Raw genomic sequence first — 57671 nt, forward strand, 5'->3', positions numbered from 1 at the left:
GAATCGGATGACTGGGATGACCGCAAGGACCGTAAAAAATGCAAGGATAAGGATAAACACAAGGACTGGGACCATGATTTCCATTATGAATCGGATGACTGGGATGACCGCAAGGACCGTAAAAAATGCAAGGATAAGGATAAACACAAGGACTGGGACCATGACCACCATAACGAATCGGATGACTGGTTTGACCACAAGGATCGTAAAAAATGGAGGGGAAAAGATAAACACAAGGACTGGGACGATGATTTCCATGATTGCGGCTGTGAAAAAGACCATCACCATGAAAAACATTCCCATAATTGCGTTTGCAAAAAGGTAAGGGATATAAATGAAGCTCAGCATAAGGTATCAAAAAGGAAAAACGGCTGTGATGTCAGCTGCGAGCGTTCGATTCAGGAACTGCTGCAGCAAGGCAAGCATCCAAACTTTGATACCATTCCCTTTAAATTATTATGCGGTTGCAGCAAAGGTAACTGTGAGACATTTGTAGGTACCGGAGTAGTGAAGATCGATGGCTGTTTTTATGATATAAAATCTACCTTTTTCCGCGTTGTTGATTTTGTAAAAGGATCTAGCTGCTGCGCGATTCTCGAACTGCTTTGTCCTGAGAGATGTGAAGGAAAGCATCATGGCATTGAAGGCTTTATCAGAACAGGAGCTTGCTTTGAAGTCGATTTAAAAGATTTCGTAGGCATTACCTGCTTTCCCCCAGTCAAAGCCAAAAAAATGGACCCACATAAGCTCTTATGCTCTGGACGCGGGTGATCCCAATAGATTGAATGCCCCACTTATGTGGGGTTTATTTACTGTTAGTTCATAAATACCTATCAATTTCTCTTATCTGTACTTTTCGGTAAAAATATGTGAATGCCCCCTATCATTCGTCTATTCAATCATTGGTGTACTGGCATATACAATAGTAAGTCAAAAGAAAGGAGCAGAGTCAGACTGTTCCTTGAAGCTTTTGATATAAAAAAATAAGGAGTGAAAGAAATGAGAAAAAATACAGGCTGCAACACTTCCCATGGCTGCCCGCCACAGACTTCATGCGATAAGGCAAAAACGCTTCGTGTTGATTGCGACAGTGTATCTAATCCACCTACTGGGGTAGACCTCACATACCCGGTTGCTGATATCGATGTTTCTCTTGCGGTAGTAGATCTTCAGGTAGATGTTGAAAGTGATATTCATCTCCCAACACCAGCCCGAGAAATCAAGAACATGAAAAGGAATGTTTCCTTAACCCAGTGTAAGGCAATCATTTCTTCAATGAATAGCGGAACTGTCAAACTCTATGTCTCCGGTATTGTTCACAAAAATATCCAGTATATAGATCAATGCAGCGGATTTATGCGGGACCATAGTGTCGATGTGCCGTTTACATGTATTCAGGCAGTTGAAGTCTTCAATCAGCCTACTGAAGAAATTTTGAGCAATAAGAATTCTATTAGTGAAAGAAGGTTCATCGACAAAAAAGGTCTTGGTGCCGATCGTTGCACTTCGGGTGCCTTTACGGAAGAATATTTCAATGAGCCAATTAAATGCAAACTGCTCTATTCTTTCGTCAATGACATTGATCTTTTCAAGGACTTTGACAACTGGGGAAGATTCAGCCGCATCACCGAAAAGATGGAAGTCGGTTTAAAGATTAAATTACTGCAAAAGCAGCAGGTTAACCTGGATTATTGCAATGCTCCAGAACCAGAATATGACGAATCTTCTTCCTAAGACTAAGACTTCTATATGGTATTACAACCTGGAAGCATGAAGGACAGATGAAAGGTTTAAAGATTCGGAATCAAGAATAGCAAACAGGCAAGGGTGTCTCGTCTGAGGCACCCTTTTTAAATTTATTGTGAAAGTAGCTTTTGCAAGTCCAGGCATTGTTTCTGAAAAAGATCGATCTTCATCCGTGCAGTACCCTGGAACATGATTTTGTCTTGGTCAACAAATTGTTCATTCCAAACACAGTGCAGATTCGCTAAAGTGAAGTCCACCTTTTCCACTAAACTCTCTTTATATTCACGCGTAAATCCTGCTTCCATTCCCAGCGGGGAAGTGAACATATATTCTTTGCTGTGTTTTGAGGAAAGTTCGGGCTGATGAATCCAATTAACCGGGATGATTTTTTTCCATGGCAAGTGGATTTTTAGTGAATGCAAGGTCCCTAGATCGTCGTTATTTACATAATCCATAGTCAAAAGAAGGATTCCCTTCGTAAATAACTTTGCCGATGGCAGCAATACTTCTGCATCAAGTGATTGCAAAGAGCATCGAACATTTGATATAGAAGAGATGGGTCTTGAGAGCTTGAATGTATCAAATATGTCTATTTCGAGATCGACATCTGCCAACTGTAAAGGAAGCCTCACCTTAGTCCTTTCATACGTTTTATTAATTCCACGGTATGCAGCCGTTGCTAATTGGATAGGCTCTGATGATGACTCTTCATAGGATTCATTCGAATCCTGAAAATCAGGTTCAAAATCTGCATCTTCCTGAGACTCTTCGTTCATTCTGGGTTGATTGTAAGATTCTTGATCATGATTGAATTCGCTGGATTCCTCTAATATTTCATTAATCTCTTCATCAGGACTTTCCTTGACTTCTTCCTGATCGATATCATCCGATTCGGCAACAACTGAAATATCCCTGTTGTCACTTGACTCGACCTCTATTTCATCCATCTGTAGTGTATTTTTCTGGGATGTCTTTTCTTCAACACTTTTAATTACCGGCGGAGAAAGTATCAAAGGTTTTCCCGAACCCTTTGAATCCCTGCTTGTTCGGTTATTGCTTAAATTGGTATTATTTCTATCATTCTCAAGACTTTCCGAACCTCTATTACGTCCTCCAGAGAGATTTCTCAAACTTCCGGTAAAAAAATTCATTTCTTGAAACATTCTATTGGTGTTATCCATCTTAACTGGATGGTTCTCCTCCAAATTGAAACCGATCCATGCCCTCCTTCCTATATAAAGGCAAAAGGGCATATACTATAGTTGCCTAGTATAATACCCCGTCTTTTACTGTTATTTATTCTGATTCGTCATAGCAATCAGGATCATTCGTTGCAGAAGATACCCGGATTTGCTGGTTTTGAAGAACGCGTACGGTAAAATCGATGACCATTTTTTCTTCAATTGTCTGGAAAAATCCTTCGTCGATCGGTGAAGAGGTTGGAAGCGGCTGACGGTCAATTGCCTCATCCCATTCAATAATTTGGCTGGAAACTAATTCACAGAACGGCAGTTCATTATAGTGCTGTGAGCTTTCCTGATGGAATTGGCTCAAGTCGCTGGTCAATAACTCATCTTTTTCCGGAAACCCTGTTGACAATGGTTTGGATACAAAGAAATCAAATTCCTTACGATTATTCACCTGCGGCATTACAGGGTGTGAAAGGAAGTTCTTGACTTCTGTCACAACTTGGAACGGAATATCTACTGTATAGGAATGCAAGTCAGAAGCTACTGATGAGGATGATGAAGCTTCAATCTCCTGGCTAGGGCTGGCATATTGGATGTTCTTCCTTACAAAACCTTTGATAAACAGCTTATTGGTCGGCAATAGCAATCGGCATTGAGTCAATTTAATTCTCTTTTTTATATCCTTAATTTCAAGCACTGGTTCTGGAAATTTAATTAACGTATCCAAATTCACGTGCAGCGTCAGCTCTGCAAGGACAACAGGAACTTTCGTTACGACCTTCCCTAAGCTTACATGTGGGTGATGATGCTTTGGTGTGCATTCAAAATGGTCTTTTGAAGGCTTACACTCATAATCGGGCTTTTTATTTTTATCTAATTCAAACATACATGGCTCCTCCTTAAACTCCTTAGAGTGAAGATGTTCTATCCTATGCATCCTGATTTATTGGGTCTAGGCGTATGCCCCCCCTATGTGAGTTAAAAAAGGGCATGGACCTTTTTAAATCATTTATTTTCATAGCGATGTACTGGCCAGGAAAGAACTAAAAATTTTTTTTGATACTTTTTATACGTCAGGAATACGAGCAGCCTGAAGAAAATCGGCATATGTATAGAAGAGTCCATAAAAAATGGCGAAGACAATAGCCTTCGCCATTTTGTTTCTTATTAATAGTAGTGGTAGTTAGCCATTACCATTGTCGTCGCCATTTCCATTCAAGGCAACTTGCTGGTTCTGTAAAACTCTCACACGGAATTGAAGGAAAGTTTTTTCCACAATATTGTGGAAGGTGCCTTCTTCAAATGGTGCATGATGTGGTGTTAAAGGTTGACGGTCGATAGCTTCGTCCCATTGAACGATGCTGCTGGATACCAGTTCGCAGAATGGAATCTGATTGTAGTTTTGAGTACTCACTTGATGGAATTGTGATAAGTCGCTGGATAGCAACTGATCCTTTTCTGGAAATCCATGTCCCAGGTTCTGTGCCCTGAAGAAATCGAATTCTGCACGAGTATTAACAACTGGATTTACTGGGGGAGTCAGGAAATCAGTGATAACCGTTACACACTCAAACGGTACGTCTACAGTAAGAGATCGCATTTCTGACGCTACACAGTCACTTGATGAATGAGGACATGGTGTTGCGTACTGAATATTCTTGCGAATGAACCCTTTGATGAATAATGGAATTCCTGTTGCAGCGTCTGAAGTAGGTCCTATAAGCAATCTGCACTGTACGATTTTTACTCTCTTCTTAATGTCCTTGATTTCCAAGACCGGATCCGGAAAATGGATATCGGCAACCAGATGATCTGAAACTGTAATATCTGCTAAAGTTACTGGAACATTGGCAGAAGGCACTAAACCCGGTGTAGGTACGTTGACACACTCACTTCTGGATGCAGACTGATTTACATTTACACATCCATGCTTACCTTTATGGTCATTAGTCATTTTTGTTCCTCCTTTTAAAATTTCTTGTACAATTTATCCTATTCTTTCTAGATTTTTTGGACTAGATGAATCAATCAGAACAAACGCGGATTTTTTTGGTTTTATCATGCTTTTTCTTTATTTCTTCCTTTTTCTATTTCTATTGGGTACTTGCACAATGGAACATACCTTTTGCATAGGATTCAAAAGGAGGAGGATGAAATGAACAATTATAATTATCTTGCAGTCGACATAGGCAACAGCTGGTATAAGGTTCTGGCCTCTGATGATGGGCAGTTGAGCGAATACCAAATGCCAAACGCAATCGCGCTATACGATGATGAGTTTTATGAAAAGCCCTATGACGAAGAGGATATTGAACTCGAAGAAAATTTGATCGTAGAGATAAAAAGCCCGGCGGTCACAAACAAAAGGGAAATCTTTTACGCAGGAAAGGCTGCCGCAAGACAGAGGAATGTGAGCCTGACCTCAAGCAATAATCAAAAAGCAGACGAAGACCGGACCTATATCCTTTTATTCGCCGCTGCAGCCTATCATGCTTCCAACTTAAATCCGGAGGACATTGAAATAAGCTACTGTGTGGACCAATTAGCTGTATCACTTCCTACAACTCAATATAAGGAAAAAAAGGAATTACTTAAACAGCGTTTAATTGGCAGCCATACCATCACCCTTCATAAGGTACCCGGCATTTCCGAACCTAAAGAACTGATCGTCAAGCTTGAGATAAAAGATGTGATTGTCGGTGCAGAAGGAGCATGTGCATATCTAGGGTTAATACGTGACATTGACACACTCGCCATTAAGGATGACGGTCTCGTGAAAGATTCCAGGAAAGGAGTCATCATTGGTGACCTGGGCGGTGATTCGGTGGACTTTGTCGGCATCAAAAACAGCAAGCCTGTGGCGTCGGTTGAAGGTGACCATTTTGGCATTAATCTGTTCCTGGATACAATCATAAAGAAGGTAAGCAAGAATGAACTCTATACCTTCGATTCCAGGTCTGAACTCGAGGAGAAACTTTCAGCAGGACAATCAGAGTGGTATGTTGAACCTTTTGCAGGTGTCAGGAAAGATATAAGCAAGTACGTTATCCCTCAACTCAGAATCATGGCAATCAAATACCTTGAGCATTTTGACCGTGCAAGGAGCAGTTCCAGCGAAATCAAGGGGGCGTCCCGCTATATTGCAGTGGGCGGTGCAGCTAAACTTGCACAAAAGCAAATACAGGAAGCAGCGGTAAGATGGGCTGACAAAGGGCGACCGATTGAACTGACTTTTCCTGAGAACCTGGAAAAACTGAATGTCTTCGGACTCATGATTCTAGCCAAAATGAATCAAATTAAGAAACAACATGAGAATACCGAGGAACTAATTCCCATTGAAGGGTGATCGGTATGTCAAACACCTATACGGATTATGTTAATAAAGTTGCGATAACAGTTCCTGATCGATATATTGACGTCAAAACCGGCGAATCTTATTCAATATCACCAAAGGTAATTGAACAAATTGAATACCATGCAGAAAACAATTCTTTGAGCCATCTCGTCCTTGCTGCGCTCCATCATTACCTTACTCCTAAGCCTGCGGTGAATGGGGGTTCTGCTGAAATCCTCCAGCAGCTCGCTGACATCCGGTCGATACTTGATAATGGCTCTTTTTTCATTCAGCCCTCTGTAAAATCAAGGGGTACAAAAGAGCAAACTGAGGCAGCTAAATTGCTCGATATGAAGGAAGTTGAGGACATCCTTGATGCATTCGGGGGGTAAATATACAAAGAAAGGACGGTACTTATGTACTCGTCCTTCACTGTTTGAAGTAGTAGGTATTTGTTTTATACTCAATAGGTTTTTTTAGCAGCCGCTTCAAACCCCACCTATTGTCATTCTGGAAATTCATTGTTGAAGAGCGCCGGAAACGATGGAAAGCAGTTTAGGATAATGATGGACGTAGAATTCAAGATCAGAAGCATCGGCTTTTTTATTATAGAAATCAATGATTCTGTGGACCGCTTCTTTTTTGTGATGAACTGGTATGTGGAAAAAATCGATAATTGGTGAATAAGTACCATCCCCCGCTGGAAGCAGATACCCCAAAAGTAAGTCATGGTCCCCAGGATGATGGTATATTTCATTATAGATGGCAACCAGCCTCTCCTTCATGCGCAATACATCATGGACAACGAGCAAACGGTCACCATAAAATTCATTAATTATGTAAAATCCCGGTGATGCGTATTTCCATTCACTGATGATTCTGTGGATTCTGGGATTCCTTCTGCTTTTGTATTCAGGTGAATTTAGATATTGCTCTAAGATTGTCTTCTTTGTGTCAGGGAGGTGATGGCAAAACACTGCCCAGGAAATAAAATGAGGAATTAATGAAGAGGCTATTTTTTCAGGTATTTGTTCTGTTTCAATGAAATCATCAACTAAATAAAGTAAATATTCACCAAAATATTCATTGGCGAAATAAAACAATTCCTCTATTTCCTCAAATGCCTGATCTTTTAATCGTTCCTGTATGGAAATTACTTTTTGATCCGTGACCATACATATAACTCTCCTTTCAGTTAATATAAACCACCCCCTTATCTTACCATGCAAAAAAATACTCGCACGGGTAATATTTGTCTGAATTTTTACAAATCTCAGCCTGCTAGAACATGCTCATATCGTATTTAGCAGACATCATTTCCAATAGCTTGATACCGCCAATGCTGTTGCCCTTTTCATCAAGTGCCGGCCCTAGAATGCCAATTCCAAACCTGTTCGGTACTGAGCCCATGATACCGCCAGATACTCCGCTCTTCGCAGGAATCCCAACCCTGACTGCGAACTCTCCAGATGCATTATACATTCCACAAGTGACCATAAAGGTCTTGCATAGGCGAGCCACATGTGCAGGAATCAGCCTGCGGTTGGTGACAGGCTCCAAACCGTCCATTGCAAAGACACAGCCAATACGTGCAAGGTCAAGACAATCCATTTCAATCGCACATTGCTTTGTATACACCATCAGCAGTTCTTCTACATCTTCATCGATGACGCCATGCTGCTTCAAAAAATAACTTAAGGCTCTGTTCAAGTCGGAAGTTTCGAATTCGGAATCGGCGATTTCCTTGGAATATCCGATTGAGGAATTGCCGGCAAGATCCTGGATAAAAGTCAGGATTCGATTGAACCTGTCATCCGCATCCTCCCCTTTTATCATATGTGTCACCGCAAGGGCTCCAGCATTAATCATCGGATTCAGAGGTTTGGATGGACTGAATTCCAGCTTGACGATTGAATTGAATGGGTCACCTGTTGGTTCATACCCCACTTTATCAAACACTGCTTCTTCCCCATAATCCATCAGCGCCAGTGCAAGTGTCAGAACTTTGGAGACACTTTGCAATGAGAGCTTTTGCTGGATATCACCAGCGGATACACAGGTTCCGTCATCATGGAAAATAGCGACTGATAGCTCCTCACGATTGGCTTTTGCCAGTGCAGGAATATAATCTGCAACCTTGCCGCCAAATGTGTAATGTTTTGCTTTTTGAACGAGTTCATTCAATTCATCAGTTGTTCTGCATGGCATACTCTACTCCTCCGAATCTTAACGCATTATTAATCTTAGTAATAGAAAAAGGCAATGAAAGGACCATTGCCTGAATCGCCTTAAAATCTTCCCGATCTTAAAATCGAATAAATAATCAATAAAAACATACCGAACGCTATGAAGAATCCTATTTCTATAGCAGGTACGCTAGTCAATATCGTATTATTCCCAAAAGTCGCTCCTACTATCAAACCGAGGACTACAATACTGAAGGCGAGCAGCGTAAGGCTAAAAGAAACCTGGTTGCTGATCCGATCGAATTTATTGAGGATCCGATTGATTTCCGAAAGGCTGATTTCAAATTTCAAATCGCCTTTGGATGCCTTGTCCAGGACATTTTCAACTTGATTTGGGATATTAACAAATGTATCTGATAAGTCTTCTGCTTGATTCAAGAGCCTTTTCCCCATCTTGATCGGATCATAGCGTTCCCTCATAAGCTGTTCTCCATAAGGTTTTGCAATCTCGATCATATCCAGGGTTGGATCCAGCTCAGAAATGATCCCTTCTATTGTGATCAGGGCTTTACCCATCATCGTCATTTCCTTTGGGAGGATAATCCGGTGTTCCTGGGCAGCCGCAAATAGCTCCTTGACCGTCAATCCTAGACTCAGGCCATCTTTGGATGAGAGTTCTACTGTTTTCCTGATGCCATCCACGTGGTCATAAAAGTGCTGTTCATCTATGTCGGATGGAACATATGCCATCCGGAATATCGCCTTGACAATGCGATGGGTATCCTGCTGGATGATTCCCATCATCATCGAAGCGGAATGGTATCTCATACTTGCCGAAAGCCTTCCTACCTGGCCAAAGTCAATAAACACCAGCTGCTGTTTTTCCAGGCTATAGAGGATATTACCCGGATGCGGGTCCCCATGAAAAAATCCTTCTTTAAGAATTTGAGTTATAAATGCACTTACCAGTAAATCTGCAATTTTTCGTTTTTCTTCTTTTCCTGCAACCATTGCGTTTAACTCATTCAGTTTGATTCCTTCAGCCTTTTCCATGGTGAGAATTTGGGTTGTGGAGTAATCATGGAAGATTAGCGGAACTTTAATTGAGTCACAATCCTCAAATTGCAGTTGAACCATATCTGTATTCCGGGCCTCTTCAGAATAATCCAGTTCCCTTCTGATTGATTCAGAAAGTTCCTCAACCATATCCGTTATGTTATAATACTGCGCCCAGTCGTATCGCTGTTCGATTAGTTTTGCAAAATCCCTTAAAATCTCCAGGTCAGTAAGCACAGTATTCTTGATCCCCGGACGCTGGACTTTGACCATGACTGATTCTCCACTGTGTAAAACGGCTTCATGAACCTGTCCGATAGAAGCTGCGGCGACATAATCTTCATTGAAAAAATGAAAGATTTCATTAACAGGCCTGCCAAATTCATGCTGGATCTTCTTTTTTATTTCTTCTACCTGGACGGGTGGTACCTGATCCTGGAGCAGTTCCAATTCCTTTACAATTTCATCGGGCAACAGGTCACTCCTAATGCTGAGAAGCTGTCCAAGCTTGATAAAGGCCGGGCCCAATTCCTCCAGCATACAGCGGATGCGATAACCCATTTCCTGTGTATTACCATCTTTCACTTCTGCTTTTACTTTATCTTTTAGCGATAGAATATGGAAAAGGCCGACTTCTTCCAAAACATAGCCAAATCCATATTTCACAAATAAGGAACCAATCTCCTTGTATCTATTTAAACGTCTCAAACGGTCCGTCAACATTCCATCACCTGCTGCTATTCAATGTCTTTTGAAAAACCAGGTGGGACATTCTCCATCCCATTCTCCGCCTGGTCGAATTCTGTATTCATTTTATTTTTGCGAATCAATGAAACTTCTTCCTTCAATAATGCAAGCTGGGCCTGGACAACATCTAATTCTTCTTTTGTCACAAATCCCCATTCGCTCAGCTGGCTTCTTGCCATCTTTTTAAATTCATCATTCCATTCCTCACTTTTATTTTCACCTTTTTTAAAAAGTTCATCAAAAATCGTATCAGCCTCTGTCTGTGTCATACTTCCTTTTTCGACCAGCTTCATGATTGTTTCATCAATTTTTTCCTTTCCTGCAACCGCGGCTCCAAGCCCAAGTAAAAAACCACTTTTTAGAAAATTATTCATTGATAAGGCCCTCCAATATAAAATATATTTACTTATTTAATACCCAAAAACCAGGGACAATTACCCTTTTACATAAAAAAAGCAGCTGGCTCGATAAAACCAGGTGCTTGGATACTTTGGATTGGTACATATTTTTTAAGGGAACTAACTCTATTCTGGCGGTGTTGTGTCCGAACCTGCACCTACTTCGGACATTTTCTTCATGATCTGCCTATGCTTTGTCTGAACCTACCTCTTCTTCGGACATTTTCTTCATGATCTGCCGGCGTTTTGTCTGAACCTACCCCTTCTTCGGACATTTTCTTCATGATCTGCAGCAGTTTTGTCCGAACTTGCACCTACTTTGGACATTTTCTTCATGATCTCCCGGCGCTTTGTCCGAACTTCCACCTACTTCGGACATTTTCTTCATGATCTGCCGGCGTTTTGTCCGAACTTCCACCTACTTCAGACATTTTCTTCATGATCTCCCGGTGTTTTGTCCGAACTTCCACCTACTTCAGACATTTTCTTCATGATCTGACTACGTTTTGTCTGAACCTACACCTGCTTCGGACATTTTCTTCATGATTTGCAAGCATTTTGTCCGAACTTACACCTGCTTCGGACAATTCCTCCATGGTCTACGGGCGCTTTGTCCGAACTTACACCTGCTTCGGACAATTCCTCCATGGTCTACGGGCGCTTTGTCCGAACTTCCACCTGCTTCGGACATTTTCTTCATGATCTGCCGACGTTTTGTCCGAACCTGTACCTGCTCCAGTGACAGCCAGGTGTTTTGACAAAACTTCTATCCACTTTAAAACAAACACACCTCTCCAACACTATCTAAACTATATCGGCCTTATCAAGATAAGCCCAGTTCTGGGGAGCCCGGAAGCTTAGTTGCCAGTAGGTTGCTCCATTCAATCCATATAAATCAATCAGCCTGTATTTCTCGATATAGCTGCGGATATCTTCAAACCAGACGATGTGTTCCTCCGTTCCTCTCCAGTACCTGAACCAGGGTGACTTTGCTGCTGAATCATATTGAATGACTGAACCTGTTGAGATGGCAAGATTTTGCGCATCCAGCACGGAAAGGGCACGAAACTGAGTAGAGGATACTATTTTGTCATGTCCATATAGCGGAAGGCCAATCTGTAACTTTTCCCGAGGGATAAGGGTCAATGAATATCTGACAACGAGTGCGATCCACCAAAGCGGCGAAACTGGATCCGGCGGACCGCTCGGATACCCATAATCAATCGTCATCACAGCGACGATATCAGCAATCTCACCGATTTTCTTATAATCATAAGCTCCTATGATTGGATTGGAAGGTATATCTTCAGTCTTTGCATGGACATTCACATGCATGATAAGACTGCCCATTGCTGTTTTCAGTTCCTTGAGGAATGTATTGAAATCCTCTCGCTGAGGAGGCGGAATAAATTCCAGGTCTACGCTGATTCCTCGGTATCCTCTTTTTAAAGCGAGATTGACCAGGCTTGCCACAAGATTCCTTCGATATGCTGGCGATGACAGAACTCTTCCTGCAAGTTCTTTACTAAAACCTGCGGATGTTGTATTTTGAACCATTAACAACGGAATGATATTCAATTCATTGCTTTGAATGACGATAGGGACATCATCACCTGTTACATACGCATATCCTTCTTCTGTGAAGGAAAATGCTGCAACTGCCAGGTAAGTAAGGTGAGGTGCAATTTCTGCTAAATCGTTCAGGAATGTTGGAGAAGAACCAGGGACGATAAATCCTAAAGTGGAGAACTGTGGTTTGATAGGGGAAGGTATGTTGATGTTCTGGCCAATATATAATCTGTTTGGATCCAGACCGGGATTGGCATTTAGTATATTGTTTATACTTGTATTGAATTGCAGCGAAAGTTTCCACAATGTGTCACCGGCTTTAATTTTATAAAACCTGATGATCGGTTGCTTGTCTGGTATGTAAAGGGCAAGTCCTGGAACGATAAAATTTGCCGAAGGAAGACCATTAACTTCCACTATATTTTGAATCGTTACCCCATGCGTTTTGGAAATGGACCAGAGGTTTTCTCCTGATTTCACGATGTGGACAGCCATTTAATCACACCTTTTTTATTTTATCCTTCTTTTATCATATGGCTGTTGTTCTGTTATATATTACTTTCGTTTTCCAAAGAAGCAGGGCTTAAACAACTAAGCCCTGCTGATAATTAATCATCTCCACCGGTCCTTTGGAGCACTGCGTTTCCTGTATCTTGCAGCATGACAGGCATCACATATCTGGTAAGGAGAGTCAGTGTGGATTCCCTTCCCGCAGTGCCTGCATTTCTTTTTATAATTTTTCACCTCTGCCTTTAAGAACTCATGTACTTCATCACTTAACTCTGTACGGACCCTTTCCCAATAAATAGCCTCTGTTTTTCTTCCTAGTTTATATAAAAACAAAAGGTGGAGTCCGATCGCTTTATAAGAAAGCTCGAGCTCTTCAAGACTGGCCGTTTTTACAGGAGGTTCAGGCAGCTCATATCCAGCAACAATCGCCTTGATCGTTTCCAGCCACTGTTCGATAAGCGCTGGCTCTCTCGATGAAAAAGGAAGATGCAGGAATCCGTATAGCTCCATCATTGGCAGCCTTGCCTCGATTTCGGTGTCCCTCACGTATTCATAAAGTTCTCTTTCTTCAGACAGAGAAGCTTTGTTTGTGCCCTTTGGGCTCTCGAACTGATCCCATAATTCGAAGAATACAGCCAGCGTTCGATGATACTTCTGGAACCTTTCAAAAATGGCTGAAGTAGGTGCGATAGAAAAGGTCTCTACAAGTTTATCCTCTTTTTCAAGCAGCCTGGACATCAAGTCAATTTCTGAAGTGAAAGCCACTCTGCCTACATTGTAAATTCCCTTTCTTCCTGCACGGCCAGCGATTTGCTTGATTTCCTGGGAAGTCAGCCTCCTTCTCCTCGTTCCATCAAACTTTTCATTTTCAAGGAAGACGATTCTCCTGATCGGCAAATTCAATCCCATGCCAATAGCATCAGTAGCTACAACGACACTTGTTTCTCCGTTGATGAATCGATCTATTTGCTTTTTCCTTGTTTCTGGCGGCATACTGCCATAAATCATGCTGACCTGGCGGCCGCTGTTTTGCAATTTAGCTGCATTTTCAAGCACCTGTTTCCGTGAGAAACAAACCAGTGCATCGCCCTTCTTGGTATTCTTAAGGCTGAATTCCTTGTTTTCGACCTGGAGAGGAATTTCCCGGGTGTATTCATATATTTCTGCCACCCCATCATCGAGAAGATCCATCATCATTGCCTTGATATTTTTGCTGCCTATGATATGAACTTCCTCCGCATTTGCTTTTGTAATTGCTTTAAACCAGGAGAAGCCACGGTCCTTATCAGCAATCATCTGGGATTCATCAATGACCACTACATGGTAAAAGTCTTTTTCATGGAACATTTCAACTGTACAGGAAATATGGTTTGCACCTGAAACTGGTTTCTCTTCTTCCCCTGTCTTTAATGAGCATGGAACGCCCTCAGCATTTAATTTTTCGTATACCTCAAGTGCAAGCAACCGCAGAGGAGCGAGATAAAGGCCGCTTTTTGCTTGTTTCATCCGTTCAAGTGCCTGGTGGGTTTTGCCGGTATTGGTTTCACCGATATGCAAAATGTACCGGACATTGCGCCTGAGTGAAGGGTTGTATTCCCTGCCGAAAATATCTTCCATCATTCGGGCTTCTTCTTCTCTTTTCCTTTCAAGTTCTGCCTGTTCTTCCACCCTCCTGCGCTTTCTTTCTGCCAGGTCCTTTTCATAAATTTCCTGATGAGTTTCATAATCAAATGTAATATCCTGCAACCTTAAAAGATCACTGATATACTCTTCCTGAAGCTTATACATGAAACCGTCAATATAAATTTCGGCCAAATCACTGATGCTTCTCCAGATCTCAGGAATAGATAATGAATCGTCGAATGCAACTTGATAACCGTTGATTAATTCCTGGTCAAGACATTCCAGCACCTTCTCTGCTGCTATGCCTGAAAAATATTCCAGTACCGCTTTTTCGAAATGATACTGGTAGGTTTCATACTCAAAATAATACCGGCCCCAGTGAGAGGTCTGATGAATTTGCCCTGTCAGCTCATCAAAAAAATCGGCCATTGTCCTGTAGTCTTCTGTGTTGAACGAACCAATCACCGTCAATTTTTCCTCGAGCATGAATGTGTCTATATCCTTGTATTTTGATTCTTCCTGAAAAATTCTTTTAAGCTCGACAGCCATACTATGTCTGATTCTTAAATAGGCAAGTTCCTGGAAATCATTTAAAACTGTCTGGGCATGTTGATAGATCGTTTCAATGATTTTGGCCTTTTTTTCAAGCAAGCGATCTTCTTCCTTTTTCTTCAGGAACTTCTTTCTTGATTGCTCGTACAAATCAGGCCAGTTGTCCTCACTGATGGCCGAAGCAATCCAATCTTTCGGGTCAAAAGGCTGATAGCTTCTTATTTCATTCCTGAAAAGCTTATTGATGAGTTTACGGTCGACACCTTCAACAATATAATCCCGCTCACTTAAAAATTCCTTTTTATCACGCTTTGAAAAGTCATTTGTCGATTTCGTCAGCCAAACATTCAGCCAAATCTGGTTAATATATGTGGCTCTTGTTTTCAGGTATTCTTCCAATTCAGGAAGACTCTCTTGTTCGCCAAGGAATTTCGCAATGTCTTCCATGACCTTATTTTTCGTATTCTCAACTGCTTGCTGATAAATTGTTTCAATTTGTTTCATATCTGATCCCCTCAAGATTGCCTAATATAAATAAAAGGCCGCACAATTGGAATGTGCGTCCCTTCCATATCCTATACTCTGTAAAATCAGAGGAATGGGGTGTTACTATGCCTGCTTTACCTTTAACTTCTTCATTACCCTAGTAGAAATTTTCTTATCATCCTTCGTAACAGACTTCGGTTTATAAGGCGATACAGGTTTAATCCCATCGTTATTTTCAATACTTAGAATTTCAAGGTAAAATGCTGTACTCTCCCGATTGCCATTTAAATATCCCCTGAGGATTTTCATTTTCTCCGGAGTCCCTGTAAAATCACCTTGATAGTCCCATTCTATTTCATTTTCATATCTCGAATCCATCTTTTCCTTTAATGCAAAAGCCTCTGACAATGCATCCTCAGGTGTCGAAAAATAGGATTTCGTCCTCCTAAGCCCCTTCTTTTTGCTGCCATCTCCAGCTTTTGCCTGATATAGTTTGATTAACATCTTCCTCATCCTCTCTGGTTTGGTCTCACGCCTTCTCATGGTAAGTCGAAACACCAGAAGACCCGAGGAATTACATATAATTCTAGTATACCCTTTTTCCCATCAGTTACCTATTAATAAGGAAATAAGCATTCAATAAACTTCTATAGTGACTATAAATAACTTCTGTCGGTCAGCCAAAATTAAAAAATAAAGGAGCGTGGTTTTGACACACGCTCCCATAACTCACTATTTAGCTGTTACAACTTCTTTTTCATTAATTTTTTCGTGACGGATTGTTGCCTGTGCAGCTGCAAGTCTTGCAAGCGGCACCCGGTAAGGAGAGCAGCTGACGTAGTCAAGTCCAGCATTATAGCAGAATTCAATCGAACTCTTCTCTCCGCCATGCTCCCCGCAAATTCCAGTCTTCAAACCAGGCTTTGATTTTCGGCCCAGTTCCACACCTGTCTCCACCAATTTGCCCACTCCCTCGCGATCAAGGACAGCAAATGGATTTTCAGGAAGGACTTTTTGCTCGATATATGCCTGAAGGAATTTGCCCTCTGCATCGTCACGGCTGTATCCGAAAGTCGTCTGTGTCAGGTCATTCGTCCCAAATGAGAAGAAGTCTGCTTCCTCAGCAATCTGATCAGCAGTCAGGGCTGCACGCGGGATTTCAATCATCGTTCCCACTGTATATTCGAACTCCTTGCCTGTTTCTTCTTTTATACTAAGTGCTGCTGCATTTACAAGTTCACGCATTTCTTTCAGTTCATTCACATGGCCGACTAGCGGAATCATGATTTCAGGCTTCGCCTCGATTCCTTTATCAGCCAGTTTCGCTACTGCATAAAAGATTGCTCTAGCCTGCATTTCATATATTTCAGGATGGATCATTCCAAGTCGGCAGCCGCGATGGCCAAGCATCGGATTAAACTCATCAAGCTGGCGCACTTTCTTCAGCAATGCTTCTTTTTCCTTAAGTTCCTTTGATTCCGGGTCTAAGATTTGAAGTTTTGTAATCTCCACCAAAAGTTCTTCTTTATCAGGAAGGAACTCATGCAATGGAGGGTCAAGCAAGCGAATCGTTACAGGCAGTCCCTGCATCACTTCCAGAATTCCTTCAAAATCTCCCTGCTGCATCGGCAGGAGTTCATCCAAAGCAGCGTTCCGCTCTTCAAATGTTTCTGCCAGGATCATCTTCTGAACAATCGGCACCCTTGCAGCGTCCATGAACATATGCTCTGTACGGCAAAGACCAATGCCGCCAGCTCCAAATTCCAGAGCTTTCGCGGAATCCTCAGGATTATCTGCATTCGTGCGGACGCCAATTTTACGCTCCTCATCTGCCCATGACAGTAATAATTGGAACTCCGCAGATAACTCAGGTTCAATCATCGGGATTTCGCCGAGCATGATTTCTCCTGTTCCCCCATCAATCGTGATGATATCCCCATGGTTCACGGTAATTTCACCGACTCGGAACTGCTTTTCGTGTAAATCGATTTTCATCGCTTCGCATCCGCAAATACATGCTTTACCCATTCCGCGAGCAACTACTGCAGCGTGACTAGTCATACCGCCACGGCTGGTTACGACAGCCTGGGCGGAAATGATGCCATGGATATCATCAGGAGTGGTTTCGGGACGCACCAGGATGACCTTTTGGCCTTCATTTGCCAGCAGCTCTGCTTCATCTGCATCAAAAACAACCTTGCCAGTTGCTGCACCAGGTGATGCAGGAAGGCCTTTAGCCAGCTGGTTGCGTTCATAATTCTCGTCAATCCTGCGGTGAAGTAGCTGGTCAAGCTGTTCAGGATCAACACGGAGCAGGGCAGTCTTTTTATCAATGATTCCTTCTTTCACAAGTTCTGTTGCAATACGGATAGCAGCCTGCGCGGTGCGTTTCCCTGTACGTGTCTGAAGGATGAAAAGCTCACCGCGTTCAACAGTAAATTCAATATCCTGCATGTCCTCGTAATGCTGTTCAAGTCGATTGCAAGTGTCAACGAATTGCTGATAAACAGCAGGCATTTCATCTTTTAATGTCTGGATTGGCTGAGGAGTCCGTATGCCTGCCACAACATCTTCTCCCTGAGCGTTGATCAAGTATTCTCCATACAGAATGCTTTCGCCTGTGGATGGGTCCCTAGTAAAAGCAACACCAGTTCCTGAATCGTCTCCCATGTTCCCGAATACCATGCTCTGGATATTTACCGCTGTGCCTAAATGTGATGGAATTTTGTTCAAACGGCGGTAAACAATCGCCCGTTGATTGTTCCATGAGTCAAAAACTGCGTTGATCGACAGGAATAGCTGCTCTTTTGGATCCTGCGGAAACGGCTTCCTCGTATGCTTTGTCACGATATTCTTATATCCTTCGATTACTTCCTTCCAATCTTCTGCAGTCATCTCAGGGTCTGAATTATAGCCTTTCGCTTCTCTTGTTTCTTCCAGTAATCGCTCGAAGAAGAAAACATCAACATCGAGGACAACATCACTGAACATCTGAATGAAGCGGCGATAGGAATCGTACGCAAACCGCGGGTTGTTTGTAAGCTTCGCCATTCCTTCAACTGTCTCATCATTCATGCCAAGGTTCAGGATTGTATCCATCATTCCCGGCATTGAGAATACTGCGCCAGAGCGTACAGAGACTAGCAGGGGATTCTCCGGATTACCAAGTTCCTTTCCAGTTTTCTTTTCAAGCTCACCGAGTGCTTCGAGAACCTGTGCCTGAACTTCTGCCGGGATAGTCTTCCCCTCATCGTAATAGGAGTTGCACGCTTCTGTCGAAATCGTGAATCCGAAAGGTACCGGAAGACCGATACGTGTCATTTCCGCCAGGTTTGCACCCTTCCCACCCAGTTTTTCTTTCATTCCGCTGTTTCCTTCATTAAAAAGATACACAAATTTAGACATTCGCTTAACTCCTCTCACTTTTTAGAATATCAAGTATCAGTCCTGCTGTTTCTTCAATGGCCTTATTGGAAACATTGATGACCGGGCAGCCAACACGTTTCATGATTTTTTCAGCATAATCCAGCTCTTCGAGAATTCGCTCATAGCTGGCATAATTCGCCCTGGCTCCAAGTCCGAGCGCCTTCAGCCTTTCCGTCCTGATTTCGTTCAGCTTATCCGGTGAAATGATCAAACCTACACATTTGCTTCTTGGAATCTGGAATAATTCATCCGGCGGTTTGACCTCCGGTACGATCGGTACATTGGCTACTTTGTAGCGCTTATGTGCCAGGTACATTGACAATGGGGTTTTCGATGTTCTGGAAACACCGACCAAAACAATGTCTGCCCTCAATATCCCGCGCGGATCACGGCCATCATCATACTTTACGGCAAATTCGATGGCTTCGATCTTGCGGAAATATTCATCGTCCAATTTACGCATCATGCCGGGACGATGGTTAGGCTCTTTGTTGAACTTCTTTTCAAACGCGTTCATAAGTGGATTCAACAAATCAACTGCGTAAATCCCCTCTTCTTTTGCTCTCCGGTCCAGATAGGCTTTTAGGGCGGGTACGACAATGGTATATGCGATGATTGAATGTCCTTGCCTGGCCATCATCAAAATGTCCTCAATGTCTTCCTCATCCTCAACATATGAATTCCTTCTTATATCAACCTGCCCGCCGTTAAACTGTGTTGCCACAGCTTTTACTACAAATTCTGCTGTTTCCCCGACTGAGTCGGATACCACATAGACAACTTCCTTCATATCCAAAGTGCGCTCACTTCCTAGACAGATTTTTGCTCTGCGATTTCTAAATATACCTTGGTTATCGTTGTTTTGGTTATTCGCCCGATAACCTCATATGAATCGGGGTTGCTGCTGAGTTCACGTACAACAGGGAGAGAATCGATTCTATTCGTCACCAGTTTCCTGGCAGCCTGCAGCAGCGTTTCTTCAGGTTTTACCGTTATGATGTTAGGCATCCTCGTCATGATGACGCTTACAGGAAGATCTTCGAGGTTCTTGTTTCCAATCGCAGCCCTCAGTAAATCCTTTCTCGAAATGACTCCAGCCAGGCACCCCTCTGAATCAACAGCATACAAAGTCCCGACATCCTCAAGGAACATCTGGACGATCGCATCATATACAGAGGAAGATTTTTGCACCACAATTGGATGGCCTTTATAATCCTTCACCTTCAAATTCAGTACCTCTGTCGGTTCGAATAATCTCTCTTTATCCTTATTGAAAAAATAGCCGACTCTTGGCCTCGCTTCAAGACTTCCTGCCATTGTAAGGATTGCCAGATCGGGACGAAGGGTTGCCCGTGTCAGCTTCAGTTTTTCGGCAATCTGCTCCCCGGTAATCGGGCCATCCTCTTTTACAATTTGAACGATTTCTTCCTGCCGTTTTGTTAGTTTAATAGAACTCACCACCAACGTACCCCCAATAATAATTATGTAACATTATCAAGGATTTTTTAAATGTGTTATCCTTATTAATTTATAGTATATAACATTTAATGAAAAATCAAAAGAAAAGGTTTTAATTTTTATAGTTTTCTTTTAAAAATGCTGCCTTTAAATGGTTTATCACTGTTATTAGGTTTGGAATTAGGTCATACTGTTTAAATTTCCGCATCCTCTTAAACACTTCGATGTCTGTATAATACAAAAAATCCCCTGTAACACTACCCAGGGGATTCTAGCTATAGGCCTTATACATTCAATTCGAGTGTCACAGGACAGTGGTCGCTGCCCATTATTAAACATTCTGCTCCTGCTTGATGAATGGCAGGCGCCAGTTTTTCTGAAACAATGAAGTAATCAATGCGCCAGCCTATATTCCTTTCTCTCACTTTACTCATATAAGACCACCAGGTGTATACATCCTTGGCATCAGGATAAAGGTATCGGAAAGAATCAACAAAACCACTGTTCAGGAGTTGAGTCATCTTCCCGCGTTCTTCGTCGGTAAACCCGGAATTCCCTCGATTCGATTTAGGGTTTTTCAGGTCGTGGTCATGGTGGGCGACATTCAGGTCTCCGGTCAGGACAACTGGCTTTTCCTTTTCCAATTCGAGCATGTAATCCCTAAGCTTGTCTTCCCAGGATAAACGATAGCCGAGGCGGGCAAGATCACGCTGAGAGTTCGGCGTATAAACATTGATAAGATAAAACTGATCAAACTCAACGGTAATTGCCCTGCCCTCATGATCATGTTCGGCTGATCCGATGCCGTATTTTACTGATATAGGCTTTTGTCTGGTGAAAACAGCGGTACCAGAATACCCTTTCTTTTCAGCATAGTTCCAGTACTGGTGATACCCTTCCATTTCAAGGCTTATCTGGCCTTCCTGCAGTTTGGTTTCCTGAATGCAAAATACATCCGCCCCCGCATCCCGGAAGAAATCCAAAAACCCTTTCCGGGCACAAGCCCTTATGCCGTTCACGTTCCATGATACTAATTTCATAAACCACTTTCTCCTCGATTATTATTCTGCCTTGCAGAAAACTTGTATTCTCCTATTCTAACAGTCTTCGATCAGCGATTCTAATACTGCGATTCCCTTAACAATATCTTTAACCCGAGCGTTGGCAAATGAAAGCCGGAAGTGCAGGCTTCTTTGGTTCGTGTAAATCCTGCCGGGATTGATCAGCACCCCATTCGCAAGTGCCTTGCGGTATAAGTCAGCCAAAGAGATTTCCTGCTTTATTTTAACCCATATGAAAAAACCGCCTGCAGGATGTTCCCACTCAGCATATCGGCTCAAGTGCTGTTCCAGTGCTTGCAGCACTGCATTCCTCCGTATTTTCAGATGCTTCCTGACCTCTGTGACATGCTTCTCGTAAAGTCCGCTTGAAAGCCATTCTGCCGCTGCTCTTTGGGAAAGGGAACTTGTGCCATAGTCTGTTTGCATTTTCAGGTCTGCCAGGCGGTCAATGACAGCTTCAGGGCCTACTAGCCACCCAATTCTCAATCCCGGATTCAGGCTCTTTGACAGGCTGCCTAAGTATAAAACATTGCCATGCCTATCGTGGGATTTGATTGGCATAGGGGGAGGACTGTCGAGCCATAAATCACCGTACACATCATCTTCAATTATTGGGATCTGGGCATTTTCCGCCAAACTCAACAATTCCCGTCTTCTTTTTTCCCCCATCAATGCCCCTGTTGGATTATGGAAGGTGGGATGACAATAAAGCACTGAGTTCTTGCTTGGGTGGATCTTTTCTATCTTCCCGGGAATGATGCCCTCATGGTCAATCGGAACTCCCTGAAGCTGCATTCCTGCGGATTGGAAGGTCGATAAAGAATTCACATAGGATGGAGTTTCCAGTAACACTGTTGATCCTCTTTCCAGCAGCCCAATCGAAATAAGGTGTAGTGCTTGCAAAGCACCAGAAACAATAAGGATTGAGGACGAAGAAGTATTGATCCCTTTTTGACTAAGGTATTTGGCAATCTCATCCCTCAACTGTGGATTCCCCTTCGGTTCCTCGTAGCCAAAAGGTTCAAGATTTTGTCCTACTTTCGTTATAACAGCCCTCATCTCCTCAAGAGGGAATAAGTCTTTTGAAAGCTCTCCCTTGCTTAGCTGAATCAAGCCTTCATTGGATTCTGCCTGGTTTATTGCCTGGACTGTTGGCATGCTTGCCTGATGAGTACCCAGTCCTACCTGTTCATTCCAGTTCAATGGAGGTTCTGATCGCATAAGTGTCCATGTGTTGTTGACAACAATTGTTCCCATCCCTGTTTTCCCTTCGATCAGGCCATCGGCGGCCATTTCATCCAACGCTGTCACAATCGTGCTCCTGTTTACTCCGAATTGACTGGCAAGAGCGCGCTGGCTCGGCAGCCTGCTGCCAACCGGCCAAGTACCATTCGTAATCTGTTCTTTTATATAATCTTTAATCATCTTGTACTTCGGTGCTTTCATTCACAGGCTCCATTCAAAATTGGTTGGTTTCAATATACCCCTATTGGTTGGATACATTTTACCAAGTCCCGATTATATTTAAAAGACATAAGGTTAATAAGGATTAAATTGGATGGTTTTTATTGAGGTGGAGGATTTGAATATTAAATTGATAACAGCACACTTGCTCGTCATCCTTTTATGGGGTTCGGCATTCGCCGGTATAAGACACGGACTGGAGGGATATTCTGCAGAGCACTTATCCTTTCTTCGGCTTTTGGTGGGATCGATTACTCTTGTCTGCTATGCCGCCATTACAAAGATGAAGATGCCGGAGGTCAGAGATTTGCCTGTCATCTTCCTGTTTGGATTCCTGGGGTTTGCGGTCTACCAAACAGCCCTGAATTTCGGGGAACAAACAGTCAGTGCAGGGGCAGCAAGTTTGCTTGTATCTACATCACCTGTTTTCATTGGATTATTAGGAAGGATTTTCTTTCAGGAACGTGCAGGAAAAAGGTACTGGACTGGCGCTGCCATCAGCATGGCAGGAATCGTCCTTATTTCAATTGGCTCCGGCAAAGGTCTAGATTTAGGAATTGGCGTGATGTTGATCTTGCTTGCTTCATTTTCAGAATCCATATATTTCGTGTTCCAAAAAAAATATCTGGATAAATACGGACCACTCCCATTTACTGCCTACACGATATGGAGTGCTACCATCTTCATGGGATTCTTTGCTTCCGATCTCTCAGCTCAAATTTCCTCAGCATCCTCCGGAGCAACGATTAGCGCCGTCTATCTTGGAGTTTTTCCGACCGTAATAGCCTATTTCGCTTTAGCTTATATAACCGCGAAATCAGGTGCATCAGAAGCGGCCAGTTCTTTATACCTTACTCCGGCCGCCTCTTTCCTGGTAGCCTGGGTTTGGTTGGGAGAAGTACCAAGCTTCCTGACCATTGCAGGCGGCATAATCACTCTTTTAGGAGTTTCCCTGACTTACCTGAAAGGATGGGGCAATGTGCCAGAACCCTTTTCAGATATCAAAGGATAGCTGGCCTGTTTCGCCCTCACCGTTTTTTCCAGAGGGTTTATTTTGTTTCGTTAGACTATCAAACCTTTGCCGCGCCAGCTTATTCGCTTTTACGACATCAATCATCGGAGGTGGATAGCCTAGTTGATAAAAAGCAGGATAAAGCCATGGTTCATGAACATACTCTACTGGAATTGTTTCCAATTCACTTATATAACGGCGAATGAATCCTCCTTCCGGATCGATTTGCTTGCTGATTTTTACTGGATTTGCGATTTTTACCTTTTTTGTCCTCAAGCCAGTTATTTGCTGAACATAAAAATCATGTAATGCAGGGTCGTAATCCAAATACAATTGTGCAAGCACTGCAGAGGGTTTCTGCCCATCCAGCAATAAAGTATTGGCAATAAATGAGGTCACCATTTCCCTTAACGTGTAGTTCAACCAGCCTGTTTTAACCAGGCTTCTCATTGCAGCGTCGATGACAGGAACTCCTGTCATTCCCTCGATCCAGCGCTGGAACCACTCTTCATTCCAGTCCTTCTTGATTCTTGATACCTCTTCGATCTGCTTGTCTTCCGGTGGATGGCAGACGGTTCTCATCATGGAAGTTAATTTTGATAAAAATGCTTCTAGCTGAAGTTTTTCATCATCATTTTCGCATAATTGAAGTTTTTCGGATGTTTTCTGTAAAATTGTCCTCACCGAGATATTCCCCCAGGAAATATAAGCGGAAAGCCTGGAAGAAGAAAACGATGATGGAAGCGGTTTATGCTGGTTAACAATATAATTCGCACATCTTTCCTCAAGGAAGGATTCCAGCGTCTCGATTGCCCGGGATTCGCCCCCTTGTTGGCCAAAACGAATTCTCTGGCCTTTTACGTGGAAATGATGGATTTTTTTCATATCTGTGAACAGAATTGACGGCGTTTCTTCAGGAACCTGAATCTCGTCTGGCGCTTGGATAAGTGGCTCATCCAAATATGACTGAACCTGCTTTTTAACACCCCTGGCTGATACCTGATCAATTTCTGCTCCATAAATAAACAGTCGTTGCTGATTCCTCCCCATCCATTCGATAACCTTTTTTAAAATCCTTGAATTCCGATGGATAAAGACATTGATAGATTCATAAGCTTCCATCAGTTTCTCGAAAACATCACACATTTTATTGATGGAAAAAAAGAGTTTGCCGCCCCGCTTTTCAATCTGATGAGAAAGGTCTTCAAGACTTTCAACTACAAATTGGAAATGACGAACTGAATAGGCAGCATCCTCCCATTGTGATGGCTCAATTATATAAAGAGGCAAGACTTCGCCAATCTTTGCTGCTTCTGCAATCGGTTGATGGTCAAATATGCGCAGGTCTCTATCGAAAAGGATGATATTCATTCCGATCACTCCGTTAATCTAGTTATTCCAGGCTAAACTGAAAACAAGCACAGTAAACAGTTATCAAAATCTATTATTAAATAAATCCTCATTTTAAGCCGAAACTTGCACGGCAAGTTCTTGTTAATTGATTAATTCTCTAAGTAGAATCCCGAACATGATGCCAAGGAACATGGAGGTCAGTGTGCCGAGCAAGAAATATTCCGCCCAGTCCCTGTCGTCCATTTGCTTGAAGCGGGCGATTGATTTCGCAGTCACAATGAAGGCGATTGCCGGATATGAGCTATAATAAGTAAGAAGGATGACAAGCAGCCTTTCGATGTAGCCAATCAGTTTTCCGCGGGAAAGGTCGTGTTTGTTGAAGATCATGTAGCTGTATTGCTCAGAGAGTCCGCTATCTCCCTTATTTTTTGGGTATGAAGGGCCGGTCATTTCGTTTTTGAAAGTATATTTCCCTTCAAAGGTCAAAAGCTGGCCAGGCAGTGTGCCAAGCAGGATTTTGATAATATGGCCGCTTACCGTTGTACCCAGAATCAAAATGACCAAAATAACCAGCAAGATGGAGGCTGGATCCAATTGCCGGCCTTCTGTGAAAAGAAGCCCTATAAATCTCTTTATATACATAACTAGTGGAATTTTGTAAAACAATTGCAGTGCAGCCAACAGCATGGTGAGATGAAGAAGCTGATCCAGGACAAAGAACCATAATTTATTGAGATGACCGCTTGCTGTATATTGATCAATGAGTTTGATTTTTAATAGATCAATAATCAAATGGGTGAATGTAATGAACAGGACTGGCCATATTACAGCCATTACTGGATCATTTTCCTGATTAAAAAGGGACCAGCCTGCTCCCAGGACCAGAGTGTTCACCATTAAATGATGAAGTATATGCTTTTTCAAACTCCTTAGTTTGGCCTCTACCATACGATCTGTCTGCAGGTAAAAGTCCGCTATTAAATGCGCGATGATAAGACTTAATAAAAGCATGCTCCCTCTCCTTTCCCCTGAACCTAGAGTCTAAAAACTTCCCGCACCTGGCCTTTGATGTCGTTTTTAATATTAGTTTGTATGACATTCTCCCTATGGAGCTTCAAGTCCGGGAATGATTTAGCCTCAATGGACTCCAAAACACCGACAATTTCTCGGAAACTTTGAAAAATTTGTTCGCTATGCCCCTTCTTGAAATGACTGTAAACAGTAGGTGCTGATCGGCCAAGGAGGTCTGCTACCGCATTCTGCTTGCCATAAATTAAATACAGTGAACAAACCAAACGCTGTATTTCAGTCTGCTGTGCGCTTAATACATGCTGAAGGCTCAGCACGCCATTCATCATATCCAGAAGTTCGGGCTCAATATCAATACTTTGAAAATGGAATGATTCCCTGTCCTTTTGTTTTTTCAGGTATTCATTGGCGTCTCTTGCCTGTTTCACCAGAGGGTGGATCCATTTTTCGATATCAATTGTATCGATGTTCTTCTCTATGCCGCCAAAGGATAGTCCAAAATAGGGAGCATTCAGACGATAACCCCAAATTCTGCTAATATAAAAGGCGATGATAAAAGCAGATGAATATCCTTCTGCCAGTACAATCAATTCATCGCCTGCCCTGTGATTTACCTGAACCCTCCCAGACCAAGACTTGACCGTTGATTCAAGCTTACTTAAATAGCGGCTCAATGTTTCTCCATTATCAGCAGAAGAAGAGTTTGATACATCCATAATAAAAACTGAAGCCGGTATCATTGCCAGACCACCTATCATAAATTAGATTCTATAATCTAATTTAATCAATATTAGATAATACAGTCAAATATATTGAATATTAGCCTGTAAGATTTATCCTCTCCATCTTAACAAGAGCGTATGTTCGATTCAATAGGTAATTGAGTATAAAAAAAAGAGCCCGCGGGCTCTTTTTCATACTCAATTATTCTTCTGTTACAACGACTTTTTCCATAACATCGCCATTGCTCATCCCTTTGGCAGCTTCCAGGTTGGAAGTCACTTTTCCAAAAACAGTATGGACACCGTTTAAGTGCGGCTGTGATTCATGTACGATGAAGAACTGGCTTCCGCCTGTATCTTTACCTGCATGCGCCATTGAAAGTGAACCCGGTTCGTGCTTGTGCGGATTGCCTTCTGTTTCACATTTGATGGTATATCCTGGTCCGCCAGTACCTGTTCCATTTGGGCATCCCCCCTGGCTAACAAATCCAGGAATGACACGGTGGAAAGTCAATCCATTATAAAAGCCTTCGTTTGCAAGCTTTTCAAAGTTCGCAACTGTTCCAGGTGCTTCGTTTGGATATAGTTCGAATTCGATTTTTTCTCCATTTTGCATTTCTATGTATCCTTTTTTCGCCATGAAAATCATCTCCTTAATGTAAAATCACTGTTATCATACCACTATTCGATTTAAAAATAAAAGTATCCACCTTTCAAAGTGTATTTTTCCTTTATGTATGTGTTAAAATAAAACTGCCTCTGCCGGACATTCGCTTGTTGCGGGACACTTAACCACTGTACGGACGGCAGAGGCCCTGCTTTGCAGGCTCATAGTTATAATCTGCTAAGCCTTGCCATGGTAAGGTTTTTTATTTTATGACCAAAATATAGATTAAGATTTTAGGAGAATACATGATTAATCAAATAGATTCCAAATACAAAAAATGGATAACAGCCACCTCTTACAGTCTCTTTACGCTATATATCATCATTGCTGCCGTTTTGTTATTCCTCAGTCCATACAGACAGGCAGCATACGAGCTGAACACTGCTGGCTCAAACCCCTATAACATCATTCCATTCAAAACGATTACAGACTATATCAAAGCATCATCCCATATCAATCAAAGCATATGGATTTCCAACCTGTTTGGAAATATCCTGGCATTCCTGCCATTGGGCATCTTCCTCCCATGGTTGTTTGAGCGATTCATCGGATTTTGGAGGACAACCGGAACTGTTCTCCTCACAACTGCACTGGTCGAGATCCTCCAGTTTTTTACCAGGGTCGGCAGTTTTGATATTGATGATATAATTCTTAACACACTGGGCGGAGCAATAGGCTACGTGCTAATCAGAATTACTTACCAGCTTTTTATGAGGGGGGTTCAAGATGGAAATTAGGAGGCTGAAACAAGGCGAACAGCCTCCCTGGGATCTGCTGCTTCTTGCCGATCCTTCACAGGACATGGCATCTCAATATCTAGAAGAAGGATTGTGTTATGTCGCTGAATCGGATGCCAGTGAGACCCTGGGAGTAATCGTGCTGCTGCCGGCAGGAGGACACAGCATAGAAATAAAAAACCTGGCAGTCGCTGAACCTGCTCAAGGCAAAGGCATCGGAAAAAGCCTAATTGCACATGGAATTCAATTGGCCAGAAAAACGGGGTATAAGACCATCGAAATTGGTACAGGAAATTCGAGCATTAACCAGCTTGCTCTTTACCAGAAAGCTGGCTTCAGGATCACCAGCATCATCCAGGACTTTTTCTTGAGTAATTACCCTGAACCCATATACGAGAACGGGATCCATTGCAGGGATATGATCAGATTGACCATGTGTTTGAGTAATGACAACAAAGGATAAATATTAGGATTAAGACTTACATTATCACATAGGCAATTCTTGTTGGTCACCAATTAAGCCTGTTGGTGACCTCTTTTTCTCTTTTCCGGATTTGATGGACGACATTCTACCCGAACCAAAGTCTTTTAATCTGTATTTAATATCTCAATCCACTCCGGCAATTGTTTATAAATCTCGACGATTTCATCTATTTTCATTCTGACCAGGCCACTTGACGATGGTGCGACGAAATCGATTGTTCCTGCCACTACGCATTCATCTTGCTTTCCCCATGGTATAACTTTTTTTCCGCTGTATTGCTGATAAACTCCCTTGCCAACGAAGCAGACAATTCTCGGACGGTATTCCTCAATTTTTTTCCTCAGCTCCAGTTTTCCCTGCTGATATTCGTCTTTCGTAATTTCATCTGCTGCTTTGGTCGGTCTCGCGACAATATTCGTCATGCCGTATCCGAGCTCCAAAAGCTTGTAATCCTCGGATGAATCATATTTTCTAGGAGTAATCCCAGATTCATAAAGAATTTTCCAAAACCGGTTATTTGGATTGGCGTAATGATGCCCTGTTTCGGATGATCGTATGCTTGGATTGAAACCGACAAAGACAACATCCAGCTTTTTCTTTAAATGATCTGATATTGGCTGCATACCTTTCTCCTCTCTCAATATATATCTACCTGTAGAGCTCACCAATATCGGGGTGGCAACTCATTATTTTTTATGATGTTCTTAAAAATCCTTAAATGGAAGAGGAATTCATCATAGTACATTTCGGCATTCTCAAATGAATATGCATCTGCAAAGTGATCTAACAGTTCGGCATCAATGCTGTCTTCAAGGCCGCTGAGCCACATTTTGTAGCCATGTTGGTCATAAATGGTGGAGAGGCCTGCCCATTCGAACATCTCTCGCATTTCTTTTTCACCCATTCTATCACTCCTTCAGCTTTCACCTCCATTTTCCCATACTTTTACATCCCTTATACCAAAGCTGATACAGAGAAGCTTATGAATGTTAATGAGCTAAGGAATAAAGAAAAGCCAGGGGTTTATACCTGACTTTCTTTGACTCCGTATTTTGCTTCTGCAATACGTTCAGGGTGCGTATAAACATTCAGCGATCGATTCCTGATAAAACCAATAGTGGTGATCCCCAATTCATCAGCAAGTTTTAGGGCAAGTTCTGTTGGGGCAGACTTGGACAGTACGATTGGACAGCCGATTTTAGCTGCCTTCAATAAAATCTCTGAGGAAATTCTGCCGCTGAAAACAATCACTTTATCATGTATCGAGATATCATTCTTCAGACAATGTCCATATATTTTATCGAGGGCATTGTGGCGGCCTATATCCATTCGAGAAACGACAGGGCCAAACAGACTGCAAAGAGATGCATTATGGACTCCCCCTGTATTCTGAAAAAGTTCAGCGGATTCCTGCATTTCTTCCATTAGCCTGAAGCAATCCTCAACTTCGAGCTCAGTTCCAATCTGGTGAAGTTTTTTGGCTGTCATTGCATCAGTAGCGAATACAAATCCAGACCTGCTCGCTCCACAGCAGGATGTTAAATAACGTTTCCCCTGCAGATTCCTATAAATAGAGTTGGATCGCGAGGTTATTTTCACATGGACAAATCCCTCTTTCTCCTGAATCCATAAATCTTCTATATCCGTATATTTTTTGATGATTCCTTCGGAAGCGAGATACCCTATGACCATTTCTTCAATATAATCTGGCGTGCAGACCATCGTTACAAGTTCTTCCCCATTCACTTTCACTGTGACAGTGAATTCTGTAACAATGCTGTCTTCCAGTCTTTCAGCCTGGCCATTCCCGAAACGAAGGATTTCCCTTTTAACTTCGACAGGTTCCACAGCTGTCATCCTCTCTATTTGGGTTCGCCTTACAGTCTTTTACTTTTAACCTATAAAAGAAAAATCAAACCTAAAAAAGCAGGGAGCATTGACATCAAATGATATCAGAATGCCCCCTGCATTATTTTTTTTACCGATTCTCCAACCGGCCATCCTTGCTCTGGTGAATGTCCTGATCTTCTGGAAGCTGGGTCGTCCTTTCCAGTCCTTCCGTTTTTTCACCCATGCCTTTGAGGAATTCAAAGAGCAGTGACAAAGCACGGTTGATTTCCGGATCCTTCAGTGAACGGACAATATCGAAATAACCAAGCTTGTCATCATCACTATCACGGTATTCTGCCACTCTGGCAATACCGGAATTCAATTTCAACAATAGCGGCTCGAGCTGCTGGACATTTATGGTTCCAAGAACACCTACCATCAGCAGCAGGTTCTTTAATGTATTCGTAGCTTCAGTGTTGTCTGCCGCTTTAACAAGGACGTTAAGGACTTTATCCCCCTCGCTGAACAATCCGTCAAGAAGCGACAAAACGCCGCGCTCATTCATATGCTTGATGATGTCTAGTGACTGTAAAATCGAATCCTTGTTATCTAGCAATGCAGTCTCGATTTCTTCCAGATCCATCTTTCTTTTCTGTTCCTCAGTCAGCTCGATCCGTTTAATATTTGTGATTGCTTTAGCCATGCTGGGTCCGCTCCTTTTTCACAAGATCTCCAGGGAAGATATAATCTGGACGCTCCCACTTCTTCTGGACTTGTACACCGATTTGCGGCTGTGGATTTCCATATCTGAAATTGTTCCTTGGCAATGGATTGACGCCTTCATATTGAAGGATTTCCATTTTTGCCTTCGTCTCCTTATATGCAGGAGTGTCCGTGTCCTTATCTGCAAAGCTGCTTGTCAGGAGATTGATTGCCGCATCACCCTGGTCATTCATTGGCAGATAGACTTCCTTCCCCTGAACTCTGTCAGTTACCACACATCTGACCTTAACATTGCCATATGGTGAGGTTAATCTTACCAGTGTTCCATCTTTCAGGCCTCTGTCTTCGGCAAGCTCAGGTGATACTTCAAGGAAGGTTTCTGGAGTTTTTGATGAAATACCTTCTGATTTATAGGTAAGATTCCCTTCATGGAAATGCTCCAGCAAACGGCCATTGTTGACGTGGATGTCATATTCTTCACCAAACTGAACCGGAATGGACCATTTAACCGGATGAAGCCTTGCTTTTCCATCAGGGAACGGAAATCCATCCAAATACAGGACAGGACTGTCAGTGCCATCCGGCTGAACCGGCCATTGAAGACTGTTGTATCCATCCAGGCGTTCATAAGTGACACCGGAATAGATCGGCATCATACTGGCCGCCTCTGCCATAATTTCACTTGGGTGCTCATAAGTCCATCCAGCGCCAAGGCGGTTTGCCACTTCAATCAAGATCTGCCAATCCGGCTTGGATTCACCCATTGACTCAAACACCTGGTATAAGCGCTGAATCCTGCGCTCCGTATTCGTGAACGTACCTTCTTTTTCAAAGCTAGGACTTGCTGGCAGTACTACGTCAGCGAACTGTGCAGTCCTTGAGAAGAACACATCCTGGACAACAAAGAAATCCAGCTTTTCATAGCCCGCTTGGACATGGTTGATGTTGGAATCCACAAGTCCCATTTCTTCGCCCTTAACGTAAAGCGCTTTGAGCGTTCCATCATGCATTCCTTCAACCATGTCATGATTATTGATGCCTGGCTCTGCCGGAAGCTTAGTGCCCCATGCCTGTTCGAATTTCTGACGAGCAGCATCATCAAATACCTTTTGATATCCTGGCAGTGAATCGGGGGCGCTGCCAAAATCGCCTGCACCCTGCACGTTATTGTGCCCGCGCAGTGGGTACGCACCAGTTCCAGGACGACCATAATTTCCGGTAATCAGCAACAAATTTGATATTGCAGTACTAGTGTCACTTCCGCCAAGATGCTGTGTAACTCCCATGGCCCATAATGCGCAAACACTTTTTGCTTCATGGATACTTTTAGCGATCTCGATGAGTGTTTCTTTCGATAGTCCTGATGTTTTTTCCGCATATTCCAGCGTAAATCCTTCCAGGCTGTCAACATACTCGGAAAGACCGTTTACTTTATTATTCAGGAATTCTTCATCTGCCCAGCCCTGGTCGATGATATATTTTGTTACCGCCGAAATCCAGACTAGGTCGCTTCCTGCTTTAGGTCTAACGAACATATCCGCACGGTCCGCCATTTCATGCTCGCGAAGATCAGCCACAATCAGCTTTTGACCATTAAGTTTTTGGGCACGTTTTACCCTTGTTGCCAGGACTGGATGAGCCTCGGCAGTATTCGATCCGATAATGATGACTAAATCAGCCATCGCGATATCCTTGATGGACCCTGCATCCCCTCCGTGACCGACTGTCCTGAACAGTCCTACTGTAGCAGGGGTTTGGCAATATCTTGAACAATTATCGACGTTATTTGTACCGATTACTGACCTGGCAAGCTTCTGCATTAAATAAGACTCTTCATTTGTACATTTGGATGAAGTAATGAAGCCCAGGGAATCGGGGCCAAATTCATTCTTGATTTCAGTGAATTTCTTTGCCATCAGGTTCAATGCCTCTTCCCACTCGGCCTCCCTGAAGCTGTCGCCTTCACGGATGAGCGGCTTAGTCAGGCGTTCCTCACTATTGACAAAATCCCAGCCGAATTTACCTTTTATACAAGTAGAAATACCATTTGCAGGGGCCTCAACCTGTGGTTCAACCTTCAGGATTTCACGTCCTTTCGTCCATACATCGAAGCTGCATCCAACTCCACAGTAGGTGCAAACAGTCTTCGTCTTCTTGATTCTTGAGTCACGCATCTCCGATTCCATATCTGAAATCGCGAGAATGGATCCATATCCCGTTTCCACTCCCTTGGTAATCTCAATCATCGGGCGCAATGTTTCTTTCGCAATCCCTGTCAAGAAGCCCGCTTCACCTTCCATTCCTTTTTCCATCATTGCATTACAAGGGCAAACCGTTGAACAATGGCCGCAAGACACGCACGATGATTCATTGATTGGCACATCGTTGTCCCAAATGACTCTAGGACGGTCACGCTCCCAGTCAATCCTCAAAGTTTCGGTTACCTGTACGTCCTGGCAGGCTTCAACGCATCTGCCGCATAAAATGCACTGATCCGGATCATAACGATAGAAAGGGTTGGATTCATCCCTTTCATAGGGTTTCTGGTCAAAAGGGATGCTCTGGTGATTGATTTTCATTTCTTTGACTGTGTTATGTACCTCACAAGTCCCATTATTGTAGTCACAGACTGTACAGTACAGTTCATGGTTATAAAGGATTTTATCCATTGCCATTGTTTGTGCCTTCTTGACATCAGGCGCAACTGTGTCGATGATATCGCCGTTTTTAAGGACGGTCGAACACGATCTGACCATTTCTCCGTTCACTTCTACAATACAGGTATCACATGTCTCAATAGGTCCAAGGCTTGGATGAAAACATACATTTGGTACCTCAATCGAGCTGTCTGAAAGGTATTGAAGGATTGTTTGATTTCCGTCAGCCGTCACTTCGGCACCGTTGATAGTTACATTAATTTTGCCAGACAAAGCCTCATCTTCCTTTCTGTATATAAATCACTCCCCTTTCTCCTACCCTTTCAGGAATAAACATTAACCATTTTTATTGGTGTTTTTTAAAACACTGCCATGGCAATAATCTTTGCTCTTGCATACAAAAAGCCTTTTCATTAAGAAAAGAAAAGGCTTCATTCTTATAAATCAACTTGCTCGTGTTGGCTTATAAAAACCTGCATGAGTCCTGTTCCGCTTCATCAGAGACGAGGAGATAAAAAGTTCCTCCCTCAGCTGTGATTTCCTTTGTAAAACCATAACGTTCCAATGCTCGCAGTCGTTTTCTACTAAGATAGCTGACGAAAATAGCAATGCCTGCAAATGGAATAACATTATCTCCAATGCCTCCTTAAGCGAGTTATCAAGAGGAAGATTTTCCACTATAGATAGCCTTCCTCGGATGCCAAATGCTTCCTTAGCAAACTCGATTGTCTCTGTGAACCTCTCGGATATAGATGAAGCACTGCTAAGGATATCATTCCAATTATCGTCAAAAACGTAAGCCTGCCAAGATGATTCTTTAGAAGTTGCTAAAATCTCAATTTTAAGATAATGAACTTGATCATCATAATAATAAATGGCTTCCATTTGGGCTAACTCCTTTACTATTTTTGATATAGTCTTCCTCATCCGGCCAAGCTTGATTAAAGGTTTGTATAAATATTGGTATTGGGAAAATACTTTGAAAATAGAAATATGTTTGCATGATTTTTGCAGGTAAGGGAAATTAAACACTGAGAAGTATAAAGTAAGGAGGATGAATCAAGTGAAAAGAGAGCAAAACAACATTATTAAATCTGAACAGGAACTTGAACATGATCAGCAGCACAGCATGGTGTGCAATGATCAGCTATTCTTCCAGGAATTAAGGATTGCGGCTGAAGAAGCAGAACGTGACCGAATTGAAAATGGGGAAAATGCATAATAAAAAAAGAGAAAGGCGATTTTGCCTTTCTCCGTCTTAATTAACTGATGAACCTATCTCTTTCTGCAGCTTCTTCTTCACGCTGAGCTTCACGGTCTTCATACCAAAATTTAATATGGGTCAAAATTGAGAAAACAAGGAAAAAATTCATTGTCCAGACACTGACAAACGGGGCGATCCCCCCAAAATCGATCGCTTCATAATTTTTTAGGACCATGACAATATATGATTCAATGAACACAAGGACAAAGCCGGCTACACCTGCAATTGCCATACGCATCATAATCAATAACCACCTTATCGTTTATTCAGATTATTTAAATAATACGACTAATTATTGATTAGCGCAACTATTTTGTTCAATATTTTGCCACATTTACTCATTGACAATTTGTCACACTGTTTTTATCTATTCAGCCTCTTCTGTTTGAGCATGATTTCATATGATTTTTCGATAATATCTGTCAAAACATCACCTTTGTAGATCCTGCCAATTTTCGTATTTTCCTGATAGTATTCTACAATTTCATCAAGCTTGTCCGAGGTCTCTTTGGATACCCTGACGTTTAACTGAATCCTTTGGGCTTCATTCATAATGCTGACTTCCCTCCAACTCCTTCAAAAACTTCTATCTATCTGCTAGCAATCTGATATTATGTAGATATATGTCGCTAACTATACTGCAACGACCTCTATTTTAGCATATTCCTTCAGTATAAAACACTATGTTGTTCCCGGAACCAGTTTCCGCCCCATCCGCCAGGGGTATCTTATAAATATATGCCTTTTAGAAGATAAAAGATGGAGATAATCTATGAAACTGACAATATGGTCATACACAAAAAGATATAATATTAAAGCTCAATTTGACAAGTATCCTAACTCCGTAGTTATTTTCCGCCAAATCAAAGATTATTACTTCGTTTATACTGTTAACTGGGCCATAAGTGATCCTTTGGTTACGAAAAGTGCATTAGAGGAAATGGAATTGCTTCTCAACAGTGAACTTGGTACTCTGGATGAATACCGCCTTAGAAAGGTTTTTCACCAGGATTATGAATGATTTATTTTTAAATAATTAACCATTTACAATTTCGGACAATTGCTTTAAGATAATTTTGGAAACAACAACTGCATAGATTTTTGCACTAGGGGAGCTTTTTGCTGAGAAGAACTTTGTTCTGACCCTTATTACTCGATCTGGATAATACCAGCGTGGGGAAGTGCGGGAGAAACTCATCGTTCCCCTTTTTTATAAGCGATAGTATTCGACTGCATCCATCACGCTGGATGCAGTTTTTGTTTTTCCGAGACTTAAAAAAAGGGAGTCGTTGAGAAAATGGAAAAGAATTTGTGCGGTACAAGCGAGATTACTGGGGCAAGATTTTCGATTTACCCCATGTCAGACAGATTCGTGGAAATAATCCTGTCAGCACTGAAAGAAGTAGACACAACAAAAGTATGGATGAAGACAGATGATATTAGCACCTGTGCACGCGGGCGGTCTGAACATGTATTTGATGTTGTTAAAGCAATCTTTTTAAATGCTTCAAAAGGCGGAGACCATGTAGTCCTGAATGCTACCTTTTCAAATGGATGCCCTGGCGATTCTGCAGGCGATACCTTGATGGCAGAAGACTCCATATTGCTAAATGAAAAACTCTCAAACAGCATCAGCCAGGAAGTTGCCTGCCAGTTCGCACTCTATCCACTGGGAATAGCGAATTATATGGAGGTAATCATGGATCAAATTAAGACCGTTGAGGAACAAGGTGTGTTCGGTGGCGGAGTGCATTATGCCTCCAGGCTTGATGGGGATGCGAACCAGGTATTCACTGGTTTAGAAAAAGCATTTGACGGAGCGAGGTCCAGTGATTCTTCCCATATTGTAATGACTGTAACCATGTCAGCAAATAGTCCTTCAAGAAAGGAGGCAAAATAATGATCGAAAATTGGAAACTTCGTGAAGTGATTGTGTTATCCGTCCTTGCAGTCGTTTTCGGTGTCGTGTACCTGCTTTTTTTACAGGTGGGAAATGTTCTGGTCGGGTTATTCGGTATGATAGGCTATGATTTGATTTTTGGTATTTGGTTCATTGTTTCAATCATCGCTGCCTATATCATCAGAAAGCCTGGAGCAGCTGTACTGTCCGAGACCATAGCGGCCATAATAGAAGTTATGCTTGGAAATGCCGTAGGACCAAGACTGATCCTTGCAGGTCTTATTCAGGGACTGGGAGCTGAAGCAGTCTTCGCCGCAACAAAATGGAAAAGCTACTCAACATGGGTACTGATTACTGCAGGTATGGGATCTTCCATCACCAGTTTTGTCTGGGGATATTTTTTGGGAGGATTTTCTGCTTTATCCCCAGGCTATGTGGCAGCAATGTTTTTTGTAAGATTATTAAGCGGGGCACTGCTAGCCGGACTATCAGGCAAATACATAAGTGACAGCCTTGCCAGGACCGGGGCACTGAATAGCTTCCCTCTTGGAAAAGAAGCAAGAAAGGAAAAGCTTGCCGATGAGCGGCCAGCATAAGACTCCCTTGCTTGAAGTCTCCAATTTAAACTTCAAGTTTGAGGACGATTCCATACTTGAAAATATCTCTTTTAATATTAATGAAAATGAGAACATTTTTATACTTGGTCCAAGCGGTTCCGGGAAAAGCACCCTCGCTTATTGTCTAAATAATCTTTATCCAGACTCTATCGGCGGAATCAAAACTGGAAGCATCCAATATAAAGGCCTTGAGATCTCCTCGTTCGCTCCTGGAGAGATCAATCAAAAAATCGGTTTGGTCATGCAGGATCCAGATTCTCAATTCTGCATGCAGACAGTTGAAGAAGAATTAATCTTTATACTTGAGAACATCAGGCTTCCGAGAACCGAATTTGAACAAAGGATACGTAATGCTCTTGGACTGGTGGATATGCTTCCCATGAAGAAGCGTGTGATACAAAGCCTTTCAGGAGGACAAAAACAAAAGCTCGCGATTGCCTGTGCACTGGCTATGGAGCCAGAGATGCTAATCCTTGATGAGCCAACTGCAAACCTTGATCCCGCCTCCAGTTTTGAACTTGTCAGGACGCTAAAAAGCTTGAAAAAGCAACGCCCATTCAGTATCCTTGTCATCGAACATAATCTTGATTATTGGCAGGATTTCATGGATCGCTGCCTGATTTTAAACACTGAGGGTGAATTGATATTTGATGGACCTGAAGGGATTTGTTTTTCCGATTATGCAGAAATGCTGGCGAAGGAAGGAATCTGGCTCCCCAGGGCTGTAGATGCTGGTTTAAGATTGCGAAATGCCGGGTTGCTCACAACCTCTTCCCTGCCCATTACAATCGCTGAAATCATCAGGAAGACAGACGATTTCCAAAAATGTCTCCAGCTCCTCTCAGGTAAAGAGCACAGGAAAAGAGACGATCACTCTGCATTCATTTTCGAAACCAATGGTGTCGGCTATGTAAAAACCAACAAAGCAATCATTGAAAACATCAGTTTGTCTATAAAGGAAGGGGAATTTATAGCAATAGCAGGATCCAACGGCTCGGGCAAGACGACCTTTTCAAGATGTCTGTCAGGCCTTCTCGAATTTGAAGGAGAAATAAAATTTTATGGAAAATGGTTAGATGATTGGCTTGAAACATCTAAATGGAGAAAAATGGGCTATGTTTTCCAAAACCCGGAACATCAATTCATCACGGATTCAGTAAAAGAGGAAATCTTTTATAGCTTGAAGGGGCAAAACAAACATGAGCAAAACGATAGATTAAAAGAAATTTTGAAACTCCTGCGGATGGAGGATAAGGAATACAGCCACCCCTTTTCATTAAGCCAGGGTCAAAAGAGGAGATTAAGTGTAGCGACGATGCTCGTCAATGGTCAGGAAGTCATTCTCCTGGACGAACCAACATTCGGCCAGGATGCCAATACAGCGAAAGAACTGATTGATCTCATAAAAAAGGCTTTACCCGAAACAGGCTGTATCATCATGATCACCCATGATATGGATATCATCGAGCAGCATGCAGATAAAGTGTTGGTGATGGACGGAGGAAAAATGCTATTTTACGATACTCCCCATCTCCTTTGGAGCCAATCAGATCTATTGGCCAGGGCTAACCTCAGGCTGCCGTTCGTCAAGGAACTGGAAATGTATCTGGAGGGAAGTTATCTTGCTAAATAACATGAATCCCAGTTTGAAGGCTTTTAGTGTCCTGATCGGCATCATCATGCTTTCTGTGTTTTTTGATCCCATCACTCCATTGATTAGTCTTATATTAACGGTAGCAATCACTTTTGTTTTGGGCAAAGTCAGCTTAAAGAGATGGATTCTGCTATTCTCACCTTTCATTTTTATGAGTATTGTCTATGTCTGGTCATCCCTTTTGTTTCCACGGACATATCCTGGAGACAATATCATCTGGCAATGGCAGTTCATTTCGATCACTTCAGAGGGTCTCCTGCGAAGTTTGGCACTGGGATTAAGAATATTGAGTTTCGCCTCTCTCTCACTTTTATTTGTCCTGACGACAAATCCCATCCGCTTTCTTCACAGTTTGATGCAGCAATGCAGGCTATCACCCAAATTGGCCTATTCCATCATGGCTGGGTATCAATTCCTTCCTTTGATAAAGGAAGAGTTTGAGATTATCAGGAATGCTCACCGTGTGCGGGGAGCAGGGAGATCAAGAACCATAATGGATAAAATCAGGCAAATCAAGAAATATACCATCCCTTTGCTTGCAAACGGGATCAGAAAAGCAGAGAGAACAGCGATTGCGATGGAGTCAAAAGGTTTTACAGGGGATAAAAACAGAGAGTATTATCATATCATCACTATTTCAAAAAAAGACTGGCTGCTTTCCTGTGTGCTCGTCAGCATTGTATTTATCAGCATAACTGTTTCTTTTCTGTTCGGCTATCTGAATTTCTATAATGGTCAGCTATGAACAAACCCAGCACCTAATTAAAGGTGCTGGGTTTGTCCCGTCTTTATTTCTTTACACTAACCAGTGCTTCCCAGTCGATTGTTCCGTTCTTAATCTGCTCACGTTTTTCTTTATTCATGATATCCGCTGGTCTGCCGCCTTTTGGCCAGTCTCCTTCATGCCCAGTGAATTCTGGTCTGTCATGTGAAAGGATATACGCCGCTACATCGATTGCCTGCTGGTCAGTCAAAGTGCCTCCCTGTCCCTTAGGCATATTCTTCTGGACATATCCTGCCATTTTAGTCAGTCGTGACATTCCCGCTCCATCATTGAAGGAATGTTCACCCCAGACAGCCGGCCCAGTATTAGTACCAGTTCCTCCTCCATCTGCTGCATGGCAAGCCGCACATGATTGTGCATAAACCTTTTCTCCATCCTCTATGCTTGGAACAGGAAATTGTTTTGGCTCTTTTGCAGCTCTCCAGGGAATATCCGCCCCTGAAGGTACTCCTTCAGACATATAATGCAAATAAGCAATCATCGCTCTCATTTCTTTACTGTCTTCAGGAATCATCTTTCCATTCATGCTGCGGATCATACAGCCATTAATTCGATCTTCAAGTGTATATACTTCTCCTTCACGAGGCCTGTACTCTGGATAGACAGCAGTGAGCCCAATCATTGGCGCCTCATCCTTGACTGTGCCTCCGTTTGCGTGGCAGCTTGCACAGGATAAATTATTGCCTACATACTCATCGGCGAGGGTATTTGTTTCCATCATTAAGTCATATCCATATTTGATGCTTTCACCCAGCGGCCCATCTGGAACATCCTCCATGCTTGGCGGATTGAATTCAATGGTATTGCTTGCTGTCCCTTCTGACTGCTGAGGAGCAGTTGCTGTTTCAGCAGGTCCGAGATCCTGACTGATTTTCCAGCCGACAAATAAAGATCCAAAGATTAAAAAACCAATAATAATTGCTAGACTGTTCTTCATAATTATTCCTCCCTATGTAATATTTCCAAATCTGCATTTCATTTTCCCTATACCCATTCTAGTATAAAACGCTTCATTATTTATATATTAAATATGTAAAAATAGTGAAAACTATAAAAATAGGAACTGGAATTCTCCAGCTCCTACTTCTCTTTCCCGTAAAAATAAAGGAACCACACAGCGTGGTTTTGCTCATCATATGCCGCACGTCTGAAAACCTCTTTTATGACCGGGTCGGCAGCTTCATCACCAATTTCATGATAAAAATCTACCGTCACTTGTTCATCATTAAAGGATGCTTCAAGTCCCTGGATGTAAGTCCTCGCGCACTCTTCAGTCATCTTAAGCTGAGGCTGCTTTCCCGTAAGAGCGGAATAAATTTGAGAAAACTGTTGCAAATGTTTTTTTTCATCATTCAATATTTCATTGATTCGCTTTTTCTGTTCTTCATTCGGTGCCATTGCTGCTAGCTCAGCGTAACACTTCGTAGCAGTATATTCTCCATTGATGGCTTTGGTTATGTCATTGATTAATTTTTGATTTTGCCTATAATGATCATAATAAGGATACATCTCAATCCTCCCCAAGTTATTTATAACAGTGTATGGAGAGGATCTGACTGATGTGCCTGTATCATGCTTTTCCCTCGTATTCAACGAAGATACCCTTGAAGTATTTCTTTTCTCTTGTCATCTCTATTCCGGATTCTCTCATGTAACGGCCGGTATCCCGATTCAAATGACAGCCGTCACACAGTCTCTTCCAAGCAGGCGTGAGGAAATCCTGCAGGGCGGCAAGGGATTTGGATTCCGTCCTTACATGTTCGAATAGGACAATCCTGCCTCCCTTTTTGCATACTCTTTTCATTTCTTTAAATACTTGGCGGGGTTCCTCGACGGAACATAAAACTAGAGTAGCGACCACTGTATCGAACTCTCCATCACTAAATGGAAGCGACTCGGCCATCCCCTTATGGAATTCAACTTGCAAACCATTCTTTTCAGCTTGTTCTTGTGCCTGCTCAAGCATATACGGATTAGGTTCAATGGAAACAAGCCTATCCACTTTTCCTTTTGAATAATATGGATAATTAGCCCCTGTACCTGCACCAATCTCAAGTATTTTCCCCTCTAGACCAGAAATGATATTTTTCCTCACATGCGCAATCCATCTTTTTTCAAGCGGACTCATTAGCGTGTCATAAAAAGAAGCAAATAATTTTGCCACAATAAAAGCTCCTCGCTGTTTTATTTCCCTCATTATATAAAAAATGGCCCCTGATAGCTAATGCCAGGCCAGGTATATCCTTTAAAGAAACAATTGATAACGCGAATACGATCTTGGACATGAAGAAAGACAGCCGTTATCAGGCTGCCTTAGTAAGTCTTATCATGGTTTTAAAACTACTTTTATGCAATCATCTTTTCGGTCGTTAAATATATCATACCCTTTCGCTGCATCTTCGAGCGGGATTTTGTGGGTAATGATATCAGTTGGGTCGAATTCTCCATTCACAACCATATCAAAAAGCTTTGGCATGTAATGAATGACCGGAGCCTGTCCCATTTTCATCGTAATATTACGTTCGAAAAATCGGCCAAGCGGGAACATATTATATCTTAATCCATATACACCGGTAAGCTGGACTGTACCAAATTTGCGCACAGCTGTATGCGCAATTTCCAGCGCAGAAAGCGTTCCGCCCTGCAGCTTCAATTTTTGTTCAACTTTTTCCACCACTGATTTTTTCCCATCCATCCCTACACAATCGATGACGACATCCGCCCCGCCATTCGTAAGATCCTGCAGGAATTTCCCTGGATCATCCTCCTGAGTGAAATCAAAAATTTCTACATTGTTTGTTTTCCTGGCATGCATAAGCCTATAATCAAGATGGTCAACTGCAATAACTCGTTTTGCCCCTTTCATCCAGGCAAATTTCTGAGTCATTAGTCCAACAGGTCCGCTTCCCAGGACAATGACAGTATCCCCTTTTTTCACACCTGCATGTTCGACACTCCACCAGGCTGTTGGTATAACGTCCGATAAAAATAATAAAGATTCATCTTCAAGCTCACAAGATTCAGGTACAACGAAAGAAGTAAAATCAGCATACGGCACCTTCAAATATTCTGCCTGTCCGCCTGGATGATTACCGTATTGCTCGGTGTAACCAAAATAAGCACCGGTATCTTTGTACTCGTTTGTATTATCACATTGACTTTCCATTTGGTTTTGACAATAAAAACATTCACCGCATGAAACGTTAAATGGAATGACGACCCTGTCTCCCTTTTTCAAGTTCTCGACACCTGGTCCTACTTCTTCAACGATCCCCATTGGCTCGTGGCCTATGATGTAGCCTGGCCGCAGCGGCATATTGCCCTGGTAGAGGTGAAGGTCGGACCCACAAATCGCTGTCGAAGTGATTTTCACGATCATGTCTTTTTCATGCTCAATTTTCGGCGCCTCTACATTTTTGACTTGGACATCTTTAGAACCCTGGTACGTAACTGCTTTCAATATTCGCCACCCCATTCCTATTTAATACATTTAAAGATTTCCCTATCGTTATTCGTAAAAAACACGTTTGGAAGTTTTTCCAATAATTAGCTCAATACATAATTGATCTGGCAATAATGCAACTTATTGAATGGAGGTGTTTATGAAATGGAACCGAAACAGCCTGGCAGTAACAGTCTTCCTGACTTCAAGGAGATGACAGACAGGGTGCATGCAAATCCGGGAACAGGCCCGCAACTGGTCATAAAGACCAGCCTGGATCCCAGTGAAGTCACAGAGGAAAATCCTTATGTCCAATCTGATCAACCAACTGATCCGGAAGAATTCAGAAATTACTTCAAGGAGTAGATGATGGAAAAAACACAGGCCTATCTTCGTGAAATTGTATCCAATTATACAGAGACATATCCACTCAGCAAGAAAATCTATCAAAGGTTAGAAAGCGAAAATTACGCTTCTGAAGGTGATTTTGTCAAAGTCCTGACAGCTGAGGAAATAGAATTTTTGAATAAGATCTTACCGGAAGCGATTGAGTATGCGAATAATGAACAGGATGAAAAACGCGCCTATCAGCTAAACGAAGTATATGAGCTTCTATATTGAAAATCTGGAAATCTTCTCCCGAAAACGAAAAAACAGCAGGAATGAATCCTGCTGTTTTTAACCGTTGGCTGAAGCTGTATGTTCCTCATCAATTGCTTCTTCGCCCGTCTTTTCCCGATGGTAAATTGCATTGATTTCACCGCCGAGCACAAGCGCCAACCCTGTCAGGAACAACCATAGCATCAACACAATTACGCCGCCAAGACTTCCGTATGTGGCTGAGTAATTGCCGAAATTGCTGACATAAAATGAAAATCCCAGCGAAATCAACTGCCAGACAATAGTGGCAAAAATTGCCCCAGGCAGGACGTGTTTGAAAGGATAATGCTTGTTTGGGGCGATTCGGTACAAACCAGTCAATACTGCCACCATGACCACAATCCCGATGACCCACCTGATCACATTGAAGATAATATCATATGGTTCAGGAATTGGGATGATTGTTTGTATCGTTTCCAGGATGACATTGCCGAATACCGGGAGCAATAACGCAATGACAAAAGCCAGAATCAAACCAATCGTAAGAAAAATTGAGACAAGCCTCGCTTTGATGAAAGATCTTGTTTCCTTTACATCATAGGCAATATTCATTGCTTTCATAAAGGCGTTCATACCGTTTGAAGCTGACCAGATTGTCCCGATGATCCCGAAGGTCAAAAGTCCGCCATTTCGCTCACTTACAAGTTTCACCACATTATCTCTCAATAATTGCGCAGACTCTTCCGGCAATAACTGATTGACAACATTGATTGCCTTTTGTGGATCGATATTCAAGTAAGGGACGATGGCAATCAACAAAATCATCATCGGAAACAATGCCAGCATATAATAATATGCTTGCTGGGCAGCAAGTCCAGTTGCACGGTCTTTTTTCAGCTCTCCCAGCAAACTTTTCCCATAGTGCTTAAATTTCTCTTTCACTAAACGCACCTCATTTCTCCATTGCAATATGCTTGTCTTTTCCCCGACTTCAGGAGTTTTAATCCTGATTAAAATATCGGTAAAATAAAAAAGACCATCCCTGGTCTTTTTAAAAATCTACTTATCATCTTCAACATATGGGTCATGTTCGAATGCAGGCAAGTCTCCAAAGGATGTCATAATCCCTTCCCTGTCCAGCTCCTCTTCATACTTTTCGTGCTGTTTATTTGGATAAATAGTTATTTCTTTACCGGTAATATCGTTGCCGACAAAGTTTTCGAAATCCTCGACATATCCAATATTCTCTTCGGATTCAATATACGTGTCATTATAATGATCCTGTGGTTTCACGAAATCCGAGGGACTTTCTGAAGTGCCCCAACTTGCTACTGCCTGCCAAGAATCCTCTGCATCAAATGCAACATTTTCATCTTTATTATCCAAATCGAACTTACCGAATGGCGGCATCAATACCCCCTCTTCAATTGGGCGGTTATGTGATACGGTCCTGTCTGGAGTGTGTTCAATGCAAAACCTCGTTTCAGGCACCGCTTTTAGACGGTCATATGGAATGTCCTTTCCACATACCTCACATTTTCCATAGCTTCCTCTCTCGATTGCCTGCAATGCAAGATCGATATTCTTGAGTTGATATTCAACATGCTCGTTAAGTGCAATATCTTTCTCGCGTTCATATAACTCTGTCCCCTCATCTCCCGGATGGTTATCGTAGCTTGAAAGCTCTCCAGTTGATTCGTGGGCATGGCCACTTCTTAAATCGAAATGATCGTTAGCATCCAGATTGGCTTCAAGATCATTTTTGTTTTTGAGTAGATCTGCCTGGAATTCCCTCAACTGCCCGTTTGTTAGCATATTTGCTGCCCCTTTCCTAGTAACGGTTTTTATTAGCTTGCTGCATTTGGCTTTATTTCATTAACGGTAATAAGTGTTATCTCCCGCAAGTACCAATTTTATGGCCTAACTCATAGTATGTAGGAAAACTTATTATTTGGAGTGATGCCTATGCCTTTATTTGTCAATGGATTTGTCTCCCCACAGGTTTTCAGCAAAAATAAGGAGGTTGAAAATCCAGAAAATCAGGAAAAGTTTCGCTTAAATTACCTGCATGAGTTGTTGAATGAACAGCGAAAGTTAAACCATGAGTTGTCTGGAAGTGTCATGAAATTTGACAACTCCCTTGAACAGAACAGACAGGAACAAATTAAACACTTTAATGCACTGGTTTCCTCACTGGCAAAGCAGGAAAACCTATCTGAGAAAGTTATCGAGAATATATACGAACAAAAGGAATCGGCTTCTGACCTGGACGATAAATTGATTAAACTTGAAGAAATGCATGAACAGTTTTCAAAAACACTTTTAAACAAGGAACTGACAAGTCAGGCCATATTGGACCAGCTTGCCTGCCAGCAATCAATGATTATCGATTTAAACAGAAAACTGCTCGAGTATGAGGATGTCACCAAAGCTCTTGTCATTCAAGCACAAAAGCAGGAAGAACTGCAGGATATGATTGCAAAACACATTGATTTGCAAGGGATTTTCCACGAAACGGTCATGGAACAACTTGGCAAACAGGATGCTGTGGGCGAAGGAATTTCAGATCAATTAGGTGAAATAAAATCTTCATTGTCAACCAAAGCTAATGAAATTATTGAAAAGCTTGAAAACCAGTATTCAAAGTTCACACATTTTCTTTTAAGCCTTATTGTGCCAAATATCACCCAAAAGAAAATAATCAGAGGTAAAATGTTTAAAAAAGAAAATAATCAGGAAAAATAAAAAAAGAGCATTGGCAATGCCAATGCTCATCTGTACTATATATTAATCAAGAATTGTCACATTTACTTGTTTTCTGCCCCACTCAAGCGCTCCCTCTTGTGTAGGGATAAATACATCAATCCGGTTTCCCTTGATCGCACCGCCGGTATCTTCGGCTGTGGCATATCCATAGCCTTCAACATAAACTTTAGAGCCCAGCGGGATGACAGAAGGATCAACAGCAATCACTTTTGCATCAGGATTTGTCTTCAGGTTGACTCCTGTCTTAGTAATCCCTGAACATCCAGTGCAATTTGCTGTATAAGCTGTCGATTCAACAGTTATTTGTTTCGTTGCAGCTGCAGGCTTGGCTGCAGTTGTTGTTTTTTCTGCTGGTGCAGATACAGGTGTAGCCACCGGTGTAGCTGCCTCCTTTTTGGCAGAAGTTTTTTCTGCTTTCATTCCAGCAGGCATATCCGTATAAACTGCCAGCTTCATTCCTGGATGGATCAAGTCAGAAGATAATTTATTCCAATTTTTCAGTTCATCTACGGTAACTCCATATGCTTTGGAAATTTTCCAAAGTGTATCCCCTTTTCTCACCTGTGCATATTTAATAGGAGATACTTCTAATAAATCATTTGGGTGGATTACATCATTTGAAAGCTTATTCCATTTTTTTAATGAATCTACTGACACGCCGTATTCTTTAGAAAGACCCCAAAGTGTATCCCCCTTATGTACGACGATTTCCTCTGCCTGTGCTTGTGTGCCGGCAGCTCCAGAAATTGCCGCTGCTGCAACCAAAGATAATAATGACTTTTTCATTTGTTTGCCTCCCATCGGCTAATTTTTATCACGTGAATTATCGTAACATAGAATTTCCGGAGAAAAAGAACAAGCACATTTAAATTGAATTACGAGAATAACAGAATTATAACGAGAACATGTCATATTATCTGAATATTCAAATAATATGATTCCTTTTTATCAAGGTTTTCTAGTTATTTTGTAAATTATTCTATCTTTTTCCTATATAACCATTTTTGCCCTTGAAGTTTGTTTTTATTTTTTGAGCAGATAACCGCTGTTCATGACATTAAACTTTTAAAAAAAAAGAATGATACTGAAGTATTTAAGCTAAAAATCTGACCATTGGCGATAAAACAATTAACCTTTCTATTAAAAAAAGCAAAAATCCCATAGAAATGGGATTTTTGCTCTTTTAAGCGATTCTTTCAATCTTAACTGCACATGCTTTGAATTCTGCTGTCCCGGAAATTGGATCAAATTCATTCAGAGTAAGGACGTTCGTCGGCACCTCCGACCAGTGGAAGCTCATGAACACAAGTCCAGGAACCACTTGTTCCGTTATTTTCACTTTAACATCGAGTGTACCCCGTCGGGAACTTACCCTGACAAGTTCACCATCAGTTATTTTTAGCCGCAAAGCATCTTCAGGGTGTATATCCAATGTTTCTTCTGTTTGCTTTATTTTGACACCTGGCGCGTAATGGCGAGTTTGAGTATGGGTATTATACGATTCATAACGTCTGCCGGTTGTCAGTGTGAAGGGATATTGCTCATCCGGACTTTCAAGCGGCGGCGTGAATTCGACAGGCACGAAGCTGGAGCGTTTGGTGTTTTCCTTTTCAGCATGGAACCTCTCATGCATGATTTTTGTACCCGGATGATTATCGTCTGGGCACGGATAATGTATCCCATATTCCTTTTCCAGCCGTTCGTATGAAATTCCACCATACATCTCCCAGGCAAGTTCCCTGACTTCGTCCCATATCTCCTTACTGGAGTTATAACTCATCTGATAGCCCATCTTAGAAGACAGCTCACATAGGATTTCCCAATCCTCTTTCACCCCAGGCTGTGAGGTTACAGCGGTGCGAACCCGCTGAATCCTGCGATCAGTGTTCGTATAAGTGCCATCAACCTCTCCCCATGATTTCGCAGGAAGCACAACATCAGCCATTTCAGCCGTTTCTGTCATGAAGATATCCTGAACAATCAATAAATCGAGATTCTCCAGTAACTTCCTGGTATGGTTCATGTGGACATCTGCCACCAATGGATTCTCACCAATGCAATATAGAGCTTTGATCTCACCAGTCTCAATTTTGTCAAAGGTCCTTGTTTGGGTATCACCTACTTTTTGACTGATTTCCGTATTCCATGCTTTCTCGAATCGTGAACGGTAGTCATGATCAAGTAAACTGATTGCACCTGTAAGCTGGTTAGGCAGGCACCCCATATCTCCGGCACCCTGGACGTTATTTTGTCCCCGTAACGGCATAATGCCTGACCCCTTCTTTCCAATATGTCCGGTGAGCAAGGCAAGGTTAGCGATGTCGAATACATTGTTCACGCCACAGTGATGCTCAGTGATACCCAGTGTATAGGCAATCATCGAACGATTTGACGCTGCATACAGGCGTGCCACCTCGATGATGTCTTCTGCGGCCAGTCCCGTGATTTCTGCTGAATATTCCGGGGTGTATCGGTCAACCTTTGCCAGCAGGGAATCAAAGTCTTCGGTATTCTTGCCGATGAATCCCGGGTCATATAATTTCTCGGTTATGATGATTCTGATCATGGCATTGATCAGTGCGATGTCTGTGCCCAGATTAATTTGCAAATGTTTATGCGCGGATTTGACCATATCAATCCTTCTCGGGTCAATAACCACGATTTTAAGTCCACTCTTGGCCGCCTTCTTCATTCTATTTCCAATGATCGGATGAGCTTCGGTCGTATTTGAACCCATCAGCAATAAAACCTCGGCATCATCGATATCTTCTAAAGTATTGGTTGGGAAACCGCTTCCAAAAACAGTCGCCAGACCGGCGACACTAGGAGCGTGTCAGGTTCGGTTGCAGCCATCAATATTATTGCTGCCAATGGCTGTTCTCATAAACTTTTGGGTAACATAATTGGACTCATTTGTAGTCCTGGCACAAGCAAACATTGAAATTGCTTCTGGCCCAAAATCTTTCTTAATAGAAGTTAAATGGCTAGCAATATACTCATAGGCTTCATCCCATGTTGCTTTAACAAGCTTGCCCGCCTTTCTGATCAATGGAGTATTCAATCTTTTCGGCGCATGGACATATTGATAGGCAAAGGCCCCTTTCACACATGTCTGCCCTTTATTAACAGGAGCTTCCTTATCCCCTCTGATTTTTACAATCTTATTATCTTCCACTTCCAAAATCAGCCCACAGCCTGTTCCACAATAACCACAAACAGTTTTCACCTGGCTTATCGATGACATGGTATCCCCTCCGTTATCTTTTTATACAAACCCCTATATTCATATTAGTCTAAATTTTTGTGACGATGTGATAATTCAAAGAGATTTTTTTGTCATATTACCAACATTTTCTCGACAAAAATTGACCCTGACTTGCAGCATGGAATACAAGTTCGAGTTATATTCGATTTAGACAATAGAAAAAGGCAGGATAATTCCTGCCTTTGTTCCATTCTTATGCAATTTTAGCGGGCAGGACAATCTTGAAGGTTGTTCCTTTGTTCTGCTCGCTTTCAATATATACCCTGCCATTATGGCTCTCTATGATTTTAAAGCTTACCATAAGGCCAAGCCCATTTCCGTTTTTCTTGGTAGTATAGAAAGGTTCACCAATCTTCTTGAGTGTATCCGGCGGAATTCCTACCCCTGTATCCTTGATGGATATCAAAACATTGTCATCCTGAATTTCAGTTTTAACTTTTAAATCTCCACCCTCGGGCATGGCTTCGATTCCATTTTTAATGAAATTCAGGAAGACTTGCTTGAGCCGATTTTCATCACACTCAATCTGGATAATTTCTTCGGGAGCATCAAATTCCAATTTAACATTTCTCTTTCTCGCTTCAAATTTAAGCATTGAAACGACATTATTGACAATAGGGATGATGTTCTTTTCCTCAAGTTCAACCGCCTTCGGTTTAGCAAGGACCATGAACTCTTCTACAATATTATTGACTCGATCAATCTCATCAAGGATGATTTCGATAAACTCCTGACGCTGTGGGTCTGTTTCGTCGAGCTGGAGGAATTCGGCATACCCTTTCATTGAAGTAAGCGGATTCCTGATTTCATGGGCCACACCAGCGGCAAGCTGCCCGACCGCGGCAAGCTTATCCTGACGGTGCAGCATTTCCTCTGATTTTTTCTTCTCAGTAATATCATTCCTGATGGCAAGGTATTGATACGGCTTACCGTTTTCATTCAAAAACGGAACAATCGTCGTATCAACCCAATAAAAGGAGCCATCCTTCGCCCGATTACGAATTTCACCTTTCCACACCTGTCCTGAACCAATCGTTCTCCAAAGATTTTTAAAAAACTCTTTAGAATGCAATCCAGAATTCAAAATTCTGTGGTCGTTTCCAATCAATTCTTCTCTGCTATACTTGGAGATTTCACAAAACTTGTCATTTACATTTTTTATGATCCCTTTTTCATCTGTAAAAGCAACAATCGAAGATTGATCCAAGGCAAAATTTATATCACTGACTTCTTTCAAAGTTTCTTTGAGGCTGGCTTCCGCCTGCTTTCTCTGTGTTATGTCTGAACGTATCGAGACATATTGATAAGGTCTTGCTTTACTGTTCAAGAACGGAACAATCGTCGTATCAACCCAATAATAAGAACCATCTTTCGCTTTATTGCGGATTTCAGCCTTCCACACTTTACCTGCCCCTATTGTTCTCCACATTTCTTTGAAAAAGTCTTTAGAATGAAGGCCAGAATTAAGTAGAGAGTGGTTTTGCCCCAACAACTCGGCTTCACTGTATCCAGATATCTCAACAAACTTTTCGTTTACATAAGTTATATTGCCTTTAGGATCTGTAATGGCAACAATCGCTGAAATATTAAGGGCGTCCGTAATATCCTTTAAATTTGTGTCAGTAACGGCAAGCCTTTTACTGATCAATGCACTGGAGCCAATTAAGCCTGCAAGAATAACGATGGAAATAAACGCTATCAGGTAACTGATCAAGGACTCTGGTATGCCACTTTGTTCAATTAAACCATTATTCAGATTGATCATAGAAGCTCTGGTTAAAAGAAAGTGACCCTCAACAATAGCAGCTGTCACGAACAGGGCACTTAAAGGCTTAATCCAGCCATGCGAACCCTGAGTGAAATTTTTAGAGAAGAAAAGCATCCAGAATGAAAAGTAAAATGAAACGAATACGAGTGCTAATCCTACAAGGAGAATCGCAGGCTGATAAGTAAAGTGCAGCCTCATTGAATACATTCCCAGAAGGTGGACAGACATAACTGCCAGGACCATGAATAAACTGCCGACCAGTAGATCGCCCTTTTTAACATTCTTTCCAGTCATTGTGTAAAATGCCATCGCAGTAAAAGAAATAACCAGAATGATAGATAAGATGGTAATCGGAATACGATAAGAAATATTGACATTGAGATTCAATGCAAGCATTCCAAAGAAATTCATTACCCAGATTCCGATTCCAAGTGAAAAAGTCCCACCCAGAAACAAAAACCTTTTATTCCGATCAGAAGATTTAATTAGACTGAATAAGTCCAGTGCTGTATATGATGACATGATTGTCAATAAAATCGCAACCAGCAATAAAATTGGATTGAAGGATAATTCTAGATTATCCATTTAGCATCATTCCTCACTTAAAGTTTCATATCGATTGTATGTTAAAAATGGTAAGAATAAAAGGGGTTATTAAATAATTTGTAATAAACCTGTCACTTTTATCTATTGACTTAAACGAACATTGTAATATAACAGCTATATTTTTCAACTTCATAAATTCTTCTGCAGTTAGTTTCCTATGCTATTGCCTCGAAAAGACAGGTATAAACACCTAATTTTGAAAATTTTTTAAAAAAAGCCTACACAAATTCAGAAATTATGTTTATACTGTACTATAACAGGTTAATTAAAATATAAATTGTACTATAAAAGGAGGAAATACTAATGATGAGTCCGGTTGAATTTTTTCGCAACTTGCCAAAGAAGGTTTGTCCAGAATGTGGTGAAGGAATGCATGAGCAAGCAGAATCCTACATGATGGAATGTGATCGCTGCTTATCAAAAAAGGAGGAATAAGAAGCAAAGGCACCTTTTGTTTATAAGGTGCCTTTTTGGTTGGCGAATTGAATAATATCAGGTCAAAAGAAAAAAGAAGCCCGTAAACGAGCTTCTTTTTTAACATCTTAGGAGACCCAACCAGCATCAGCCCAAAACTTTTTTGGAACTATTGAGTTGTAAAATCCTCTTACTATAGCCGATGTGTGTTTGTTCCGCATTTAAGGATTCTACTATCATAAAAGGGTTTACCCAGCTTTTATGATTGACCCTTAACAAACACATGATTCGGTATAATCACCGAGAGACTCATTATTCCCTTAGAAGTTTTTAGCTATAATCATCATTTAGACATGCATCCCTACTCACCATTACACTGGTTCGCTGCATTCAAGAATTCAGAACTTAATTAACGTTTCGCCCTTTCCTTGCTTGATCTGTCTTTAATCTGTTATTCCCCAAGCATCCTTACAACTTAACGGATCCTCTTTTGGTAAAAAGCTTCTTTTCGGCGTATCAGAATTGAATAGGCTGAATTTCCGCTCTTTCCCTGTTGGTTGTACTGATTAAAGATCAAAACAATTATTGGCTAACTAGATTAAGGTTGAACTCTTGTAGCTGGTGATGCTGGCAATCTGATGATAGCTAACTTAACTTTAGGAATAAACCTTTTTTTCGTTCACTACGGAACGAACACAATTGGTTGAGCCTCCTAAGATGTTAATGGCTTTCTTCTTACACTCTTAGTATACCACCCTGAATAAAATGTAAACCCTTACATCCGTGACGATTTGGTGACTTTTTCATTCTAACTTGAAGTTCATTTTTTCGGTATAACCTAAATTCGATTACAGAAACTATATATACCAGGGGGTGAGATCATGGACTATAAAAAAGAGGATAGCAGCAAAAAGAATCTTAAAGCCACATATACTCCGAATCAAAGGTTTGTGCCTGGAGGATCTGTAGATGAGCATCGGGATATCGAAGCTGCGAATATTTTTTTTACTGGAGATGAAATAAAACAACAGAATGAAAATCTCTAGTTCGGATGTTTGGAAAAAGGAATCTGTTACCACAAAAATGAAAAGAGGGAATCTGCTTGGATTTAATCGACCCGAAAAATTTGAAAAATGGTGATGAAGTTTTTGTTATTTACCGTAACCCCCATGTACCTTCTGTTTCAAATATCAAGGCCGGTGAGATCGTTCAACATCCCAAAGACCCCAATGCCCTGGCTCTTTTCCTGAACGAGACCTTGCATGTTATTGAAGATGATGATGCTCTTTTCGCTACACAGGCCGCAGCGGAAAAAGCTTGCAGCGAGGCCGTAGATCCCTACGATGCGTTGTGACCCAAACGGGGTTTTATCCTCTTTTTAAAGGGTATTTTACAAATGCAAGCCAATTTCTATTAGGAGGGTCCGAACATGAAAGTTCTTTCAGCATCTTCTAAACTTGTCATTGGCTCTGCACTCGAAGGAGGATTTGTTTATCTAAAGAAAGGCACCCTTACCCCCAACAAAGTGATACGACGCGGAAAACTTTAAATGCACAAATCCTCTTTCAATAAAAGCACATCCGATAAGGATGTGCTTTTATCTTTGAGCAATTACGTTTTTTAGAGGTCAGACCTTTTAATTGGTTCCTTTTCGTTATTCGTCTGATTCCCCGTACTTGATGTATAGCCTACGCGATACACGAAGTCTTTCTTTTTCTTTAATGCATCTGGCATTTTATACTGTAGATCGTTCGATTGGAATTTACCTTTTTCGGACATTCTTATCCCCCCTGTCTTCCTATTGGTAGCCTCTTCTATTCAACTCGTCAGTTGCAGCTGATGTGCGTTCAATGTCCCCGCCTACTTCTCCCTCTGCATAACTGTCGCTAGCTTGTTCGTGGGTCATGGCAAGCCCATTTGAAAGTTCATCATTCCTTTGGTAATCCGCGGTCTCGTACATACGGCCAGCTACTTCTGTACTTTTATTTTTATCTTTTTTCAGGGTAATCCCTCCTTTCGTTTTCTCAGGTTATTTTTTGACATTAATTCATAAACCATACTCCACAATTCACTTGTCTTGCGGCGCATAACCCCCGACATTCGTTTAAAAAACCAAAACACCCCTTCATATAAGAAGGGGTGAAAAATTACTGAATGCCTGTTTCCATTGACGTTTTTTTATGCTCTTGTAAAAGCCAGACTGTCAGCAAAACGCCAATTAAAGTTAAAGCAGCAAAAAACAAATATACAACATAAATGCTAAATTCCTCGAAAAGGATACCTCCAATAAATGTAAAGAACCAGTTACCCAGCCCATTGCCGACAGCTGAGTAAATCGTCACTGCCGTGGCTGTGACATATGGAGGTGTAATGTCGCGTATATATTGCAATCCTGCCGGAATGAATAACCCAAGTGAAAATCCCTGTATGACAGCGGATGCATAGACAAGACCCAATGCAGGCTCGGTAAAATAAAACATCCATCTGATCAATGATACAAGAGATGCGATTAAAGCAACCTGAAGAAGCCCCAATTTGCGGATCCAGCTGCCTGCAACCCTCATGAATGGAATCTCGGATAGCACCGCGATAAGAAATGCAATGCCAATCCCTGTATATGTCCCACCTCTATCCTCAACAAACAGACTGAAATAAAAATTATTCGCTAGATTTGGTCCAAAAATCATGAACGTTACACCCAGGAAAACTAAAAACTTCTTCATCCGCAATAAATCCTTCATACCGGAAAAGAGACTTCTGGACCTGTCAGAGGATTCTTTTGGCATTTTCACTGAAAAAGCCGCGGCTATCACTAATGTCAGGAAGAACGCATAAAAAATAATCTCTGGGTTCCATTCAGACAATCTCCCCATTACGAAAACCGCCAGGCCAAATCCCAATGATCCGAATAACCTGACATTTCCATAATTCACACCAACTTTGCTAGTATATTTTAAGGAGATACTATCTGATAAAGGAATTATTGCACTTTGGAAAATGGCAAGTATTGTGGCAGCAATTAAGAATAATAAAAATTTGTCAAACACGAGATAACCAAAAGCAGCAATCCCGGTTACTAGTGTCGTAAGTGTTAACAGTCGATTATGATAATTTTTCATATCGGCAAGCATTCCCCAGAATGGCTGAAAAAAAATCATGATCACAGGACCAACAGACAAGATTAATCCGATCTGATAGCCATTCAATTTTTCCACTTCGGTTAAATATATACTTAATAAGGGGAAGAGACTTCCTATCCCGAAAAATACAAAAAGATAAAATCCTTGTAATGTAAGGATATTCTGCTTTATTCGCTTTTCCATCTGAATCCTCCGTGATGTCAATATGTAGAGTTATATTTTACCACTATTTTAGTATAAGAATAGAAAAAATCGTTTTATTCAAAATAAAGAAAGAATAAAGCGTTTTCATTTAAGTTATGTCATGTTAAAATAATATTGTTTTAAGTGATCAGACGTCTGCTCACCTATTGATTTAATCTATCATGCCATAAGAGGCGGTGAAATCATGAGAGAAATAATATTGAGCCTGGTTGCTGGTTTGATCGTTGGGATTTTATTTAAATTCCTCAAGCTTCCGCTCCCTGCACCACCAGTGCTGGCAGGTGTACTGGGAATTGTCGGCGTTTATTTAGGCGGAGTTGTTGGAGAGTGGATTTTGAACAGCTTTAAAGGATAAAGGCGTTCATCAATAGGATTAGCAAAAAAATCCACGGGGTCACCGCGGATTTTTTCTTATATTAAAAGTATTGTTTAAAGGTGTTTTGTCCATAGAAAGCGGATGATTCCACTTGCTTTTTTGTTGCGGCATTCTTTGTGGCATCCAGGTAAACATAAATTGATCCAACGAAAACTGCCCCGCCAATGATATTCCCTATCGTAACTGTCAGGAGATTATGAATACCTAAACCAAAACTAATGGTCTCTGGATGTTCAACAAGAAGAGCAATCGAAAATAAAACCATGTTTGCGACACTATGCTCAAAACCCGATACTACGAAAGCGAACACCAGCAGCATCATTACCCCGATTTTTGCTCCATCTCCCTTAATATTGTAAGGTACCCAGACCGCCAGGCATACAAGCCAGTTACACAGAATCGCACGGAAAAATAATTGGATTGCGGGGGTATTCATCTTCATGCTTACGGTTTCCATCATATATTGTGTTTTTTCAGGCGTCGGGAAAATCCCCGACAACATAATGACCGTCCCAAAAAATATAGCTCCTGCGATGTTTCCTGCATAGCAAGCAATCCAGTTTTCAGCGGTATCCCTCCATGATGTCGCCTTTTTAAGAGAACTGATGGTCATCAGCATCGTGTTACTAGTAAAAAGCTCCCCGCCGCCGTATAAAATCAGTACCAGAGCCAATCCAAAAAAGATCGAGCTTACGATTGGAGTCGCTGGAGAATGCGCATCAAAAAAATACTCCCCCAGGCGATATGAGACCATAATCCCAAAACCGATGTATACACCTGCAAGTGCAGCTCTCATTAAATACTTCAACTTCGATTCTCTTAAGTAATTTTTCTTTTTCAAAGCAATACCA

Annotated in this window: 60 protein-coding genes and 1 riboswitch (1 of these 61 only partly in view); of the genes, 20 read left to right on the forward strand and 40 right to left on the reverse strand. The window is 41.8% G+C overall.

From position 1 onward, the window contains the following. Both FS736_RS17305 and FS736_RS17310 read left to right on the forward strand, forming a co-directional pair. A partial coding sequence (locus tag FS736_RS17305; RefSeq protein WP_144480025.1) for a CotY/CotZ family spore coat protein occupies positions 1-771 on the forward strand: 771 nt, incomplete at its 5' end. A gap of 228 nt (positions 772-999) precedes the next feature. After that, entirely contained in the window at positions 1000-1734 is a 735-nt protein-coding gene (locus FS736_RS17310; RefSeq protein ID WP_144479563.1) for a CsxC family protein, read from the forward strand. A 122-nt stretch (positions 1735-1856) separates the two neighbouring features. Here the strand turns inward: FS736_RS17310 and FS736_RS17315 are convergent, their stop codons facing one another. From FS736_RS17315 to FS736_RS17325, 3 genes are all read right to left on the reverse strand, one after another. Continuing rightward, positions 1857-2897, reverse strand: coding sequence for a hypothetical protein (locus FS736_RS17315; protein ID WP_144479565.1), 1041 nt, complete (start codon positions 2895-2897; stop codon positions 1857-1859). A gap of 145 nt (positions 2898-3042) precedes the next feature. After that, positions 3043-3822 carry a CsxC family protein gene (locus FS736_RS17320; protein WP_144479567.1) on the reverse strand — a complete coding sequence of 260 codons (780 nt, stop codon included), beginning with the start codon at positions 3820-3822 and terminating at the stop codon, positions 3043-3045. Positions 3823-4119: 297 nt separating this feature from the next. Beyond that, positions 4120-4890, reverse strand: a complete 771-nt coding sequence (locus FS736_RS17325; RefSeq protein ID WP_144479569.1) for a CsxC family protein — start codon at positions 4888-4890, stop codon at positions 4120-4122. A 201-nt stretch (positions 4891-5091) separates the two neighbouring features. On the opposite strand from FS736_RS17325, the gene FS736_RS17330 reads away from it, so the two are divergent. Both FS736_RS17330 and FS736_RS17335 read left to right on the forward strand, forming a co-directional pair. Further along, on the forward strand, positions 5092-6282 hold the full coding sequence (locus FS736_RS17330; protein ID WP_144479570.1) for a ParM/StbA family protein: 1191 nt from the start codon (positions 5092-5094) through the stop codon (positions 6280-6282). Between the two features lie 5 nt (positions 6283-6287). Continuing rightward, positions 6288-6662, forward strand: a complete 375-nt coding sequence (locus tag FS736_RS17335) for a hypothetical protein (RefSeq protein ID WP_144479572.1) — start codon at positions 6288-6290, stop codon at positions 6660-6662. 126 nt (positions 6663-6788) lie between these two features. Here the strand turns inward: FS736_RS17335 and FS736_RS17340 are convergent, their stop codons facing one another. The 12 genes from FS736_RS17340 to pdxR all read right to left on the reverse strand — a co-directional run bounded on the left by FS736_RS17340 (position 6789) and on the right by pdxR (position 22788). Continuing rightward, positions 6789-7445 carry a hypothetical protein gene (locus FS736_RS17340; protein ID WP_144479574.1) on the reverse strand — a complete coding sequence of 219 codons (657 nt, stop codon included), beginning with the start codon at positions 7443-7445 and terminating at the stop codon, positions 6789-6791. A 106-nt stretch (positions 7446-7551) separates the two neighbouring features. Further along, positions 7552-8478 carry a glutaminase A gene (glsA, locus tag FS736_RS17345; RefSeq protein WP_144479576.1) on the reverse strand — a complete coding sequence of 309 codons (927 nt, stop codon included), beginning with the start codon at positions 8476-8478 and terminating at the stop codon, positions 7552-7554. 80 nt (positions 8479-8558) lie between these two features. After that, positions 8559-10235: an ABC1 kinase family protein gene (locus FS736_RS17350; protein ID WP_144479578.1), complete on the reverse strand. Its 1677-nt coding sequence runs from the start codon at positions 10233-10235 to the stop codon at positions 8559-8561. Between the two features lie 14 nt (positions 10236-10249). Then, positions 10250-10633, reverse strand: a complete 384-nt coding sequence (locus FS736_RS17355; protein WP_144479580.1) for a phasin family protein — start codon at positions 10631-10633, stop codon at positions 10250-10252. Between the two features lie 828 nt (positions 10634-11461). Then, complete coding sequence (locus FS736_RS17360; RefSeq protein WP_144479582.1) at positions 11462-12721, reverse strand: LysM peptidoglycan-binding domain-containing protein; 1260 nt, start codon at positions 12719-12721, stop codon at positions 11462-11464. Positions 12722-12838: 117 nt separating this feature from the next. After that, positions 12839-15415 carry a DEAD/DEAH box helicase gene (locus FS736_RS17365; RefSeq protein WP_144479584.1) on the reverse strand — a complete coding sequence of 859 codons (2577 nt, stop codon included), beginning with the start codon at positions 15413-15415 and terminating at the stop codon, positions 12839-12841. Between the two features lie 105 nt (positions 15416-15520). Continuing rightward, a complete protein-coding gene (locus FS736_RS17370) occupies positions 15521-15901 on the reverse strand; it encodes a hypothetical protein (RefSeq protein ID WP_144479586.1) in 381 nt (126 codons plus the stop codon). A gap of 228 nt (positions 15902-16129) precedes the next feature. Next, a complete protein-coding gene (gene ppdK / locus FS736_RS17375; protein WP_144479588.1) occupies positions 16130-18802 on the reverse strand; it encodes a pyruvate, phosphate dikinase in 2673 nt (890 codons plus the stop codon). Between the two features lie 4 nt (positions 18803-18806). After that, the gene (locus FS736_RS17380; protein WP_144479590.1) at positions 18807-19619 is read right to left on the reverse strand and encodes a pyruvate, water dikinase regulatory protein; all 813 of its coding nucleotides are present in this window, start codon (positions 19617-19619) and stop codon (positions 18807-18809) included. A 14-nt stretch (positions 19620-19633) separates the two neighbouring features. Further along, positions 19634-20281, reverse strand: a complete 648-nt coding sequence (locus FS736_RS17385) for a helix-turn-helix transcriptional regulator (protein ID WP_144479592.1) — start codon at positions 20279-20281, stop codon at positions 19634-19636. Between the two features lie 284 nt (positions 20282-20565). Next, positions 20566-21321 (reverse strand): exodeoxyribonuclease III, encoded by a 756-nt coding sequence (locus FS736_RS17390; RefSeq protein WP_144479594.1) that lies wholly within the window; start codon positions 21319-21321, stop codon positions 20566-20568. A 57-nt stretch (positions 21322-21378) separates the two neighbouring features. Further along, the gene (pdxR, locus tag FS736_RS17395; RefSeq protein ID WP_144479596.1) at positions 21379-22788 is read right to left on the reverse strand and encodes a MocR-like pyridoxine biosynthesis transcription factor PdxR; all 1410 of its coding nucleotides are present in this window, start codon (positions 22786-22788) and stop codon (positions 21379-21381) included. Positions 22789-22915: 127 nt separating this feature from the next. On the opposite strand from pdxR, the gene FS736_RS17400 reads away from it, so the two are divergent. Further along, positions 22916-23818 carry a DMT family transporter gene (locus tag FS736_RS17400; RefSeq protein WP_260983650.1) on the forward strand — a complete coding sequence of 301 codons (903 nt, stop codon included), beginning with the start codon at positions 22916-22918 and terminating at the stop codon, positions 23816-23818. Here FS736_RS17400 and FS736_RS17405 read toward each other — a convergent pair. The 4 genes from FS736_RS17405 to FS736_RS17420 form a co-directional block, all read right to left on the reverse strand. Then, on the reverse strand, positions 23801-25189 hold the full coding sequence (locus FS736_RS17405) for an FAD-binding domain-containing protein (protein ID WP_144479600.1): 1389 nt from the start codon (positions 25187-25189) through the stop codon (positions 23801-23803). The two genes, FS736_RS17400 and FS736_RS17405, sit on opposite strands and share 18 nt — an antisense overlap. 123 nt (positions 25190-25312) lie before the next feature. Further along, a complete protein-coding gene (locus tag FS736_RS17410; protein WP_144479602.1) occupies positions 25313-26182 on the reverse strand; it encodes a DUF3307 domain-containing protein in 870 nt (289 codons plus the stop codon). Positions 26183-26205: 23 nt separating this feature from the next. Continuing rightward, positions 26206-26940, reverse strand: a complete 735-nt coding sequence (locus FS736_RS17415) for a helix-turn-helix domain-containing protein (protein WP_144479605.1) — start codon at positions 26938-26940, stop codon at positions 26206-26208. A gap of 184 nt (positions 26941-27124) precedes the next feature. Next, positions 27125-27562, reverse strand: coding sequence for a peptidylprolyl isomerase (locus FS736_RS17420; RefSeq protein WP_144479606.1), 438 nt, complete (start codon positions 27560-27562; stop codon positions 27125-27127). Positions 27563-27834: 272 nt separating this feature from the next. Here FS736_RS17420 and FS736_RS17425 point away from each other — a divergent pair, with 272 nt between their 5' ends. Both FS736_RS17425 and FS736_RS17430 read left to right on the forward strand, forming a co-directional pair. Further along, entirely contained in the window at positions 27835-28326 is a 492-nt protein-coding gene (locus FS736_RS17425; protein WP_144479609.1) for a VanZ family protein, read from the forward strand. Further along, the gene (locus FS736_RS17430; protein WP_144479611.1) at positions 28316-28789 is read left to right on the forward strand and encodes a GNAT family N-acetyltransferase; all 474 of its coding nucleotides are present in this window, start codon (positions 28316-28318) and stop codon (positions 28787-28789) included. The genes FS736_RS17425 and FS736_RS17430 overlap by 11 nt, the downstream gene beginning before the upstream one ends. Positions 28790-28914: 125 nt before the next feature. On the opposite strand, the gene mug is transcribed toward FS736_RS17430, so the two are convergent. From mug to FS736_RS17460, 6 genes are all read right to left on the reverse strand, one after another. After that, positions 28915-29433, reverse strand: a complete 519-nt coding sequence (gene mug / locus FS736_RS17435) for a G/U mismatch-specific DNA glycosylase (protein ID WP_144479612.1) — start codon at positions 29431-29433, stop codon at positions 28915-28917. Positions 29434-29471: 38 nt separating this feature from the next. Then, a complete protein-coding gene (locus tag FS736_RS17440) occupies positions 29472-29714 on the reverse strand; it encodes a hypothetical protein (protein ID WP_144479614.1) in 243 nt (80 codons plus the stop codon). A gap of 119 nt (positions 29715-29833) precedes the next feature. After that, complete coding sequence (gene fdhD / locus FS736_RS17445; RefSeq protein ID WP_144479617.1) at positions 29834-30658, reverse strand: formate dehydrogenase accessory sulfurtransferase FdhD; 825 nt, start codon at positions 30656-30658, stop codon at positions 29834-29836. 130 nt (positions 30659-30788) lie between these two features. Then, positions 30789-31343: a helical membrane plugin domain-containing protein gene (locus FS736_RS17450; RefSeq protein ID WP_144479619.1), complete on the reverse strand. Its 555-nt coding sequence runs from the start codon at positions 31341-31343 to the stop codon at positions 30789-30791. Next, a complete protein-coding gene (fdhF, locus tag FS736_RS17455; RefSeq protein ID WP_144479621.1) occupies positions 31336-34293 on the reverse strand; it encodes a formate dehydrogenase subunit alpha in 2958 nt (985 codons plus the stop codon). The genes FS736_RS17450 and fdhF (FS736_RS17455) overlap by 8 nt, the downstream gene beginning before the upstream one ends. Before the next feature lie 171 nt (positions 34294-34464). After that, positions 34465-34905 carry a hypothetical protein gene (locus FS736_RS17460; protein ID WP_144479623.1) on the reverse strand — a complete coding sequence of 147 codons (441 nt, stop codon included), beginning with the start codon at positions 34903-34905 and terminating at the stop codon, positions 34465-34467. Positions 34906-35083: 178 nt separating this feature from the next. On the opposite strand from FS736_RS17460, the gene FS736_RS24400 reads away from it, so the two are divergent. After that, on the forward strand, positions 35084-35242 hold the full coding sequence (locus FS736_RS24400) for a hypothetical protein (RefSeq protein ID WP_186326830.1): 159 nt from the start codon (positions 35084-35086) through the stop codon (positions 35240-35242). Between the two features lie 40 nt (positions 35243-35282). Here FS736_RS24400 and FS736_RS17465 read toward each other — a convergent pair whose 3' ends face one another. Both FS736_RS17465 and FS736_RS17470 read right to left on the reverse strand, forming a co-directional pair. Beyond that, a complete protein-coding gene (locus FS736_RS17465) occupies positions 35283-35525 on the reverse strand; it encodes a hypothetical protein (protein ID WP_144479625.1) in 243 nt (80 codons plus the stop codon). Between the two features lie 122 nt (positions 35526-35647). Further along, positions 35648-35836 carry a hypothetical protein gene (locus FS736_RS17470; protein ID WP_144479627.1) on the reverse strand — a complete coding sequence of 63 codons (189 nt, stop codon included), beginning with the start codon at positions 35834-35836 and terminating at the stop codon, positions 35648-35650. A 220-nt stretch (positions 35837-36056) separates the two neighbouring features. Here FS736_RS17470 and FS736_RS17475 point away from each other — a divergent pair, with 220 nt between their 5' ends. The 5 genes from FS736_RS17475 to FS736_RS17495 all read left to right on the forward strand — a co-directional run bounded on the left by FS736_RS17475 (position 36057) and on the right by FS736_RS17495 (position 40200). Further along, on the forward strand, positions 36057-36305 hold the full coding sequence (locus FS736_RS17475) for a hypothetical protein (RefSeq protein ID WP_144479629.1): 249 nt from the start codon (positions 36057-36059) through the stop codon (positions 36303-36305). 77 nt (positions 36306-36382) lie between these two features. Next, positions 36383-36481, forward strand: a riboswitch (TPP riboswitch). 100 nt (positions 36482-36581) lie between these two features. After that, complete coding sequence (locus tag FS736_RS17480; protein ID WP_144479631.1) at positions 36582-37184, forward strand: YkoF family thiamine/hydroxymethylpyrimidine-binding protein; 603 nt, start codon at positions 36582-36584, stop codon at positions 37182-37184. Further along, positions 37184-37780 (forward strand): ECF transporter S component, encoded by a 597-nt coding sequence (locus FS736_RS17485; protein WP_144479633.1) that lies wholly within the window; start codon positions 37184-37186, stop codon positions 37778-37780. The genes FS736_RS17480 and FS736_RS17485 overlap by 1 nt, the downstream gene beginning before the upstream one ends. Further along, on the forward strand, positions 37764-39434 hold the full coding sequence (locus FS736_RS17490) for an ABC transporter ATP-binding protein (protein WP_144479635.1): 1671 nt from the start codon (positions 37764-37766) through the stop codon (positions 39432-39434). Before FS736_RS17485 ends, FS736_RS17490 begins: the two co-directional genes overlap by 17 nt. Beyond that, complete coding sequence (locus FS736_RS17495; protein WP_260983638.1) at positions 39424-40200, forward strand: energy-coupling factor transporter transmembrane component T family protein; 777 nt, start codon at positions 39424-39426, stop codon at positions 40198-40200. The genes FS736_RS17490 and FS736_RS17495 overlap by 11 nt, the downstream gene beginning before the upstream one ends. A 43-nt stretch (positions 40201-40243) precedes the next feature. On the opposite strand, the gene FS736_RS17500 is transcribed toward FS736_RS17495, so the two are convergent. From FS736_RS17500 to FS736_RS17515, 4 genes are all read right to left on the reverse strand, one after another. Further along, on the reverse strand, positions 40244-41176 hold the full coding sequence (locus tag FS736_RS17500; protein ID WP_144479640.1) for a c-type cytochrome: 933 nt from the start codon (positions 41174-41176) through the stop codon (positions 40244-40246). A 143-nt stretch (positions 41177-41319) separates the two neighbouring features. Beyond that, complete coding sequence (locus FS736_RS17505; protein WP_144479641.1) at positions 41320-41748, reverse strand: ferritin-like domain-containing protein; 429 nt, start codon at positions 41746-41748, stop codon at positions 41320-41322. Between the two features lie 61 nt (positions 41749-41809). After that, complete coding sequence (locus FS736_RS17510; protein ID WP_186326831.1) at positions 41810-42403, reverse strand: class I SAM-dependent methyltransferase; 594 nt, start codon at positions 42401-42403, stop codon at positions 41810-41812. A gap of 162 nt (positions 42404-42565) precedes the next feature. After that, positions 42566-43699 (reverse strand): zinc-dependent alcohol dehydrogenase, encoded by a 1134-nt coding sequence (locus FS736_RS17515; RefSeq protein ID WP_144479645.1) that lies wholly within the window; start codon positions 43697-43699, stop codon positions 42566-42568. A 147-nt stretch (positions 43700-43846) separates the two neighbouring features. On the opposite strand from FS736_RS17515, the gene FS736_RS17520 reads away from it, so the two are divergent. Together FS736_RS17520 and FS736_RS17525 are read left to right on the forward strand one after the other, a co-directional pair. Beyond that, positions 43847-44047 (forward strand): hypothetical protein, encoded by a 201-nt coding sequence (locus FS736_RS17520; protein ID WP_144479647.1) that lies wholly within the window; start codon positions 43847-43849, stop codon positions 44045-44047. A gap of 3 nt (positions 44048-44050) precedes the next feature. Next, a complete protein-coding gene (locus FS736_RS17525) occupies positions 44051-44302 on the forward strand; it encodes a sigma-G-dependent sporulation-specific acid-soluble spore protein CsgA (RefSeq protein WP_144480027.1) in 252 nt (83 codons plus the stop codon). Between the two features lie 57 nt (positions 44303-44359). Here FS736_RS17525 and FS736_RS17530 read toward each other — a convergent pair whose 3' ends face one another. Both FS736_RS17530 and FS736_RS17535 read right to left on the reverse strand, forming a co-directional pair. Then, the gene (locus FS736_RS17530; protein WP_144479649.1) at positions 44360-45223 is read right to left on the reverse strand and encodes a YihY/virulence factor BrkB family protein; all 864 of its coding nucleotides are present in this window, start codon (positions 45221-45223) and stop codon (positions 44360-44362) included. 117 nt (positions 45224-45340) lie between these two features. Further along, entirely contained in the window at positions 45341-46096 is a 756-nt protein-coding gene (locus tag FS736_RS17535; protein ID WP_144479651.1) for a TraR/DksA C4-type zinc finger protein, read from the reverse strand. Positions 46097-46246: 150 nt separating this feature from the next. On the opposite strand from FS736_RS17535, the gene FS736_RS17540 reads away from it, so the two are divergent. Further along, on the forward strand, positions 46247-47026 hold the full coding sequence (locus FS736_RS17540; protein ID WP_144479653.1) for a hypothetical protein: 780 nt from the start codon (positions 46247-46249) through the stop codon (positions 47024-47026). A 42-nt stretch (positions 47027-47068) separates the two neighbouring features. Here the strand turns inward: FS736_RS17540 and FS736_RS17545 are convergent, their stop codons facing one another. The 3 genes from FS736_RS17545 to FS736_RS17560 form a co-directional block, all read right to left on the reverse strand. After that, a complete protein-coding gene (locus tag FS736_RS17545) occupies positions 47069-47833 on the reverse strand; it encodes a 3D domain-containing protein (protein ID WP_144479656.1) in 765 nt (254 codons plus the stop codon). A gap of 397 nt (positions 47834-48230) precedes the next feature. Beyond that, complete coding sequence (gene fdhF, locus FS736_RS17550; protein WP_260983639.1) at positions 48231-50291, reverse strand: formate dehydrogenase subunit alpha; 2061 nt, start codon at positions 50289-50291, stop codon at positions 48231-48233. A gap of 214 nt (positions 50292-50505) precedes the next feature. Beyond that, a complete protein-coding gene (locus tag FS736_RS17560) occupies positions 50506-52665 on the reverse strand; it encodes a PAS domain S-box protein (RefSeq protein ID WP_144479662.1) in 2160 nt (719 codons plus the stop codon). 324 nt (positions 52666-52989) lie between these two features. On the opposite strand from FS736_RS17560, the gene yhfH reads away from it, so the two are divergent. The 3 genes from yhfH (at position 52990) to FS736_RS17570 (ending at position 54454) form a co-directional block, all read left to right on the forward strand. Next, the gene (gene yhfH / locus FS736_RS17565; RefSeq protein WP_285847893.1) at positions 52990-53121 is read left to right on the forward strand and encodes a protein YhfH; all 132 of its coding nucleotides are present in this window, start codon (positions 52990-52992) and stop codon (positions 53119-53121) included. An 860-nt stretch (positions 53122-53981) separates the two neighbouring features. Continuing rightward, positions 53982-54146, forward strand: a complete 165-nt coding sequence (locus tag FS736_RS24405; protein WP_186326832.1) for a hypothetical protein — start codon at positions 53982-53984, stop codon at positions 54144-54146. Positions 54147-54202: 56 nt separating this feature from the next. Continuing rightward, positions 54203-54454: a transcriptional regulator SplA domain-containing protein gene (locus tag FS736_RS17570; RefSeq protein WP_144479666.1), complete on the forward strand. Its 252-nt coding sequence runs from the start codon at positions 54203-54205 to the stop codon at positions 54452-54454. Positions 54455-54720: 266 nt separating this feature from the next. Here FS736_RS17570 and FS736_RS24410 read toward each other — a convergent pair whose 3' ends face one another. The 3 genes from FS736_RS24410 to FS736_RS17580 form a co-directional block, all read right to left on the reverse strand. Then, entirely contained in the window at positions 54721-54879 is a 159-nt protein-coding gene (locus FS736_RS24410; RefSeq protein WP_186326833.1) for a hypothetical protein, read from the reverse strand. Between the two features lie 19 nt (positions 54880-54898). Then, a complete protein-coding gene (locus FS736_RS17575) occupies positions 54899-55108 on the reverse strand; it encodes a YozQ family protein (protein ID WP_313959736.1) in 210 nt (69 codons plus the stop codon). A 139-nt stretch (positions 55109-55247) separates the two neighbouring features. Continuing rightward, positions 55248-56423, reverse strand: a complete 1176-nt coding sequence (locus FS736_RS17580; RefSeq protein WP_144479670.1) for an MFS transporter — start codon at positions 56421-56423, stop codon at positions 55248-55250. 205 nt (positions 56424-56628) lie between these two features. Between FS736_RS17580 and FS736_RS17585 the strand changes: the two genes are divergently transcribed. Then, positions 56629-56799 (forward strand): XapX domain-containing protein, encoded by a 171-nt coding sequence (locus FS736_RS17585; RefSeq protein WP_144479672.1) that lies wholly within the window; start codon positions 56629-56631, stop codon positions 56797-56799. Positions 56800-56860: 61 nt separating this feature from the next. Here the strand turns inward: FS736_RS17585 and FS736_RS17590 are convergent, their stop codons facing one another. Next, positions 56861-57671: the 3' portion of a formate/nitrite transporter family protein gene (locus FS736_RS17590; protein ID WP_260983640.1), read on the reverse strand. It continues 29 nt past the right edge of the window; the window shows 811 of its 840 coding nt (coding positions 30-840); its start codon lies off the right edge, out of view; its stop codon occupies positions 56861-56863.

This window comes from Cytobacillus oceanisediminis 2691 (assembly GCF_007678455.1).
In the GTDB taxonomy this organism is placed as follows: Bacteria; Bacillota; Bacilli; order Bacillales; family Cytobacillaceae; genus Mesobacillus; species Mesobacillus oceanisediminis_A.

Excerpts from the sequence above, each read along its gene's own strand:
- FS736_RS17310 (WP_144479563.1), top strand. The coding sequence starts at position 1,000 with ATGAGAAAAAATACAGGCTGCAACACTTCCCATGGCTGCCCGCCACAG.
- FS736_RS17315 (WP_144479565.1), bottom strand. The coding sequence starts at position 2,897 with ATGAATTTTTTTACCGGAAGTTTGAGAAATCTCTCTGGAGGACGTAAT.
- FS736_RS17320 (WP_144479567.1), bottom strand. The coding sequence starts at position 3,822 with ATGTTTGAATTAGATAAAAATAAAAAGCCCGATTATGAGTGTAAGCCT.
- FS736_RS17325 (WP_144479569.1), bottom strand. The coding sequence starts at position 4,890 with ATGACTAATGACCATAAAGGTAAGCATGGATGTGTAAATGTAAATCAG.
- FS736_RS17330 (WP_144479570.1), top strand. The coding sequence starts at position 5,092 with ATGAACAATTATAATTATCTTGCAGTCGACATAGGCAACAGCTGGTAT.
- FS736_RS17335 (WP_144479572.1), top strand. The coding sequence starts at position 6,288 with ATGTCAAACACCTATACGGATTATGTTAATAAAGTTGCGATAACAGTT.
- FS736_RS17340 (WP_144479574.1), bottom strand. The coding sequence starts at position 7,445 with ATGGTCACGGATCAAAAAGTAATTTCCATACAGGAACGATTAAAAGAT.
- glsA (WP_144479576.1), bottom strand. The coding sequence starts at position 8,478 with ATGCCATGCAGAACAACTGATGAATTGAATGAACTCGTTCAAAAAGCA.
- FS736_RS17350 (WP_144479578.1), bottom strand. The coding sequence starts at position 10,235 with ATGTTGACGGACCGTTTGAGACGTTTAAATAGATACAAGGAGATTGGT.
- FS736_RS17355 (WP_144479580.1), bottom strand. The coding sequence starts at position 10,633 with ATGAATAATTTTCTAAAAAGTGGTTTTTTACTTGGGCTTGGAGCCGCG.
- FS736_RS17360 (WP_144479582.1), bottom strand. The coding sequence starts at position 12,721 with ATGGCTGTCCACATCGTGAAATCAGGAGAAAACCTCTGGTCCATTTCC.
- FS736_RS17365 (WP_144479584.1), bottom strand. The coding sequence starts at position 15,415 with ATGAAACAAATTGAAACAATTTATCAGCAAGCAGTTGAGAATACGAAA.
- FS736_RS17370 (WP_144479586.1), bottom strand. The coding sequence starts at position 15,901 with ATGTTAATCAAACTATATCAGGCAAAAGCTGGAGATGGCAGCAAAAAG.
- ppdK (WP_144479588.1), bottom strand. The coding sequence starts at position 18,802 with ATGTCTAAATTTGTGTATCTTTTTAATGAAGGAAACAGCGGAATGAAA.
- FS736_RS17390 (WP_144479594.1), bottom strand. The coding sequence starts at position 21,321 with ATGAAATTAGTATCATGGAACGTGAACGGCATAAGGGCTTGTGCCCGG.
- pdxR (WP_144479596.1), bottom strand. The coding sequence starts at position 22,788 with ATGAAAGCACCGAAGTACAAGATGATTAAAGATTATATAAAAGAACAG.
- FS736_RS17405 (WP_144479600.1), bottom strand. The coding sequence starts at position 25,189 with ATGAATATCATCCTTTTCGATAGAGACCTGCGCATATTTGACCATCAA.
- FS736_RS17410 (WP_144479602.1), bottom strand. The coding sequence starts at position 26,182 with ATGCTTTTATTAAGTCTTATCATCGCGCATTTAATAGCGGACTTTTAC.
- FS736_RS17415 (WP_144479605.1), bottom strand. The coding sequence starts at position 26,940 with ATGATACCGGCTTCAGTTTTTATTATGGATGTATCAAACTCTTCTTCT.
- FS736_RS17420 (WP_144479606.1), bottom strand. The coding sequence starts at position 27,562 with ATGGCGAAAAAAGGATACATAGAAATGCAAAATGGAGAAAAAATCGAA.
- FS736_RS17425 (WP_144479609.1), top strand. The coding sequence starts at position 27,835 with ATGATTAATCAAATAGATTCCAAATACAAAAAATGGATAACAGCCACC.
- FS736_RS17430 (WP_144479611.1), top strand. The coding sequence starts at position 28,316 with ATGGAAATTAGGAGGCTGAAACAAGGCGAACAGCCTCCCTGGGATCTG.
- mug (WP_144479612.1), bottom strand. The coding sequence starts at position 29,433 with ATGCAGCCAATATCAGATCATTTAAAGAAAAAGCTGGATGTTGTCTTT.
- FS736_RS17440 (WP_144479614.1), bottom strand. The coding sequence starts at position 29,714 with ATGGGTGAAAAAGAAATGCGAGAGATGTTCGAATGGGCAGGCCTCTCC.
- FS736_RS17450 (WP_144479619.1), bottom strand. The coding sequence starts at position 31,343 with ATGGCTAAAGCAATCACAAATATTAAACGGATCGAGCTGACTGAGGAA.
- FS736_RS17460 (WP_144479623.1), bottom strand. The coding sequence starts at position 34,905 with ATGGAAGCCATTTATTATTATGATGATCAAGTTCATTATCTTAAAATT.
- FS736_RS17465 (WP_144479625.1), bottom strand. The coding sequence starts at position 35,525 with ATGATGCGTATGGCAATTGCAGGTGTAGCCGGCTTTGTCCTTGTGTTC.
- FS736_RS17470 (WP_144479627.1), bottom strand. The coding sequence starts at position 35,836 with ATGAATGAAGCCCAAAGGATTCAGTTAAACGTCAGGGTATCCAAAGAG.
- FS736_RS17475 (WP_144479629.1), top strand. The coding sequence starts at position 36,057 with ATGAAACTGACAATATGGTCATACACAAAAAGATATAATATTAAAGCT.
- FS736_RS17480 (WP_144479631.1), top strand. The coding sequence starts at position 36,582 with ATGGAAAAGAATTTGTGCGGTACAAGCGAGATTACTGGGGCAAGATTT.
- FS736_RS17485 (WP_144479633.1), top strand. The coding sequence starts at position 37,184 with ATGATCGAAAATTGGAAACTTCGTGAAGTGATTGTGTTATCCGTCCTT.
- FS736_RS17490 (WP_144479635.1), top strand. The coding sequence starts at position 37,764 with ATGAGCGGCCAGCATAAGACTCCCTTGCTTGAAGTCTCCAATTTAAAC.
- FS736_RS17500 (WP_144479640.1), bottom strand. The coding sequence starts at position 41,176 with ATGAAGAACAGTCTAGCAATTATTATTGGTTTTTTAATCTTTGGATCT.
- FS736_RS17505 (WP_144479641.1), bottom strand. The coding sequence starts at position 41,748 with ATGTATCCTTATTATGATCATTATAGGCAAAATCAAAAATTAATCAAT.
- FS736_RS17520 (WP_144479647.1), top strand. The coding sequence starts at position 43,847 with ATGGAACCGAAACAGCCTGGCAGTAACAGTCTTCCTGACTTCAAGGAG.
- FS736_RS17525 (WP_144480027.1), top strand. The coding sequence starts at position 44,051 with ATGGAAAAAACACAGGCCTATCTTCGTGAAATTGTATCCAATTATACA.
- FS736_RS17535 (WP_144479651.1), bottom strand. The coding sequence starts at position 46,096 with ATGCTAACAAACGGGCAGTTGAGGGAATTCCAGGCAGATCTACTCAAA.
- FS736_RS17540 (WP_144479653.1), top strand. The coding sequence starts at position 46,247 with ATGCCTTTATTTGTCAATGGATTTGTCTCCCCACAGGTTTTCAGCAAA.
- FS736_RS17545 (WP_144479656.1), bottom strand. The coding sequence starts at position 47,833 with ATGAAAAAGTCATTATTATCTTTGGTTGCAGCAGCGGCAATTTCTGGA.
- FS736_RS17560 (WP_144479662.1), bottom strand. The coding sequence starts at position 52,665 with ATGGATAATCTAGAATTATCCTTCAATCCAATTTTATTGCTGGTTGCG.
- yhfH (WP_285847893.1), top strand. The coding sequence starts at position 52,990 with ATGATGAGTCCGGTTGAATTTTTTCGCAACTTGCCAAAGAAGGTTTGT.
- FS736_RS24405 (WP_186326832.1), top strand. The coding sequence starts at position 53,982 with ATGGACTATAAAAAAGAGGATAGCAGCAAAAAGAATCTTAAAGCCACA.
- FS736_RS24410 (WP_186326833.1), bottom strand. The coding sequence starts at position 54,879 with ATGTCCGAAAAAGGTAAATTCCAATCGAACGATCTACAGTATAAAATG.
- FS736_RS17580 (WP_144479670.1), bottom strand. The coding sequence starts at position 56,423 with ATGGAAAAGCGAATAAAGCAGAATATCCTTACATTACAAGGATTTTAT.
- FS736_RS17585 (WP_144479672.1), top strand. The coding sequence starts at position 56,629 with ATGAGAGAAATAATATTGAGCCTGGTTGCTGGTTTGATCGTTGGGATT.